Origin of the sequence: Pseudomonas sp. TNT2022 ID642, assembly GCF_028656995.1 — a bacterium.
GTDB lineage: Bacteria > Pseudomonadota > Gammaproteobacteria > Pseudomonadales > Pseudomonadaceae > Aquipseudomonas.
Genome location: NZ_JAMDGW010000023.1, coordinates 1 through 56,794 on the forward strand (window position 1 = coordinate 1; position 56,794 = coordinate 56,794).

The 56,794-nt window shown below is 58.5% G+C and carries 50 protein-coding genes and 1 pseudogene (1 of these 51 cut by a window edge); 20 read left to right on the forward strand and 31 right to left on the reverse strand.

The features are described 5' to 3' along the window. Window positions 1-259: 259 nt before the first annotated feature. Complete coding sequence (gene pvdQ / locus M5G26_RS22440; protein ID WP_273916506.1) at window positions 260-2,605, forward strand: bifunctional acylase PvdQ; 2,346 nt, start codon at window positions 260-262, stop codon at window positions 2,603-2,605. Window positions 2,606-2,661: 56 nt separating this feature from the next. Here the strand turns inward: pvdQ and M5G26_RS22445 are convergent, their stop codons facing one another. Then, window positions 2,662-3,666: a FecR family protein gene (locus tag M5G26_RS22445; RefSeq protein WP_273916507.1), complete on the reverse strand. Its 1,005-nt coding sequence runs from the start codon at window positions 3,664-3,666 to the stop codon at window positions 2,662-2,664. 152 nt (window positions 3,667-3,818) lie between these two features. On the opposite strand from M5G26_RS22445, the gene M5G26_RS22450 reads away from it, so the two are divergent. Further along, window positions 3,819-4,088: a PepSY domain-containing protein gene (locus M5G26_RS22450; protein WP_134175642.1), complete on the forward strand. Its 270-nt coding sequence runs from the start codon at window positions 3,819-3,821 to the stop codon at window positions 4,086-4,088. Window positions 4,089-4,149: 61 nt separating this feature from the next. Here M5G26_RS22450 and M5G26_RS22455 read toward each other — a convergent pair whose 3' ends face one another. Next, complete coding sequence (locus M5G26_RS22455; protein WP_273916508.1) at window positions 4,150-9,027, reverse strand: dermonecrotic toxin domain-containing protein; 4,878 nt, start codon at window positions 9,025-9,027, stop codon at window positions 4,150-4,152. Between the two features lie 231 nt (window positions 9,028-9,258). On the opposite strand from M5G26_RS22455, the gene M5G26_RS22460 reads away from it, so the two are divergent. Beyond that, window positions 9,259-10,299, forward strand: a complete 1,041-nt coding sequence (locus tag M5G26_RS22460; protein ID WP_273916509.1) for an Ldh family oxidoreductase — start codon at window positions 9,259-9,261, stop codon at window positions 10,297-10,299. 205 nt (window positions 10,300-10,504) lie between these two features. Here the strand turns inward: M5G26_RS22460 and M5G26_RS22465 are convergent, their stop codons facing one another. Next, window positions 10,505-10,822: a DUF883 family protein gene (locus M5G26_RS22465; protein WP_016982860.1), complete on the reverse strand. Its 318-nt coding sequence runs from the start codon at window positions 10,820-10,822 to the stop codon at window positions 10,505-10,507. 154 nt (window positions 10,823-10,976) lie between these two features. On the opposite strand from M5G26_RS22465, the gene M5G26_RS22470 reads away from it, so the two are divergent. After that, a complete protein-coding gene (locus M5G26_RS22470) occupies window positions 10,977-11,231 on the forward strand; it encodes a hypothetical protein (protein ID WP_057400121.1) in 255 nt (84 codons plus the stop codon). Window positions 11,232-11,235: 4 nt separating this feature from the next. Here the strand turns inward: M5G26_RS22470 and M5G26_RS22475 are convergent, their stop codons facing one another. Further along, window positions 11,236-12,144 carry a LysR family transcriptional regulator gene (locus tag M5G26_RS22475; RefSeq protein WP_273916510.1) on the reverse strand — a complete coding sequence of 303 codons (909 nt, stop codon included), beginning with the start codon at window positions 12,142-12,144 and terminating at the stop codon, window positions 11,236-11,238. Window positions 12,145-12,228: 84 nt separating this feature from the next. Here M5G26_RS22475 and M5G26_RS22480 point away from each other — a divergent pair, with 84 nt between their 5' ends. Further along, window positions 12,229-13,152 carry a carbon-nitrogen hydrolase family protein gene (locus M5G26_RS22480; protein WP_273916511.1) on the forward strand — a complete coding sequence of 308 codons (924 nt, stop codon included), beginning with the start codon at window positions 12,229-12,231 and terminating at the stop codon, window positions 13,150-13,152. A gap of 129 nt (window positions 13,153-13,281) precedes the next feature. Here M5G26_RS22480 and M5G26_RS22485 read toward each other — a convergent pair. From M5G26_RS22485 to M5G26_RS22500, 4 genes and pseudogenes are all read right to left on the reverse strand, one after another. Further along, window positions 13,282-13,813 (reverse strand): annotated as a pseudogene (locus tag M5G26_RS22485) (GNAT family N-acetyltransferase). Between the two features lie 53 nt (window positions 13,814-13,866). Continuing rightward, window positions 13,867-14,340 carry an LEA type 2 family protein gene (locus M5G26_RS22490; protein ID WP_122844083.1) on the reverse strand — a complete coding sequence of 158 codons (474 nt, stop codon included), beginning with the start codon at window positions 14,338-14,340 and terminating at the stop codon, window positions 13,867-13,869. 67 nt (window positions 14,341-14,407) lie between these two features. Further along, complete coding sequence (locus M5G26_RS22495) at window positions 14,408-15,874, reverse strand: nucleobase:cation symporter-2 family protein (protein ID WP_273916512.1); 1,467 nt, start codon at window positions 15,872-15,874, stop codon at window positions 14,408-14,410. A 216-nt stretch (window positions 15,875-16,090) separates the two neighbouring features. Further along, window positions 16,091-16,990 (reverse strand): LysR family transcriptional regulator, encoded by a 900-nt coding sequence (locus M5G26_RS22500; protein ID WP_273916513.1) that lies wholly within the window; start codon window positions 16,988-16,990, stop codon window positions 16,091-16,093. A gap of 99 nt (window positions 16,991-17,089) precedes the next feature. Between M5G26_RS22500 and M5G26_RS22505 the strand changes: the two genes are divergently transcribed. From M5G26_RS22505 to M5G26_RS22535, 7 genes are all read left to right on the forward strand, one after another. Further along, window positions 17,090-18,181, forward strand: coding sequence for a polyamine ABC transporter substrate-binding protein (locus M5G26_RS22505; RefSeq protein ID WP_273916514.1), 1,092 nt, complete (start codon window positions 17,090-17,092; stop codon window positions 18,179-18,181). Window positions 18,182-18,197: 16 nt separating this feature from the next. Continuing rightward, entirely contained in the window at window positions 18,198-19,157 is a 960-nt protein-coding gene (speB, locus tag M5G26_RS22510) for an agmatinase (protein WP_273916515.1), read from the forward strand. A gap of 179 nt (window positions 19,158-19,336) precedes the next feature. After that, window positions 19,337-20,053, forward strand: a complete 717-nt coding sequence (locus tag M5G26_RS22515) for a helix-turn-helix transcriptional regulator (RefSeq protein WP_273916516.1) — start codon at window positions 19,337-19,339, stop codon at window positions 20,051-20,053. Window positions 20,054-20,104: 51 nt separating this feature from the next. Then, window positions 20,105-20,446, forward strand: a complete 342-nt coding sequence (locus tag M5G26_RS22520) for a nuclear transport factor 2 family protein (protein ID WP_150692606.1) — start codon at window positions 20,105-20,107, stop codon at window positions 20,444-20,446. Window positions 20,447-20,468: 22 nt separating this feature from the next. After that, complete coding sequence (zapE, locus tag M5G26_RS22525; protein ID WP_273916517.1) at window positions 20,469-21,584, forward strand: cell division protein ZapE; 1,116 nt, start codon at window positions 20,469-20,471, stop codon at window positions 21,582-21,584. A 17-nt stretch (window positions 21,585-21,601) separates the two neighbouring features. Then, window positions 21,602-22,183, forward strand: a complete 582-nt coding sequence (locus tag M5G26_RS22530) for a DinB family protein (RefSeq protein ID WP_273916518.1) — start codon at window positions 21,602-21,604, stop codon at window positions 22,181-22,183. A gap of 208 nt (window positions 22,184-22,391) precedes the next feature. Then, the gene (locus tag M5G26_RS22535; RefSeq protein WP_273916519.1) at window positions 22,392-22,889 is read left to right on the forward strand and encodes a GNAT family N-acetyltransferase; all 498 of its coding nucleotides are present in this window, start codon (window positions 22,392-22,394) and stop codon (window positions 22,887-22,889) included. A gap of 526 nt (window positions 22,890-23,415) precedes the next feature. Here the strand turns inward: M5G26_RS22535 and M5G26_RS22540 are convergent. The 7 genes from M5G26_RS22540 to M5G26_RS22570 form a co-directional block, all read right to left on the reverse strand. Further along, entirely contained in the window at window positions 23,416-23,625 is a 210-nt protein-coding gene (locus M5G26_RS22540) for a hypothetical protein (RefSeq protein WP_038363062.1), read from the reverse strand. Window positions 23,626-23,811: 186 nt separating this feature from the next. Next, complete coding sequence (locus M5G26_RS22545) at window positions 23,812-26,040, reverse strand: TonB-dependent siderophore receptor (RefSeq protein WP_273916520.1); 2,229 nt, start codon at window positions 26,038-26,040, stop codon at window positions 23,812-23,814. A 218-nt stretch (window positions 26,041-26,258) separates the two neighbouring features. Continuing rightward, complete coding sequence (locus tag M5G26_RS22550) at window positions 26,259-26,525, reverse strand: short-chain dehydrogenase (RefSeq protein WP_273916521.1); 267 nt, start codon at window positions 26,523-26,525, stop codon at window positions 26,259-26,261. After that, window positions 26,522-26,806 (reverse strand): DUF3077 domain-containing protein, encoded by a 285-nt coding sequence (locus M5G26_RS22555; protein WP_273916522.1) that lies wholly within the window; start codon window positions 26,804-26,806, stop codon window positions 26,522-26,524. Before M5G26_RS22555 ends, M5G26_RS22550 begins: the two co-directional genes overlap by 4 nt. Window positions 26,807-27,349: 543 nt before the next feature. Beyond that, entirely contained in the window at window positions 27,350-30,418 is a 3,069-nt protein-coding gene (locus M5G26_RS22560; RefSeq protein ID WP_273916523.1) for an Ig-like domain-containing protein, read from the reverse strand. 250 nt (window positions 30,419-30,668) lie between these two features. Next, complete coding sequence (locus M5G26_RS22565) at window positions 30,669-32,417, reverse strand: phosphoethanolamine transferase CptA (protein ID WP_273916524.1); 1,749 nt, start codon at window positions 32,415-32,417, stop codon at window positions 30,669-30,671. A 195-nt stretch (window positions 32,418-32,612) separates the two neighbouring features. Then, complete coding sequence (locus M5G26_RS22570) at window positions 32,613-32,795, reverse strand: DUF6026 family protein (RefSeq protein WP_016983768.1); 183 nt, start codon at window positions 32,793-32,795, stop codon at window positions 32,613-32,615. 272 nt (window positions 32,796-33,067) lie between these two features. Here M5G26_RS22570 and gnd point away from each other — a divergent pair, with 272 nt between their 5' ends. The 3 genes from gnd to M5G26_RS22585 are packed head-to-tail and all read left to right on the forward strand — an operon-like array spanning window position 33,068 to window position 36,386. Continuing rightward, entirely contained in the window at window positions 33,068-34,048 is a 981-nt protein-coding gene (gene gnd / locus M5G26_RS22575) for a phosphogluconate dehydrogenase (NAD(+)-dependent, decarboxylating) (protein ID WP_273916525.1), read from the forward strand. Further along, window positions 34,045-35,568: a glucose-6-phosphate dehydrogenase gene (zwf, locus tag M5G26_RS22580; RefSeq protein WP_134175232.1), complete on the forward strand. Its 1,524-nt coding sequence runs from the start codon at window positions 34,045-34,047 to the stop codon at window positions 35,566-35,568. Before gnd ends, zwf begins: the two co-directional genes overlap by 4 nt. Beyond that, window positions 35,565-36,386: an HAD family hydrolase gene (locus tag M5G26_RS22585; RefSeq protein WP_273916526.1), complete on the forward strand. Its 822-nt coding sequence runs from the start codon at window positions 35,565-35,567 to the stop codon at window positions 36,384-36,386. Before zwf ends, M5G26_RS22585 begins: the two co-directional genes overlap by 4 nt. 124 nt (window positions 36,387-36,510) lie before the next feature. Here M5G26_RS22585 and nhaB read toward each other — a convergent pair whose 3' ends face one another. The 3 genes from nhaB to M5G26_RS22600 all read right to left on the reverse strand — a co-directional run bounded on the left by nhaB (window position 36,511) and on the right by M5G26_RS22600 (window position 39,933). Continuing rightward, complete coding sequence (nhaB, locus tag M5G26_RS22590; protein ID WP_273916527.1) at window positions 36,511-38,013, reverse strand: sodium/proton antiporter NhaB; 1,503 nt, start codon at window positions 38,011-38,013, stop codon at window positions 36,511-36,513. Between the two features lie 73 nt (window positions 38,014-38,086). Beyond that, the gene (locus M5G26_RS22595) at window positions 38,087-39,388 is read right to left on the reverse strand and encodes a hypothetical protein (protein ID WP_273916528.1); all 1,302 of its coding nucleotides are present in this window, start codon (window positions 39,386-39,388) and stop codon (window positions 38,087-38,089) included. Window positions 39,389-39,666: 278 nt separating this feature from the next. Further along, entirely contained in the window at window positions 39,667-39,933 is a 267-nt protein-coding gene (locus tag M5G26_RS22600; RefSeq protein ID WP_034153927.1) for a hypothetical protein, read from the reverse strand. Between the two features lie 354 nt (window positions 39,934-40,287). Here M5G26_RS22600 and M5G26_RS22605 point away from each other — a divergent pair, with 354 nt between their 5' ends. Continuing rightward, window positions 40,288-41,613: a sigma-54 dependent transcriptional regulator gene (locus M5G26_RS22605; RefSeq protein ID WP_016983762.1), complete on the forward strand. Its 1,326-nt coding sequence runs from the start codon at window positions 40,288-40,290 to the stop codon at window positions 41,611-41,613. Window positions 41,614-41,712: 99 nt separating this feature from the next. Here the strand turns inward: M5G26_RS22605 and M5G26_RS22610 are convergent, their stop codons facing one another. The 9 genes from M5G26_RS22610 to M5G26_RS22650 all read right to left on the reverse strand — a co-directional run bounded on the left by M5G26_RS22610 (window position 41,713) and on the right by M5G26_RS22650 (window position 50,056). Next, window positions 41,713-43,020 (reverse strand): hypothetical protein, encoded by a 1,308-nt coding sequence (locus M5G26_RS22610; RefSeq protein WP_273916529.1) that lies wholly within the window; start codon window positions 43,018-43,020, stop codon window positions 41,713-41,715. A 45-nt stretch (window positions 43,021-43,065) separates the two neighbouring features. After that, a complete protein-coding gene (locus M5G26_RS22615) occupies window positions 43,066-43,812 on the reverse strand; it encodes a hypothetical protein (protein WP_150692595.1) in 747 nt (248 codons plus the stop codon). A 44-nt stretch (window positions 43,813-43,856) separates the two neighbouring features. Continuing rightward, entirely contained in the window at window positions 43,857-44,537 is a 681-nt protein-coding gene (locus M5G26_RS22620) for a C39 family peptidase (RefSeq protein WP_150692594.1), read from the reverse strand. A 63-nt stretch (window positions 44,538-44,600) separates the two neighbouring features. Beyond that, complete coding sequence (locus M5G26_RS22625; protein WP_150692593.1) at window positions 44,601-45,608, reverse strand: heme utilization protein; 1,008 nt, start codon at window positions 45,606-45,608, stop codon at window positions 44,601-44,603. A gap of 74 nt (window positions 45,609-45,682) precedes the next feature. After that, window positions 45,683-46,258: an adhesin gene (locus M5G26_RS22630; RefSeq protein ID WP_220556130.1), complete on the reverse strand. Its 576-nt coding sequence runs from the start codon at window positions 46,256-46,258 to the stop codon at window positions 45,683-45,685. Between the two features lies 1 nt (window position 46,259). After that, the gene (locus M5G26_RS22635) at window positions 46,260-46,709 is read right to left on the reverse strand and encodes a hypothetical protein (protein ID WP_150692591.1); all 450 of its coding nucleotides are present in this window, start codon (window positions 46,707-46,709) and stop codon (window positions 46,260-46,262) included. A 357-nt stretch (window positions 46,710-47,066) separates the two neighbouring features. Beyond that, window positions 47,067-47,591, reverse strand: coding sequence for an AAA family ATPase (locus tag M5G26_RS22640; protein ID WP_273916545.1), 525 nt, complete (start codon window positions 47,589-47,591; stop codon window positions 47,067-47,069). Next, the gene (pnuC, locus tag M5G26_RS22645) at window positions 47,588-48,151 is read right to left on the reverse strand and encodes a nicotinamide riboside transporter PnuC (protein ID WP_273916530.1); all 564 of its coding nucleotides are present in this window, start codon (window positions 48,149-48,151) and stop codon (window positions 47,588-47,590) included. Before pnuC ends, M5G26_RS22640 begins: the two co-directional genes overlap by 4 nt. A 270-nt stretch (window positions 48,152-48,421) precedes the next feature. Beyond that, window positions 48,422-50,056: a methyl-accepting chemotaxis protein gene (locus M5G26_RS22650; protein WP_273916531.1), complete on the reverse strand. Its 1,635-nt coding sequence runs from the start codon at window positions 50,054-50,056 to the stop codon at window positions 48,422-48,424. A gap of 304 nt (window positions 50,057-50,360) precedes the next feature. Between M5G26_RS22650 and M5G26_RS22655 the strand changes: the two genes are divergently transcribed. Both M5G26_RS22655 and M5G26_RS22660 read left to right on the forward strand, forming a co-directional pair. Then, window positions 50,361-51,191: an undecaprenyl-diphosphate phosphatase gene (locus tag M5G26_RS22655; RefSeq protein WP_095118793.1), complete on the forward strand. Its 831-nt coding sequence runs from the start codon at window positions 50,361-50,363 to the stop codon at window positions 51,189-51,191. Further along, a complete protein-coding gene (locus M5G26_RS22660; protein WP_186615012.1) occupies window positions 51,188-51,619 on the forward strand; it encodes a DUF1294 domain-containing protein in 432 nt (143 codons plus the stop codon). The genes M5G26_RS22655 and M5G26_RS22660 overlap by 4 nt, the downstream gene beginning before the upstream one ends. Window positions 51,620-51,723: 104 nt before the next feature. Here the strand turns inward: M5G26_RS22660 and M5G26_RS22665 are convergent, their stop codons facing one another. Beyond that, window positions 51,724-52,083 carry an MmcQ/YjbR family DNA-binding protein gene (locus M5G26_RS22665; protein WP_123375180.1) on the reverse strand — a complete coding sequence of 120 codons (360 nt, stop codon included), beginning with the start codon at window positions 52,081-52,083 and terminating at the stop codon, window positions 51,724-51,726. After that, window positions 52,080-52,988, reverse strand: coding sequence for a LysR substrate-binding domain-containing protein (locus M5G26_RS22670; RefSeq protein WP_150692585.1), 909 nt, complete (start codon window positions 52,986-52,988; stop codon window positions 52,080-52,082). The genes M5G26_RS22665 and M5G26_RS22670 overlap by 4 nt, the downstream gene beginning before the upstream one ends. Window positions 52,989-53,115: 127 nt before the next feature. Here M5G26_RS22670 and M5G26_RS22675 point away from each other — a divergent pair, with 127 nt between their 5' ends. Both M5G26_RS22675 and M5G26_RS22680 read left to right on the forward strand, forming a co-directional pair. Continuing rightward, window positions 53,116-53,727 carry an FMN-dependent NADH-azoreductase gene (locus tag M5G26_RS22675; protein WP_034153941.1) on the forward strand — a complete coding sequence of 204 codons (612 nt, stop codon included), beginning with the start codon at window positions 53,116-53,118 and terminating at the stop codon, window positions 53,725-53,727. 236 nt (window positions 53,728-53,963) lie between these two features. Then, window positions 53,964-55,001: an alpha/beta hydrolase family protein gene (locus M5G26_RS22680; RefSeq protein WP_273916532.1), complete on the forward strand. Its 1,038-nt coding sequence runs from the start codon at window positions 53,964-53,966 to the stop codon at window positions 54,999-55,001. 107 nt (window positions 55,002-55,108) lie between these two features. On the opposite strand, the gene M5G26_RS22685 is transcribed toward M5G26_RS22680, so the two are convergent. Together M5G26_RS22685 and M5G26_RS22690 are read right to left on the reverse strand one after the other, a co-directional pair. Further along, entirely contained in the window at window positions 55,109-56,296 is a 1,188-nt protein-coding gene (locus M5G26_RS22685; RefSeq protein WP_273916533.1) for an MFS transporter, read from the reverse strand. A gap of 260 nt (window positions 56,297-56,556) precedes the next feature. After that, window positions 56,557-56,794: the 3' portion of an ABC-F family ATPase gene (locus M5G26_RS22690; RefSeq protein ID WP_095048873.1), read on the reverse strand. 1,349 nt of this gene lie beyond the right edge of the window; only the last 238 of its 1,587 coding nucleotides appear in the window; the start codon falls outside the window, past its right edge — the gene reads right to left on this strand; its stop codon occupies window positions 56,557-56,559.

The following is a 56,794-nucleotide window of genomic DNA, read 5'->3' on the forward strand; positions in this document are numbered from 1 at the left end:
CTGCTGTTGTATGTGAGTCCAGCTCGGTATTTCACGTAGGCGTACCTCCACCAATCACCTCGGTCAGTTCCTTCTCCCTCCGGGAGAGGGCCAGGGTGAGGGGCTTTTGTTTTCAGGTTTTTCGGGGTGTATGGGGGTAAATTTTTTTCTTTGGTTTCGTTTCTTCGACAGGCTCATTGCGCGTGGACGCGTGGGTGTTTTTCGGGTGGATCCGCATTAGCGCCAGATCCGCTCTTTGGCATGTCGATCAGGAGCGAGCGTGATTATTTCCAGACAGTTAACCGGACTGACCTTTGCCGGCGTGGTTTTCGGGCTGAGCTGTTCAGCCCATGCGTTCAGCCCGGCCACTGATGTCAGCGCCGACATTCGCCGCACCGCTTTTGGGGTGCCGCATATTCGTGCACAGGACGAGCGCGGGCTCGGTTTTGGCATCGGCTACGCCTATGCGCAGGACAATCTGTGCCTGTTGGCCAACGAGATCGTGACGGTCAACGGCCAGCGTTCACGCTATTTCGGTCCGGATCAGCTCACCGTCGAACAACGCGAAAACCGTGTCAGCGACGTGTTTTTTACCTGGCTCAACACACCGCAAGCGGTGAAGGCATTCTGGCAGGCGCAACCTGCCCAGGTGCGTGATCTGGTCGAAGGCTATGCTGCCGGCTACAACCGCTATCTGGCCGAGCGCCGCCCGCAAGGCTTGCCGCAACAGTGTCAGGGCGAGTGGGTGCGAGACATTGCGCCGGAAGATCTGGTGAAGCTGACCCGCCGTCTGCTGGTCGAGGGTGGGGTCGGTCAGTTTGCCGAGGCCCTGGCCGGCGCCACACCGCCGCATGCGACCGCCGCCATCGAACAAAACGCGCAAGCCTATCAGTTGGCCGATGCCCGTCAGCAACGCTTTGCCCTTGATCGTGGCAGCAATGCCGTCGCCGTCGGCAGCGAGCGTTCGTTCAACGGGCGCGGGATGTTGCTGGCCAACCCGCATTTCCCTTGGGTCGGCGGTATGCGCTTCTATCAGATGCACCTGACCATCCCTGGCAAACTCGATGTGATGGGCGCCGCCTTGCCGGGACTGCCGATGATCAATATCGGCTTCAATCAGCATCTGGCCTGGACGCACACGGTCGATTCGTCAAAACACTTCACCTTGTATCGCCTGCAACTCGATCCGAAGGATTCCACACGCTATCTGCTCGATGGCAAGTCATTGCCGCTGAACAAACAGACCGTCACCGTGCAGGTGAAGCAGGCAGACGGGCAGGTAGTGCCGGTCTCGCGTGATGTTTACAGCTCGCAGTTCGGCCCGATCGTGCAATGGCCGGGCAAGCTCGACTGGGACAATCAGTTCGCCTATAGCCTGCGCGATGCCAATATCGACAATGATCGTGTGCTGAATCAGTGGTACGCGATGAATCAGGCGTCCACCCTCGCGCAGCTGCAGGATTCGGTACACAAGATCCAGGGCATTCCGTGGGTCAACACCCTGGCCGTCGATGACAAAGGCCAGACGCTGTACATGAACCTGTCGGTGGTGCCGAACGTCAACGCCGAGAAACTGGCCAAGTGCAGCGATCCACGCATCGGCACACAAATGATCGTGCTGGATGGCTCCAAAAGCGCCTGCGCGTGGGATATCGACCCGGCAGCGGCGCAGAAGGGCATCTATGCAGCCAGCCAGTTGCCGCAACTGTTGCGCAAGGACTTCGTCCAGCATTCCAATGACTCGGCATGGCTGGCCAACCCGGCGCAACCGCTGACCGGTTTCTCGCCGCTGATCAGTCAGGAAGGTCAACCGCTGGGCTTACGCTCGCGTTTCGCCCTGGATCGCTTGAGCACGCTGGGTAAAAAAGGTCCGTTGGCAGTGAAAGATCTGCAGCAAATGGTGATGGACGATCAGGTGTATCTGGCGACTCAGGTTGTGCCGGATCTGCTGAAGTTCTGTGCCGCTGACCTTGGCGCCGATGCGCAAGCACTGAAGCCGGTTTGCACCAGCCTCAAGGCATGGGATGGTCGGGCCAATCTGGATGCTGGCCTGGGCCTGGTGCATTTCCAGAACATCATGCAGGCATTGCAGGCTTCGCCGGATGTCTGGCGCGTCGCGTTCGATCCCAAAGATGCTCAACACACTCCGCGTGGCCTGGCATTCGAGCAACCAGCGGTGGCCAAGGCGCTGCGTGAGGCCATGCTGGCGTCGGTCGAATTGAGCACAAAAATGGGCCTGAAGCCGCAAACCCGCTGGGGCGATATCCAGGTCGTCAGCAGTGGCGGACAACAGACACCGATTCATGGTGGCCCGGGCACTTTGGGCATCTACAACGCCATTCAGAGCGTGCCACGTGAAGATGGCAAACTCGAAGTGGTCAGCGGTACCAGCTATCTGCAGGTCGTGACCTTCGATGAAAAGGGTCCGCACGCGCAAGGGCTGCTGGCGTTCTCGCTGTCGAGCGATCCGGCGTCGAAATATTCGCGGGATCAGACCGAAGCGTTCTCGAAGAAACAGTGGAGTGTGCTGCCGTTCACCGAACAGCAGATTCAGGCTGACCCGCAGTATCAGGTGCAGACTGTTCGCGAGACATTGGACAAGGCGGGGAAAGTCGCTGCGCAGTAAACCCGAGCGTTACTGGTGTTGAGCCTGAAAACCGCATCCTGCAAGGGATGCGGTTTTCAGTTTTTTGGCGGCTGTTGCGGTATCGAATTGATTACCGGGTTACCTTCCTTGTTGCGGGACAGGTAGACCGGAAGCACCTTGGGCAGGCTGTTGGCGAGGTTATTCAGTTCTTTGATGTTGTAGATGCCGCCCACGCGAATCGAGCCGGTCGTGTTGTCGGCCAACGCCAGCGGGTTGCTCAGATAACGGTTGATCAGTGGCAGGGCTTCGCTCAGTGCCAGATTGTCCAGGACCAGCTTGCCCTGGCGCCAGGCCAGTGACGTGTCGCCGGGGTAGGTCTGGCTGATTTGTGGCATGTAGTCGCCTTGCTTGTAACTCGCCTGCATTGATGGTCCGAGGCGCAAGCCGTCGCCCGGCAATGAGCGATTACTGGTGACCAACACCGACCCTTCGATCAGGTTCACCCGCACCTGATCCTGATACATCCAGACATTGAAGCGTGTGCCCGTCACCCGAATATTGCCTTCACCTGCGCGGACGACAAACGGGTGGGCCATGTCGTGGCTGACCGTAAAGAACGCTTCACCTTTTTTCAGGGTGACGCGGCGTTCGTCCTTGTAATTGCTGAAGGTCAGATCGGTGTTCAGGTTCAGTTCGATCTGGCTGCCATCGCTCAACGTGACCTGCCGGACATTATCGGTGGCAGCGAAATGCTGATAGCTGTTGGGCAACCAGCCCAGATTCCAGCCGGTATAAGCCGCCAACGGCAGTGCGAGTGCACAGACACCTGCGGCTATAGCAAACGGACGCCAAGAGCGCAAAGAAGCTGGGCGCGGTGTCACGACGGAGGGCGATTCAAGGCGCGGCAGGTGTTCGGCCACGTCCCAGATTTCCAGCATGGCTTCATACTCGAACGCGTGCAGGGGATGAGCATCGTGCCATTGCTTGAACGCGCTACGCTCTTCGTCCGTACAGTCAGCGGCATGCACACGCATGCACCAATGCGCAGCGGCATCGGTGATCGCATCGTATTCGGCTTCCGAGAGGGTGTCTTGGGTCATTGACTCGTCCTGATTTCGCACATTCTAACCTTGTCGGGAAGTTACCGAGAACATCCGTCATGGCATTTACCCATCAAAGTGGAACTTATTTTTCGCTCAGGCACCCAAAAAGCAGGACGTCAATGACCACTATCCACAAATGGAGTGAAAAAATGATCAAAAAGACATTCGCAGCTTTAATCGCCACTGCCGGTTTGCTCAGTGCGGGCGCAGCGTTGGCCGACAGGCCGGGCGCAGGCTGGATCACCATTGAAAAAGCCATCGAGATCGTGAAGACCAAGGCTGGTTACGTCGAGGTCTATGAGATCGGGGCCGACAACGACGGCTACTGGAAAGGCGAGGGGCGCAAGGCAGATGGCGTTGTCTACGAGTTCCGTATCGACGGGGCGTCGGGCAATGTATTGCGGGATCAGAAGGATTAACGAATCCAATTGCGTCTTGTAAAAGTACGCCGGCTTTAAGCCGGCGTACTTTTTCCGGTTGTTAAGGCAACGATAGCAAGGATCCTGTCTGGCTAGAGGTTGGCGCCGGCAAAGGTATCGCCGCCTGAGGTGGATCCAGCACTCTGCCCATTTCACTGATCAGCAAAGCGATCGAGTCGGCATTGGCCAATATCACCTCGACTCGTAACTCATCAGAAAGTGGATTGCGAAAGGCTAGACGTGCATCGGCAAGGGTTTTGGTTTTGGTCACACTGAGGATTTTTTTATAATCCCTGACGCGCGATGGCAGTTGATCCAGACCTACCCACACCCCCTTATCATTTTTTTCCGAGAACAACTGCGAAGACTCTATCGAGCGGGACAAGGATTGACGAAGACCGTCCAGATCAGCTTTAACCAGTAGACCCTCTGCGGTTGTCGTATCGACAAGATCGGAGAAGGGGCCCATCGCATAAACCATGGAGAGATCTTCGCTATCGCAGATCAGATGCGAAAGTTCATGGATCAGCGTCGCAGCCCGAGCGTGAGAGTCAATGTTGAACCTGGGAGGCAGGAAAGCGGTAAAAGCATCCATTTTCGGATTAAAAAAGTGTTCGGAAAAATGGACTATTCTGCGCTTGTCGTCTTTGAATACAAACGCAACTGTATTGTCTTTCTTATCGGCATTCAAACCCGCAAAGAAGCGCTCTGTATAGAGCAAATCATCCTTGGGATTAGCCAGCTCACGACAGAGCGGGATGATCACCTTTTCTATCTTGCCGAGCAGCGTGGGCGTTACCTGGGACACTTGGAAAAAATTTCTGAATAGCGTTTCCAGGCGAGTGCCTCCCATGTTGTCGCGATGTATGACGTAGTTATGCAGACAGTTCAGCGCGTAATCTCTTGCCCGGCTGACGGCTTGCTGTATCACAAAGGCTCTGGCGGGATACAGTCGGTTGATTTGTGCCATCCCGCGGGCCTGGATACGCATCATTATTGAGCACTCTTTCTCAATATTGGCTTGCAGAGCATCCTGCTTCCTGGATCGGCAGAGACGGGCCGACTTGTTGGTGCTGGCAACCACAAGTCTTGAGTTCTTCTGTTCAAGTGCCGGTCCCTGGCCCCCGTCTTTGACGCGCAAATACCAGGTTTTTTCAGACTGGATCACTGGATAGACCTTGCCGGCTATCGCCGCGTACTTTTGTGTCGTCGACGAATCCCCATAAACAAGGTCATTGCTCTCAAGCTTGAGCTTCTCAAGAGCTTCGGTGGTTTCAAAGCTTTGCAGATTAATGCGTGAGGAAGCAACGGGCGGGACCTTTGCCCAGCGGGGGGCGGCTTTTACGATTGTAGTCCCGCTGGTTTCGGCAGCCGTCGATCCAGGCGCCTGCGCTTCAGAGGCGAACTCGGCCGTTTCTTCTTCTATTTCTGTTTCCCAGGACAAACGCCCCAGGCTGAACAGGGAAATCGCCCCTGCGATGAAGTTTTTCAGGGCGTTGGACCAATGATGCTCCTGAAAACCTTCGGCGGATTCTTTGAAGTCCTTGTAACTCTTCCAGAGAAAAAACGGTGAGGCGAGTTTTCCCGGCAAAAGATGGGGAACCAGACGAACACCTTGACTGAATAGATACTTCGCCGCTTCCCAGTCGGCTTGCGCATTGATTTGCGGCTGGCAACTGAGCAATCGCGGCAACAGACTGAGCGTGTCCTTGTGCAATCGCTCCAGCAGATTGCCGTTAATGGCAGTGCTTTGCAGCTTGATTTCAGTGGGGTTGCCGATCGTTGTCTGCAAAAGATTCTTGAAGACCGCCTGTTGCCCGGATGGCAAGCGTCGGATGATCAAATCCTGAAAATGCCCGGGTGTATTCAACGCATCTATCAATTGCGCTTCATTTTCGAACTCGCGAAAAACGTATTTGGAGTAGGGGGCGTAGAGCACCCGTGGTCCTGCTTTTCCCGCACCGGGTCCGATGACATAGAGTCCCAGAGCGTCGACGAAGTCCGCGCCTTCGGTCTTGATCAATGAGAGCGGGCAAGCAATGGCTTGAGCGCCCTCCACAGTGGCACGCGCTATCGCATCCGGCATGTCCAGCACCTGGCAAATATAGTCGTAACCGCTTTCCGATAGCTGTTGCTGCAACTTCAACGCGTGCGCGTGCTGCATCAATTGCCAAGGCAACTGACGCACAAAGCGTTCTTTGCTGGTGCGTGCCGAGTCACTCTTGGCTGACAGTGCTTCGGTCATTTTTTGTGTGTAGGTGGTGGTGATTTCGAGGGACTGCAGCAGTTGCTGTACTGCAGACTGATCGAAATCTTTCGGCAAGGCTGTGGCTGTATTCGAGGCAACCTTGAAACCGGTGCCCTGCACGATGTTGTAGTGGTGCAAGGCAAAATCGAGCAGATTGCAGGCTGGGCCTGCCAGTGTCAGATTCGGAGTGATCTGGATGTCCTGTGGCTTGAGTCCAGTGTCCGGGAATCTGGCGTCGAGCTGGTTCTTCAGTGTCTTCTCGACATGAGTGGTCAACGCAGGGATGCCCTCGAGAAAGTCCTTGCCATCAATGAAACTGCGCCGCAACTCATCCAGCAGGGCGAGTTGCGTGCGTTGCTCCGTGACTGGGGCCATGCGCAGCCAGTCTGGGTAATCAAGCCGACGGACAATGGCCCGAGCGAGTTCAATGGCCCGGCGCAGGTTGGTATCGATCACGCTGTTTTTCATCTGATCCAGGTAGTTTTCGAGTGTGTCCTTGTCTTTGATGCAAACGCGTAATAACTCGCAATGGTCGAGGAAATGATCAATGGCCGACTGCATGCGATCGTTCAACACATTGTCTTCAATTAATCGGAAGGCACCCAGCGTGTATTGCTGATCGGGTTGGCGTCGTTTCGGTGGCAGGTTTTCCAGCAGTGTCTGATTCTGGTTGTTGTCGTCGAGCCGCCGTTGCAGCTGCTTTTGCGCAATGGCGATGTCGTCGAACGATTCCAGACCGATGGCCGGCGTCCACAGGATGGCGCGCCCGGAATGCTCGACGTCCATGCCGCCGCGTTCGGTCAGGAGTACGCAGTGGGCAAGCGACAGCACCTCACTTTTGCCGTCGCGGGTGAGAAGAGTGAGCGACCATGCATCCGGCCGGAAGCCATTGAAGGACTGGCGATCCATACGTGTTGCGTATTTTGCGTTGAACACGGTTTCGACTATTTTTCGCTCGGCCGTCAGCCAGGAATCGCCGAGGTTTCTCATCTGTGCCTCACCCCGCACCCCATCCTCGAAAGCCAGCGCCAGTTTCCATCGAATGCCCTCGAGAAAGGCGCGTTGATCGGCGTTACTCGTCGTCGGCTGGTCTTTAAAGTGGCTGGAGAGATTCTCCAGGGTTCGTTCGAGCTTTGTCGCCAACTGCGCAGCCTTGTCGGCCTGAACGAGTGAAGATGGCGGAGAGCTGGTGAACAGCGGTCGGGTACTCCAGCGCTGATTGACGTCAAGCTTGAGCAGGCGCTCGTGAATCATTGCGCGTACATCCAGGGCCTTGTCGAAAAGTGCATGGATGTCAGTTGTGCGTTCGTTCTGACGAAAAAGCTGAAGGGCAAACTCAACGTTCTGCCGTTGTTTAGTGAGGATTGCCTCAAACAGCGTCGTGATGATTTCGCCGCCGATGTTTTCCCCGGACACCTGTACATTGGCGAATCCAAGATAACGATTGCGTTCCTCCAGATTCATGAGGCCGTACAACTCGTCTTCATGTCCGGCGGCATTGAGTTTGGCGGTCAGCGTTTGTTTAAGGTCGGCGTAGTTGGTGAGGACTTGCAAGCCCTGAGTCGGGGTGTAGAGATAGGCATTGTCATGGTTGATCATCAACGAGCCGGCCAACTCGACATAGACGGTCTCATCGCGCAAACACACGGTTTCGAAGCTGGGTCGCCGGACAGCGATATCCGGTTCCCGAATCAAACAGTGCAAGGCGTCGAACTCGGTGGCGGAGAGGATTCCCGTTTCGCGCTTGATCATTAAATCCGCACGTACCTGATCCTGCAGCGCCTGGCTAAAGAATGTGCGTCTGGGTGACCCCTCGAATGAGGCGGCATTCCAGTAAGCCTCGAGCTGTCTAAACAACAGCATGGTCAGTTTTTCCGATGCGGACTTGATCGCTTGCGCCCACGCGACCTGGTCAGCATCACGGCTTGAACGGGCAGGATGGGAAAATTCCGCTGTCTGACCGCGAGGCCAGCCTTGCCGGCGGAAGTGCAGCAGCAGCGCTTCACTCAGTGACAGGGAGTCGACCCACTGCCTGACATCCCCTGAGCGTGGCGCCGTGTCGGCGAAAAAACTGACGCGTGTGCGCGACTGCTGCAAATCGGCAAAGTGAGGTTCGAGCAGCTCATCGAGAATCTTGTCCAGCAGGGTGGTCAGCGCAGGAAGACGTTTGAGCTCATCCAGCAGGTCGCGCGCGCAGGCTTCCCGAGATTGGTTGATCGCGTCTTTTTGATCCTCGAACACATCGCCTTCGATCAGTTCCCGGGTCGCGGTAATACCGCGTTTTTCGACTAACTCCTTGCGCTGTGACACGGTGAGAAAGGCAAACAGATCATCCTTTTCGTCAGCGTTGTCGAGGCGCGTTTGCAAGGCCGTGGTCAGTGCCTTGTCATCACTGTATTTTTTCAGGCCACCGTAGGGGGTATAGAGAAATACGCCGTTGTCATCCGGCCCGGCGCTGAGAATAAAACTGCCGGCCAGTGGCACAGCCAATTGTTTATCGGCGTTGAGCAAAATGCGTTCGGCCAACATGGGTGGGGTTTGCGTGGCGCGCAGGGAATGGGTCGCCAATTGCACATGGGTGAGCCAATTGAAGTCTTTGCTATTGATGCTATGCGTCCGACCCAAGTCAGCATGTCGGCCGGGGAATTTGAGAATATCGGGGAATAGTAAAGGTGCGGTGGGGCTAGACATCATCGAACTCTAAGTGCAGGCGCCTTGGGCGGGAGACACAAGAATAGGTACGCAATTCAGTGCGCAGGCGGTACATAGTTACCGCACACGCCGAGCTGAAATGTGCAGGGCAGGGCGTCAGTCATTGCCGAGTGATCGAAGGGTTGACAGCCGACAGCTCCGCCATGGTTAATCGGTAGGCAAGTCGTCCGTACGCTGTTGTTCCCTCCAATAATCATTCTGGAGCTTCAGATGTCTGCGCCACACGATCATGTGTCCTCTGCTGCCTCGTCCTCGTTGTCTTTCGAGGCGCTGACGCAACTGCTTGAAACGATATTTCTGCGCCACGGCACCTCTGCCGAAGTCGCGCGAGTACTGGCCGCGAACTGCGCCGGGGCCGAACGCGATGGTGCCCACAGCCACGGCGTGTTCCGCATTCCCGGGTATGTCTCGACCCTTGAAAGCGGCTGGGTCAACGGGCATGCCGTGCCGCAAGTCGAAGATGTCGCCTCGGGGTTTGTCCGTGTCGATGCCGGTAATGGTTTCGCGCAACCGGCGCTGGCCGCCGCCCGGCCGTTGCTGGTCGAGAAGGCGCGTAACGCCGGGATTGCCGTGTTGGCGATTCGTAACTCGCATCACTTTGCCGCGCTGTGGCCGGATGTCGAGCCGTTCGCTGACGAAGGTCTGGTCGCGCTGAGCGTGGTCAACAGCATGACCTGCGTGGTGCCCCATGGCGCCGACCGGCCACTGTTCGGCACCAACCCGATTGCCTTCGCCGCACCACGGGCCGGTGCTGCGCCGATTGTCTTCGACCTGGCCACCAGCGCGATCGCCCATGGCGACGTGCAGATCGCCGCGCGCAAAGGCGAACGGCTGCCGGCCGGAATGGGCGTGGACAGCCTCGGCCAGCCGACTCAAGACCCCAAGGCGATTCTTGAAGGGGGAGCACTGTTACCGTTCGGTGGCCATAAAGGCTCGGCGTTGTCGATGATGGTCGAGCTGTTGGCCGCCGCGTTGACGGGGGGCAATTTTTCCTTTGAATTTGATTGGTCCAATCATCCCGGGGCGAAAACGCCGTGGACCGGGCAGTTATTGATTGTCATCGATCCGAGCAAAGCCGCAGGGCAGAGTTTTGCCGAGCGCAGTGGCGAATTGGTGCGGCAGATGCACGGGGTCGGACTCAAGCGTTTGCCGGGGGATCGTCGGCATTGGCAGCGCAGTAAGTCGCTGGCTGAGGGCATTGTGCTGGACGCGCAGACATTGGCGCAGTTGCGTGAGTTGGCGGCGGTGTGAGCAAAGAGCAAAGGCCCCTCATCGGAACGCCGCCCGCCTAACCCTCTCCCAGGGGGAGAGGGGACTGACCGAGGTGAATGGGGGAGGTGCGCCGACGTGAAAGATCGAGCTGAGCTCAGGTTTTGAACGCGGCAAAACTGGCAAAAACAAGCAGGCATAAAAAAGGCGAACCCAGTGGGTTCGCCTTTTTTTGTGTGCGTTTGACTCAGCGACGGCCGAGCAGCAAACCAACCACCAGACCGAAACCGGCGGAGATCGCCACGGTCTGCCATGGATGGCCGCCGATGTAGCTTTCGGTGGCATCGACCGCCGGCTTGGTGCGATCACGCACGCTCGATACCGAATCCAGCGCCTGTTGCAGTTTCAGGGCGATTTGTCCGCGCAGCGTTTCCGCTTCTTCGCCGACCAGTGAGGCGCTGCTCTTGAGCAGTTTGTCGGACTCTTCAATCAGAGCCTGAAGTTCGCTGAAGGCCTGATCCTTGATTTGATCTTCGGCGGCTTGCACGGCGGATTTGCGGGCCATTGGGTGACTCCTTGCAGTTGAATGGACAGTGTTCAATGGAGTGTGACGCTGAGCAAAAAGTTGCACTGAATTTTGGCCAGAGAGAAAAACCTGCGCGGGAGATTTCCGTCGAGCGTGTAAGATGTCGCCATTTTACGCAGCAGGATAATTCCCCATGAGTTTCAATCTGGCCGACAAACCCCTCGCAGAGCGCGCCGCGCTGGAAGACGAGAAATCCCGTCTGTTCGAACTCTGGCAGAACAATCTGGGCAAAGCCAAAGGCGAAGCCGCGCGTTTGTTCGGTGAGCGCGCCAAGCGCAAAGGCAAATGGGCCGAGTGGGTCCGCGCTGAACTGGACGGCATGTCGCCGCCGGAGTTCGCCAACATGGTGCGCAGTGAAGTCAATCGGCTGATGGCCGCCAATAAGTAAAGTCTCAGGTGAACGTCGCGGCAATCGCTTCGCGCACTTTGACCACCACCGGATCGGTCTGCGTGCTGGTGCGCCAGCCCAGTTCGATCGGGTAACGCGGCAGTTTCAGTGGGCAGGGCAGCAGCGCCAGACCGCTGAGTGCCGCGATACTCTCGGCGGCATGCGCCGGAATCGTCGCCACCGCTCGACTGCCCTTGAGCAGCCAGGGCAACGCGGCGAAATGCGTGGTCGAGGCGCACACTCGTCGACTCAGGCCCAGCGCCGCCAAACCCTCATCGGTAATCCCGATAAAACCGCCGGACGAGACCAGAAGGTGCTCGCGGGCGACGAATTCGTCGAGGTCGATCTGCTGCTGGCCGGGCGTAAGACTCGCCGGATCGACCAGACAGGCATAACCACCTTCGCCCAACACCTGACGGCTGAGCAGGCGTTCGGCAAAGCCACCCGCCGTGATTGCCAGGTCGATGCTGCGTTCCATCAAGGCGCGGGCGACGATCTGGCTGTGGGTCTGACGGAAGATCAGGCGCAGCTTCGGCGCACTGCGGGCAATTTCTTCGATCAGGCGGCGGCCGTAGGCGATCTCGAAGTCATCCGACAGCCCGACAATCACCGAACGGCCGTCGTATTGATTGGCGGCGGGGTCGACCATTGCCAGACTTTGCCGGCATTTGTTCAGCGCCTCGCTGACCACCGGTTTCAATTGATTGGCTTTGAGTGTCGGCGCCAGTCCGCGCCCGGTGCGCACAAACAATTGATCGCCGTAAACCTCACGTAACCGGCGCAGCGCCGCGCTGACGGCCGATTGCGTCACGCCCAGACGCAACGCCGCGCGGCTGGCGCTGGATTCTTCGTGCAGAGCTTCGAAGACTTTCAGCAAGTTGAGGTCGACGGTGGCGATATTCATTTGGCTCATATCATTCAGCAGTGTTCGGGGCTTTATTCATGATCGCGTGGCGCCGCAGAATCAGCAACATCTGAACCTGATGGAGTCACCTCGATGCCCAAATCAATTGTTGCTGCGCTGCAAATCGGCGCCTTGCCCGAAGGCAAAGACGCCACCCTGGATCAGATTCTCAGTTGGGAAGACGCAATCATCGAGGCCAGCGCGGCGCTGGTGGTGATGCCGGAAGCGCTGCTGGGCGGTTATCCAAAAGGCGAGGCCTTCGGCACGCAATTGGGTTATCGCCTGCCGGAAGGGCGCGAGGCCTACGCCCGTTATTTTGCCAACGCGATCGATGTGCCTGGCGCCGAGACCCAAGCACTGGCCGCGCTGTCGGCGCGCACTGGGGCCAATCTGGTGATCGGGGTGATCGAGCGCGCCGGCAGCACCTTATATTGCACGGCGCTGTATTTCGATCCGCAGGCTGGGCTCGTCGCCAAACACCGCAAACTGATGCCGACCGGCACCGAGCGGCTGATCTGGGGCAAGGGCGACGGCTCGACCTTGCCGGTGCTCGAGACGCAGGTCGGCAAGCTTGGCGCGGTGGTGTGCTGGGAAAACATGATGCCGCTGCTGCGCACGGCGATGTATGCCAAGGGCATTGAAGTCTGGTGCGCGCCGACCGTCGATGAGCGCGAGATGTGGCAGGTCAGCATGCGCCATATCGCCCATGAAGGCCGTTGCTTTGTGGTCAGTGCGTGTCAGGTGCAGGCGTCGCCGAATGAACTGGGCGTGGAGATCGCCAATTGGCCGGCGGATCGGCCGTTGATTGCCGGTGGCAGCGTGATTGTCGGGCCGATGGGTGATGTGCTGGCGGGGCCGTTGCGGGGGGAGGCGGGGTTGCTGACGGCTGAAATCGACACCGATGAACTGGTGCGTGCGCGCTATGACTACGACGTGGTCGGCCACTATGCGCGGCCGGATGTGTTTGAGTTGTCAGTAGATGAACGCGCCAAACACGGGGTGCGCTTCAACACCTAACCCACTGCCTTGGTAACCCCTGTAGGAGCTGCCGAAGGCTGCGATCTTTTGATCTTGATCTTAAAAAACAAAAGCAAAAGATCGCAGCCTTCGGCAGCTCCTACAATGGATCGCTGGTGTGTCTGGAAATCAGTGGCGTTGCAGCCATTCCTCACGAGTGATTTCCCAAAGCTCCCGAGGGAAACGCCCACCGACGAAATCGCCTTCATCGGTCCGGATCAAGCGCATCCCCACGCGCTCCGAGAGCTTGCGCGAGCCGATGTTTGGCGCTGCTTTCGGCACGCGCATCAGCGGGCGTTGCAGAACGTTGAACCAGTAATCGGTCACAACAACGCAGGCTTCAGCCATCAACCCCTGACCTTGCCACGCCGGCGCCAGCCAGAAGCCGCGGTGGTTGTCCGTCTGATCCATCAGGCTGATCTTGCCGATCAATTGTTCCGGTGCCGATTTCAGGCGAATCGTCCAAGGCCATTCCTTGCCCGCCGCGACCGCCGGCAAGACAATGTCGCGCAGATAGGCGAGGGCACCGCCATGGCACGGCCGCGTTCAGATAACGCACCACGTCCCAATGCGGAAATTCGCGCTGCACCGCTTCGGCATCGGCCAGTTGCAATGGGCGCAGGATCAGTCGTTCGGTGTACAGCGTCGGTAAGTCTTCCATAAACCTGCAGCCTCCCTGAGTGTCTTTAATGAACGAAGCAGGCTAACGCATTTTTACCAGGTCGCGGCAGTAGCTTTGGGCAGGCTGAGCTTGCCGCTGTCGACAAAGCGCATGGTGCCAAACAGACCGCCGGCAAGCTTGCCGCGCAGCACATAGGGCAGGTTATCGAGGGTTTGCGTCTGACTCAGGCCCAATGTCTGGCGCAGTACCGAGAACGCCGAAATGCTGACCGGTACGCTGACGATGGCCTCGGAAAACCGTGGAATCGAGCCGCTCTGATCGCTGACACCGGAGGCCAGTGAATGGCCGTTGACCTCCAGATCCAACGCGATGCCGTTGTAGTCGATGGCCGTCTCATTGGGGTTTTGCACGCGAATCTTGATGGCGAAGCGCACTTCCAGATCCTGACTCGGCAACGGCTCGAGACCGACCACGTTGATGTTTACCGGATCACGGTTGGGGAACAGCGCGCAGGCGCTGAGGGACAGCAGCAGTAACGACAGAATGACGGCGTGCAAGCGGCGCATAAACAGTCTCTCAACAAAAAAGGGCTGAACCGTTACCGGCTCAGCCCTTTCGTTTAGAGGCCAGACGTTAGCGGTTCAACTGTGCGACAGCCGCCGCTGGGGCAGGTTCACCTTTGGCCGGCATATCGGGGTTTTCCATGACCTGCAGAATAGAAGCTTCCGGGTCGAAATCGTCTTCTTCCAGCTCGATGAACTCTTCTGGCAGGAAGATGTTCAGCACGATAGCGCACAACGCACCGACGGTGATCGGCGATTCGAAGATGTTGCGCAGCGCTTGCGGCAGTTCACGCAGTACTTCCGGCACCGCCGCGATGCCCAGGCCCATGCCCAGCGAAATAGCCACGATCAGCATGTTGCGCCGATGCAGACCGGCCTCGGCGAGGATCTTGATCCCGGCCACCGCCACAGTGCCGAACATCACCAGTTCGGCACCGCCGAGTACCGGTTTCGGCATCAGTTGCAGCACTGCGCCGATCATCGGGAACAGGCCCAGCAGCACCAGCAAACCGGCAATGAAGAAAGCCACGTAACGGCTGGCCACGCCAGTGAGCTGAATCACGCCGTTGTTCTGCGCGAAGGTCACCATCGGCATGCTGTTGAACACCGCAGCCATGGCCGAGTTGAGGCCGTCGGCGAGCAGGCCGGATTTGATCCGGCGGATGTACAGCGGGCCTTTGACCGGTTGCCGGGAAATCATCGAGTTGGCCGTCAGATCACCGGCAGCCTCCAGCGGCGACACGAGGAAAATTACCGCCACTGGCACGAACGCCACCCAGTCGAAGTTGAAACCGTACTTGAACGGCACCGGCACGCTGACCAGCGGCACTTCGGGCATCGAGGCGAAATTCACCGTACCCATCAGCCAAGCGACCACGTAGCCGAGGGTCAGGCCGATGACGATCGCGCCCAGGCGCAGAAACGGCACGTCGACGCGATTCAGCACAACGATGGTGCCGATCACCAGCGCTGCGAGGAAGATATGGCTGGCCGCGCCCAGATCAGGCGCGCCGAAGCCGCCGGCGATGTCGGTCATTGCCACTTTGATCAGCGACAGGCCCATCAACGTGATGATGGTGCCGGTGACCACCGGGGTGATCAGCATGCGCAGTTTGCCGATGAACTGGCTCAGCACCACTTCGATGAACGCGGCGAAAAAGCACACGCCGAAGATCGTCGAGAGGATTTCATCGGTGCCGCCGCCGCGCGCCTTGACCATGAACCCGGCGCTGAGAATCACGCTGATAAAGGAAAAACTGGTGCCTTGCAGGCACAACAGTCCCGAACCCACCGGGCCAAAACGCTTGGCCTGGACGAAAGTGCCGAGCCCGGACACGAACAGCGCCATGCTGATCAGGTAGGGGATTTCGCTTTGCAGACCGAGGGCGCCGCCCATGATCAGGGTGGGAGTAATGATGCCGACGAAGCTGGCCAACACGTGTTGCAGCGCGGCAAATACGGTGGCAGTCAGGTTCGGGCGGTCGTTGAGGCCGTAAATCAGGTCGTTGTTGCGCGGGGCTTTTTCAGAGGCGGTCATGGTGTTTTGCGCGCCGCGAGGCGGGGCCGGGTCAGAAAATGGAGGCGCAGGATGCCGGAAGAGGGCGGCGAGGGCAACGAGCAATAACTGCCTGAAAGGTCAGGTTTTATTGGCCGCTATCGGCAAACGCCCGTGTAGGAGCTGTCGAGTGAGACGAGGCTGCGATCCTTCAAGATCAAAAGATCGTCCGATCGCGGCCCGAGCCTGCGGCAGCTCCTACGCGAGATTGAATGCGGCCAGTAAATCCTCTTCAAAAGCTTTTTGCGCATCCCCCGGCACCTGCGCCCGATGCCGGGCCAGATGAAACGCCACGTCAAAACTCAGTTCGCCTTCACGCACCGGCCGCAACAAACCCTTGGCCTGCCAGCTGCGCGCATAGTGATCCGGCAGATAGCCGACATGTTTACCCGACAGAATAAACGTCAGCGTGCCCTCAACCTGTTCCGACCGCGCCGAGCAGACCTTGCCCTGAAACGGCTCGTCACTGCGCAAAAACCGATAGGGGTGATCGACCCGGTCGCACGCCTGCAAAGCGGCATCGCTGGGCGCCATATCGGTAAATAACGGATGGCCCGGCGCACAATACAAATGCTGGGTTTCGCTGAACAACTGGCGATAGTCGAAGGCGCTTTGCACTTGCGAGAAATAGCCGATGGCCAGATCCAGTCGCTGTTGCAACAGCAGGCGTTCCATTTCTCCGGGCATGGCGCTGATCAGTTCGATGCGCACCGACTCATCGCGCTCGCGAAAACGCCGGATCGCCTCAGCCACCCGTTGCAATACGGATTGATCGACCGACTCGGAGATCCCCAGACGCACTTCACCGATCAAACGCCCGGCGACGCCGTTGGATTGATGGCGAAAGGTTTCGATCGATTCAAACAACATACGCACCGCGATCAGCAACTGCTCGCCCTTGGGCGTGACGCTGAAGCCACCCTTGCCACGACTGCACAAACGATAGCCAAGGCGGGTTTCCAGTTTGGCCATTTGCTGGCTGATGCTCGACTGGCTTAGGCCCAGATCACCTTGGGCCGCACTGAAACCACCGCACTCGACCACTCGCACAAACAGGCGCAACAGCTGCAAATCGACGTCGTGCAGTTGACCCAACATCACATTACTCCGGGATAAAGTCAGGATAATTATTCGGCAATTTTTCTAATGTATCCGACGGCGCATCCTGCAACCACTTCCCCCGGTCAGGTGTTCGTCATGGCTCCCGTTTTCAAGCTGTGTTTCCCCGCGCTGCTGTTGTCCGTGGCTCTTCAGGTTCAGGCCGAGGACAACACCCTCAACCTCTACAGCTGGGCGGATTACGTACCGCCGCAAACCTTGCAACGGTTCGAGCAGGAAACCGGCATTCACGTGCGTTACGACACCTTCGACACCTCCGAGGTGCTTGAGACCAAGTTGCTCACCGGCGGCAGTGGTTATGACGTGGTGGTGCCGTCGTCCAGCGTGCTGGCGCGGGGACTGGCGGCCGGCGCGTTACAGGAAATTCCTCACGAAGGGCTAAAGGGCTACGCCAATCTTGATCCGGACTTGCTGGAGAAAATGGCCGCCGTCGACCCCGGCAATCGTTACGGCGTGCCTTACACCTGGGGCACTTTGGGTTTGGGCATGAACGTCGAGGCGGTGAAACAACGCTTGCCCGATGTACCGCTGAACAGCCTTGACCTGCTGTTCAAACCCGAGAACGCCAGCAAGCTCAAGGATTGTGGCATCGCGATCCTCGATTCGCCGCAGGAAGTCATCGGTCTGGCCCTGCATTACTTGGGTAAAGATCCCTACAGCACGGACAAGAATGATCTGGCTGCCGCCGAGGCGTTGTTGCAGAAACTACAGCCGTCCGTGCTGTACGTCGCCACCGGCCGGCAGATCAATGATCTGGCCAGCGGCAACGTGTGCCTCGCGCTGACTTACAACGGCGACGCGAGCATGGCCGCTGATCAGGCACACAAGGCCAACAAACCGTTTGAAGTGGCGTACCGCATTCCCAAGGAAGGCACGCTGGTGTGGCAGGACAATCTGGCCATCCCTAAAGACGCGCCGCACCCGCAAGCCGCGCGGGCGTTTATCGAGTTCATGCTGCGCCCCGATTCCGTGGCCGAACTGACCAATACGCTGTTTTTCGCCACCGCCAACCAGGCCGCCACGCCGCTGGTGGATGAGGCCGTGCGCAACGACCCCGACATCTACCCACCCAGCGAGGTGCGCGCGCGGCTCTATGCCGATCGCAGCATGAGCCTCAAGGACATGCGTCAGCGCACGCGTCTGTGGACCACTTTCCGTAGCCACCAATAACAACAGGAGCACCACGATGGATGTGCCCATGCAAAACGATCAGGCGATCACCCGTGACAGCGTGTACGGCACTGCTGCCGAAAGTACTTACGCCGGCATTACCAGTTTCATGCGCCGACGCTACAGCCGTGACCTGCGTGGTGTCGATGTCGCGGTCAGCGGCGTGCCGTTCGATACCGCCACCAGCAACCGCCCCGGCGCCCGTTTCGGGCCACGCGGGATTCGCGCGGCTTCTACCGGGATTGCCTGGGAGCGCCACTGGCCATGGACGTTCGACCCGTTCGATCATCTGGCGGTCATCGATTACGGCGACTGCGCTTTCGATTACGGCGCGCCACACAGCATTCCAGAAAGCATCGAAGTCCACGCCGAGCACATTCTCAACGCGGGCAGCGCGATGCTGACGTTTGGTGGCGACCACTTCATTAGCTATCCGCTGCTCAAGGCCCACGCACGCAAGCACGGGACGCTGTCGCTGATTCATTTCGATGCGCACAGCGACACCTGGCCAGACGAAGAGGGTAAACGGGTCGATCACGGCACTATGTTCTGGCACGCCGCTCGGGAAGGGCTGGTGGATCCGGCGCGCTCAGTGCAGATCGGTTTGCGCACGACCAATGACGATCACATGGGCTTTCAGGTGCTGGACGCTCGGCAGGTGCATCGCCGTGGCTGCGAAGCGATTGTCGAAGCGATCCGCGCCCGGGTTGGCGATAACCCGGTGTACCTGACGTTCGACATCGACTGTCTGGACCCGGCGTTCGCTCCCGGCACCGGAACCCCTGTCTGCGGAGGCTTGAGCACCGTGCAAGCGTTGGAGATTCTCGGCGGTTTGCGCGGGATCAATCTGGTCGGGATGGATGTGGTGGAAGTCGCCCCGGCTTACGATCACGCCGAGGTCACCTCGCTGGCCGCCGCCACACTGGCGATGGAAATGCTTTGCCTCTACGCCGCCCGCCACAAAGTCGATCATTAACCCGCACACCCTAAACCCTGTGGGAGCGAGCCTGCTCGCGAAGGCGTCAGCTCAGCCAACATCTTTATTGACTGACCCGCCGCTGTCGCGAGCAGGCTCGCTCCCACATTGCTCCTGCCATTTTCTGACACCAGCCTCTGCTAAGCTCCGGAATCTTTTCTCTCCAGAGTCTGCCGATCGTGTCGCGTACCACTCGTCTTTTGACTTTGCTGCAAGTGCTGCGCGGCAAGAAGCGCCCGGTCACGGCGGCGACTCTGGCTGCCGAGCTGGAAGTGTCCGAGCGCACGCTCTATCGCGATATCGCTGAACTGACCGCCCTCGGCGCGCCGATCCATGGCGAAGCCGGGATCGGTTATGTGCTGCGCAGCGGCCTGTTTTTGCCGCCACTGATGCTCAACGCCGACGAGACCGAAGCCATCGTGCTCGGCTTGCGCTACGTCGATCAGCGTGGCGACGAAGTACTCGGCAAAGCAGCAGCGGATGCGTTGGCGAAAATCGCCGCCGTGCTCGATCCGCAGGCCCAGGAAGCGCTGCGCAATCCCACGGTGATGCCGGGCCCGCCGGGCTATGGTTTTCCGCAAAACGCCGTGCCGTTGAACGTTTTCCGCCATGCCATCCGCGACCAGGCCAAACTGCACGTCGAGTACGCTGACGCGCAACAGGTGCCCAGCCAACGGCTGATCTGGCCTTTGGCGCTGGGCTTTCTCAATGAGGTGCGGATCATCGTCGCGTGGTGCGAATTACGCAGTGCCTACCGCACTTTTCGAACCGACCGCATCAGCGCGGCCAGCCGCCAGGGCGAGGGTTATCCGGGGCGCCGCAGTGACCTGTTGCGCACCTGGCGCGAGCAGATGCAACTGGATGAAAGCGGGCGCTTCACTCCTGACAAAAACTGACGCAACGCTGTTTTAGGATGCTCGCAGAACCAAACAAAAGGAGCTGCAACCATGTCCCATCCCGTCTCTGCACTGGCCCCGGCAATCGCTGCGTACATCGATGCGGCCAACGCGCGCGATACCTCCAGGGTCGGCAGTTTTTTTGCCGAGGATGCCAACGTGTTCGACGAAGGCCAGCATCAGGTCGGCCCGCAAGCCATCGCACAATGGATGCAAGACACCGGGCAACGCTATCAGCCACGGGTCGAAGTGCTGGACGTCCAGCAGCGTACCGGCAAGGTGCTGGTGCAAGGGTTGATTTCCGGAACCTTCCCCGGCAGCCCGGCGCAGCTGCGTTACACGTTTCGCTTGAACGAGCAGGGGAAAATCGCCCGACTGGATATTTCCCTGTAACCGTCGTGGCATACTGCCGCGCATGACTTTCGACTCCCCCCTCAGCGCCTGGCAACACGCCGTGCAACACAAGGGTTTCATCCAGGATGAAGCTCAGGAACATGCGGTCTGGGCGCTGCAAAAATGCCACGAAGCCTTGCACGCCGGTGCCCGTTCGGTTAGCGGCGTTTATCTGTGGGGGCCGGTCGGGCGCGGCAAGACCTGGCTGATGGATCAGTTCTATCAGAGCCTGCGGGTGCCAGCGCGACGTCAACACTTTCATCACTTCATGGGCTGGGTGCATCAGCGCTCGTTCCAGTTGACCGGGATTGCCGACCCGTTGCGCGCGCTGGCCAAAGAGCTGGCGGCCGAGGTGCGGGTGTTGTGCTTCGATGAGCTGTTTGTCAACGACATCGGTGACGCGATCATTCTCGGTCGGTTGTTTCAGGTGATGTTCGACGAAGGCGTGGTGATCGTTTGCACCTCCAATCTGCCGCCGGATGATCTGTACGCCGATGGCTTCAACCGCGACCGCTTTGTACCGGCCATTGCCGCGATCAAAGCGCATATGCAGGTGGTGGCGGTGAATGGCGCCGAGGATCATCGTCTGCATCCGGGGGCGGGCCTGCAACGCTACTTTGTTGCTACGTCTGCGGTCAGTGCGCTGGACGAAGTCTTTCAGGCACTGACCGCCGGGCAAGCGGCCAGCAGCGAACCGGTTTCGGTCGGGCATCGCCAGTTGAACGTGGTGCAGGCCAGTGAAACGGTGGTGTGGTGCCGCTACCCCGATCTCTGCGAGCAACCTTTCGCCGCCATGGATTTCATCGCGCTGTGCGACCGCTACACGGCTATTCTGTTGAGCGAGGTGCCGAACCTCAGCGCACAGAAACGCGAAGGGCGCATCGCGCGCGGCACCGAAGACGGCGCGCAACGTGTGGTGGCCGGTGACCGCGAGCTGCCGCAATTGTCTGTTCACGACGATGGCGTGCGGCGTTTCATTGCGCTGGTCGACGAGTGCTATGACCGCAAGGTGCCGCTGTACATCGAGGCGCAAGTACCAATGGATGCGCTGTACACCGAGGGTTATCTGGAATTCCCGTTCCGCCGCACCCTCAGTCGGTTGCAGGAGATGCAGCTGCAGCGTTTTGCCGAAGCTTGAGTGAAGAGGGCGCCGACATGAGCCAAGCGTTATCCCATCATTTGCTGACCATGGCTTATCAGAATGCCTGGGCCAATCATCGGCTGGCCAAGGCCTGGACGCAGCTTAGTGCGACGGATCTGGCGGCGCCTCGGGTGAGTTTCTTCCCGAGCATTCGTCTGACCCTCAATCACATCCTCACCTGCGACTGGTTCTACGTCGATGCACTGGAGCGTGAACTGCGCGGGGCCGAGCCGCACCCGGACTGCTATGTGTTTTTCAATGTGGACGAGCCGTTTACCGACGGCCCGCAGTTGCGTGAAGAGCAGGCTCAGGTTGATCGGCGGCTGATTGCTTATTGCGAGCAACAGCGCGACGCCGATCTGAGCCGCATCGTCACCATCGCCCGCGACACGCCGCAGCACGACAGTCGTCTGCGCATGCTGTCGCATTTGTTCGAGCATCAGATTCATCACCGTGGTCAGGTGCACGCGATGCTCAGCGATACTGCGGTGAAGCCGCCGCAACTGGATGAGTTCTTCTGTGTCGGCGAGAGCGGACTGCGCGCTGAGGATTTTGCTGAACTGGGCTGGACTGAAGAGTTGATCTGGGGCCACTGAAAAAGCCAAAGATCGCAGCCTCCGGCAGCTCCTACACCCGATTATCTGTAGGAGCTGCCGAAGGCTGCGATCTTTTGATCTTTTGATCTTTTGATCTTTTGATCTTTTGCATTTGCCGGTTGCCCGCTTGATCACCCCCGCGCTAAGGTCAGGCAGCCTTTCAGTGCGCACTTTGCGCGCCGGGGCTTTTGTGTGTTCGGGGATGGAAATGGATTCCGCAGAGATTCTTGTACTTCAAGCCAGCTATACCAATCCAACGCACGCCGAGGCCATCGGTATCGTGCTCAATCATTACGCCGAAGACCCGATGGGCGGTGGTCATTCGCTCGACCCTGACCTGTTGCGCCGGCTGCCCGAAGAACTGGCCCGTCGCCCGCATGCGTTCAGCGTGCTGGCCTTTGTCGGGGGGGAACCGGCGGGGCTGGTGAACTGCTTTGAAGGGTTTTCTACGTTTGCCTGCAAGCCGTTGGTCAATGTCCACGACGTGGCGGTGGTGGGCAAATTCCGCGGCCTCGGCCTCAGCCAGAAAATGCTGCAGAAAGTCGAAGAGATTGCCCGTCAGCGCGGTTGCTGCAAGATCACCCTCGAAGTGCTCGAAGGCAACGCCGTGGCGCAAGGTTCCTACCGCAAGTTCGGCTTCGCGCCGGGCATGTTCGATCCCGATCATGGGCGGATGCTGTTCTGGATCAAAAACCTCCAAGCCTAGAAGCCCCTCACCCTAACCCTCTCCCAGAGGGAGAGGGGACTCACCGAGGTGTTTGGGCAAGGTACGCCGACCCGAAATATCGAGCCGAGCTCAGGTTTTGAAAAGCACACAGAACAGCTCCTGTGTCTTGGGAGAGGGGACTGATCGAGGCGTTTGGGTAAGATATGCCGACCCGAAACATCGAGCCGAACTCAAGTTTTGAAAAGCACACAGAACAGCTCCTGTGTTTTGGGAGAGGGGACTGACCGAGGTGTTTGGGCGAGGTACGCCGACCTGAAACATCGAGCCGAACTCAGGTTTTGAAAAGCATGAAAATCGGCTCCCTTTCCCCCTCGCCCCTTTGGGGAGAGGGCTGGGGTGAGGGGGTTGGATCTTGCTGACCCAACCCCATCTGCGAACTCGCGACAGCATAAGGTCGAACACCCCGCTCAATGCCCATAAAAAAGGCGCCCCATTCAGGGCGCCAAACTGTCTTCTCCCAGGCCAGAGCGGAGCCACGGGAGGTCCATCGGTTGCTCGGTCATTCTCAGTCGCGGTAGGACTCGGTCACTTGCGCCGTCTGATCGGCGGGAACGCGAATTTCTTTCGCGTTGGCGTCGCTCTTCTGCTCGCTCTGGGCGTGGTGGACCGGGAAGTTGTCGTAGTAATAACGCATGCGCTCAGCGCCGCCCTCGGCGAAGACGCTGGCGGAACCCAAGGCAAACAGCCCGGCAAGGATTGCGGTAGTGATTTTCATGGTGCCTCCTACTGAACAAGTGGGAGCCGTTCGTCCATGAAGCAGATCTCGGAAGAGAGTCTGGATGGCATGAATTAACACGGGGTTAACGCCGATTCAGTGTAGGTTTTGCAGCATGTTGCGGGGCGATATCAGACAGACGCGGCGCACATCAAGCGAAGGCGCGCCGCGCCCGATAGGCGGGGGTCAGAGTTTCCAGTCGAGACTCAGGGTGACGGTGCGCGGGTCACCCCAGTACACACCGTTATAGAAACCGACGTTGTCGTAATACTTCTTGTCGAACAGGTTGTTGACGTTCAGTGATGCCGACAGATGCCGGTCGAACTCGTAGCGCGACATCAGATTGACCACGGTGTAGGCGCTCTGGGCGATTCGCGCTTCTTCGGTGTCGCCGCCAATCGGTCGGCTTGAAGTGCCATACACATCGCTTTGCCAGTTCACCGCGCCACCCACGGTCAGCGCCTGCCATTCGCCCGGCAGACGGTACGCCGTGGAGACGCGCAACAGGTTCATCGGCTGATTGGTGTTGGTGCGCTCGCTTTCGCCGTTCACCGAGTGGGTGTAGGTGTAACCGGCGGTCATGTTCCAGCCCTGAAGGATTTCACCGGACACTTCAGCTTCAAAGCCGTTGACCTTGTTGCCCTTGCCGCCGGATTTGTAGAACTGCTCACGGGTAACCGGATCCGCCGGTACCGAGTTATCGAGTTCGGCGACGTTATCCTGCTTGCTCCAGAACACCGCCGTGGACAGGTTCAGGCGTTCCTCGAGCAGGCTGCCCTTGATGCCCACTTCATAGTTTTTGCCGACCACCGGGTCGATGTATTTGCGATTCTTGTCGCGGTTGCCCTGCGGCTTGAAGATGTCGGTGTAACTCACGTACGCCGTGTATTCCGGGTTCAGGTCGTACAGCAGCCCGGCGTATGGCGTCCAGACGTCGTTCTGTTTCTGGCTGGTGTAATCGACCTTGGTCAGCTGCCGATTGGCGTCGTAACTGTTGCTGGTACTGGACGCTTGCCAACTGCCATATCGGCTGCCGAGCACGGCGTGCAGATCATCGGTCAGGCTCAGGCGCGTGGCGATGTACCCGGCTTTCTGCCGGGTATCGTCCTTGGAGCCGGTGAGGTCGGTGACGGTGTCGCTGAACTTGGCGATGTCGCCCATGTATTTCCAGTCGCGGATGGTCCCGTAGTCCTTGGGGCGCGTACCGGCAATGGTGTATGGTGAATTCGAGCGGCGCACGGCCTCACCGTAGCCGAACATCATTTCGTGCTCACGGCCCAGCAGCGAGTAGGGACCGGAGACATTGAAGTCATACGCCTGCATTTTCTGCGTGCCGATCATGTGCGAGGTGTAGGCGATCATGCCGCTGCGGTCCGCTGCGGGAAAACCGGCACCACCGTAATAGACCTTGCCGTCGGTATTGCTCTCGCGGTGGGTGTACGCCGCTTTCAGGCGCCAGCCGCCGGCCAGTTGCTGATCGAGGGTGGCAAATGCGGTTTTGTCTTGCAGCGGCCAGGAACTCCAAGACGCCGCCATGTTGGTCGAGCGCCCAAGACCGGCCTTGCTGCCATCGGCATTCCAGTAGGGCACCGTGCCCCACGACGAGCCTTGCACATGCTTGTTCTGATAGTCGTAACCGACCGCCAGCACGGTGGAATCGCTCAGATCCGCCTCAAGCACGCCATAACCGACCTCCCGTTGCAGTGCGTATTTGTCCTTGATCGACTGGTTATCGCGATACGCCAACACCGTGCGCCCGCGCAAGCGACCGTCGAACGCCAGCGGCCCGCCGACATCGACGTAGCTGTAGTAATTGTCGTAGCTGCCACCACTGACCCCGGCCAGCGCCTGCCACTGCGCGGTCGGACGCTTGCGCACCATGTTGATCGTCGCCGACGGATCACCGGCCCCCGTGGTCAGCCCCGTGGCACCGCGCACCACCTCGATACGGTCGTAAATGATCGTGTCGGAGTCGGACTTCATGCGATCGAAGGTGTTGAGCATCCCGTCGATCTGGAAGTTGTTGATCGCATAACCGCGCGATGAATAGCTGACTCGATCCGAATCCAGATGCTGCACCACCACACCCGTGGTCTGGCGCATGGCCTCGGACAATGTACCGAGTTTGAAATCATCCATCTGCTGGCGCGTGATCACCGACACCGATTGCGGGGTTTCCTTGATCGACAGATTCAGCCGCGTCGCTGTGCTCATCGCGCCAGTGGTGTAGGACTCGGTGTTTTCGGTGGTGGTGCCCAGGCCTTTCGCGCTGACATTGGTCGCGGCCAGCTCCAGCGCCGGACTGGCGGGCTGCGGCGGTTTTTCGGCTTCGGCTTCAGCCAGCAGATCGGCGCTGAAAGCAGCGCTGCACAGGCCGAGGGTGAGGGTCATGGAACGGGTAATGGGCGCGAACATCGCAGCCGACTCCTTGTCTTCGAGGGAAAAATTCCGTTTGTTCAAAGACGAAGGGTGGGGCGGGGATTTAGTGTCAAACGAGAAATATTGTTATTTGTGGATGTTTCCGAGACATGACTCGACCTCGCTTGAAAAACAAAAAATCGCAGCCTTCGGCAGCTCCTGCACCGATACCAGTAGGAGCTGCCGAAGGCTGCGATCTTTTGATCTTGCCCCTATCAGACCCGCAAACGAATCTGCCGGCCCAACACATCCATCACGTCACAGCCATCACGCAACAACATCGCCGCCGCATGGGCCAGTTGCTGCACATCGGCGCCTTTGGCGGATGAGATATCCAGGCTGGCCAGACTTTCCATCATCTGCGTCACCGCCAGAAATCGAGTGGCCGCGCTGCTATGCAAGACATCCAGCGGCGCTTCGGTCGAGACCAGCAATACCGGAATGCTGCCCTCGTTGTGAGTCATCGAAATGTGCGAACTCATGCTTCACCTCCGGCCTGTGCGGCGTGCAAACCAGCAACGGAGGCCAGCACCAGTGCGCGGGCGGTGCTGAGCATTTGCTGACTGGCCCAGTGCAGAGAGCCGGAGTGTTCCGGGCGTGTGGCGGTTGGGGCTTGGTGGGCGAGGGCTTCGGCGCAGTTGAGGTAAACGGAGGCGTGTTCGAGGGCGTCGAGGAGGGGGATGTCGGGTTGGACGGTGAAGAGGTGGTGAGCGACGTGGTCGCAGGGGGCGAAGGGGGTGGGTCTTGTGGTTGGATCGGTCATGTGTAACTCCCAGGAAATGAAGTCGCCACTTGATCGCCGTCAAACGATTTAGGTGGCAACTGTACGCGGGTTGACGGACCGGTCCTAGGAACCCGGCGCACTCGAAAGCGCCCCACGCACAGCTGCCATAGAAGCTATGCAAGGACCTAGGAATACTTCGGGCCGTCAAACCCGATCACGAATGAGTCGTGACAGGGCGCGAGGATAGGGAGTGAGGGCAGGGCAGTCAACCGCTGCAGTCTGCGGGAGTTCTCCGAGATTTTTTGTAGGTGCAAGCTACGGGAGTTGCCAATCCGCTGGCTTTCTACAACGCCAAAGATTGCTACGTGTAGATGCTCATACAATGTTCGAGAGTGAGTTACCGATGGCTGCGATATTTTGATCAAAAAATGAAGGAAACGTAGTCTGGCCCCTTTGAGTTCTCCGACAAAAAAGATCGAAACCTATGGTAAATCTCACACGCTGTTAGTGTGGGATTTACCATAGGCTGGGAAGCTTCTATGAAAATACAGACGACATAGTCTGGCTCCGTTTGGTAATCAGTTATTCTTTGACGACTAGAAATGGTGCGATGTTTGGAAAAGGTATGAACTGGATATTAAGATACGGATTCATCATCTCTTCAGTACTAGTATTGCGTCGATATGACACGTGATGCCAACTGGTATTTTTTGGGCGATACAAGCGGGGGAGAACAGTATCAAGAAAATAAGGAGGGGGCAATTTCCCGCCAACTTTCCCTGCCCACACAACAAATTCCTCTTGAGTGCCAGAGTGAGGGGAATATAACAGAGTGTAGTGTTCTTGTATTACTGTAGCTTCAAGAGTTTTAGTTTCGCCTGCGTCGTCTTGCAACGTAATAATGGTTTTTCCTTTGCCCACAGCCTTGATATTGCCAAGCTTATCAACTGTGGCGACGCTTTCATTTGCTGATTTGTATGTGTAAGGAGGAACTCCTTCTTTGGCTCCCCGGTATAAGGGAAGTGAAAAAGTATCTGCGATAATATCCCAGTCTGGTCTGGCCCCTTCAAATGAAGCGGTATGGACTGTTAGTGTCACCGGACTATCATTCCAGACGAGAGGGGCTGCGGTCTTGACGTTATAAACACGCTCCTTAAAAGTCGTCGCGTATTTTTCATCGGAACTTCCCCCAAATGCTGTCTTGATTTCTAATGCTAGTTGACTATTGTTTTTCAAGTTTCTCAGATCACTAAGTAGAATGGCGTGTGCGTTAAAGCCTTGCTTAATCCATTCTTCATCTGTTTTCGACGCTGGCGGTTGCCAAAAAATTTTGGAATACGTGGTGTTGTCTTTATTGGTGCCCTTCAATCGCGACCATACATACTGATCTGGAAAAATCAGCGGCCAGTTGTTGAGTCGCATGGTTGCGTCAGCGGTCAGCGCGTTAATATTTAACTCAGGGCCAGCGCCGTTGTTCGCGGCTTCGGTGATAAATGGGATACCCAACTCGGGATCTCCATCAACAATTGGCGCTACCTTCAAGGTCATTTCTTTCGAACCCTGCGGCATTCCATTACGAGTAACGACGTAAGTGACCATCACGTCATCGTTGCCCAGGTTGAACGCAACCAGCGAGTTGGGCAGTGCAACCTCTAAATCCTGCTGTGCGGTCACCTCTATCGGGCCTTCCGTCTTGCTGCCTTCACCCGGCGTACCTGTCCACGTCACGCTCACCTGCGTACCGATCATGTCCGGATAAGCCCGGACGACAGCAGTCAGGGTGTCTTTGGCGGCGATGGGTTGCAGGATGTTGTTAGGTGCCTCTTTGATCTCGGGCTCTTTCAGATCCAGCGCCACCCCGATCCGCAGTTTCAACTCCTGCGAATACCCCAACGTTTCTCCCCCCCGCTCAATCTTGTAATCCGCCGTCACAGTGCCGTCGCGGTTGGCCGTGACGTACTGTTTCGGCACGGTCACCCGTACAGGCTTGCCGGCTGTGACGGGGATCAGGTCGATATGGTCACTGAAGCTGCCGCCGCTGGCCGAACCCTTCCAGTTAAAGTTGAACCGGTCTTTGTCTTGGGTACCGGTGTGAGTCAAGACCAAAGTTGCGCCGGTGGGCGGCACGTTGTCCGGATCCAGCACGTCGTTGTCGTCTGCTTCTACGACTTCCGGGCGATCAAAGGTTGGCTTCGCCACGCCCACCTGCATGATGAATGGCAGCGATTCGCGCACGCTGAGCAGCAGGTTGTCTCTATTGGTGACGACGTAGTAGACCTTGACGCTCAAACCATCGAAACGCTGAATTTCGGTTTTGCTTACGTTGCGCAGAACGGGCTCGCCTTCCGCTACGTTGCCGACCGGACGCGGGTCCTCGTAGTAAACAGGGTCGCCGCCGGGCGCCTTTGCCTCCCAGATCACATTCAGCAGATCACTGCCGTTGCGACCGACGTACCACGGCGCACTCACCGTCGCCCACGGCGTATCGACTGGCAACGTCCCGCCCGGCGCCTCGTCAACGGTAGGCGCAAGGAGTTGGCTGATATCGCCGACAACGCTGACGCTGGCGTTTTTCGAGGGGCGGTCGGATTCACCCTCGCGGCGCCGGACAAAGCCCACCGACGCACTGCCCTTGGCGATAGCGCGCACGGCTTCGTTGGGGATGATGAAATCGAGCTGAAAGGGCACGAAATCCACCGTTTTCGATAACGGGCCGACGATGATTTGCGGGCCTTGGGCGGGGGTGCCGGTCCAGGTCAGGAGCACTTCGTCGTTCACGGCAAAGTCCTTGGCCGTCGTGTACACGCGAACGATGACGTCGTCGTCACCCAGTGTGTCGAGGTCCACACGATCGGTCGGCTGGCCTTTGACCAGCACCAGCGGTGAGTCCAGTCGGTCGCCGTTCATGTCCACCAGCACCGACTGGAGGGCTGACCACGGGGCGCGCTCGTCCGGGTAGTTGCCGCAGCGGTCGACCACCTGAAACGCCACCGCCACCGCGGAGCCATCGCCGGCGGCCTTGATCAGGTTGTAATCGAAAGTGATGTCGATCGGGTTTTTCAACGGATCCGCCGCCTGTTCCGGGCTGACCAGATGCATCACTTGCTGGCTGCCCCAGCGGGCGTGGATGCGGTCGTAGCGGGTCAGGTTGCGGTAGGGAACGATGCGCATCGTCACCACGCCGTTTTGCGGAAAATCCTGATCGACCTCGTAGCGGTCGAGGGAAAAATTGAGGTCGGAGTGGCCGTCATCACCGGGGATGTCGTCGTATTCGCCGGGGCGGGTGAGTTTGACCAGCAGTTTCAAGCGGGGCCTGGATTCTTCGCCGGGATAGTTCTTGCCGGAAATCTTGTAGTAAACGTTGGTGGCATCACCGTCGAGCACAAAATCCTTGGCCAGGGTGAAGATCACATCCCGATTGAGTTCGGACTCGTATTGAATGGTCTTGCTCCACACTGCCTGCGTGGCGTTGTTCCAAAAAACATCGACCCGGTCGCCGATGCTCATGGAGAGCCAGGCAGGCACAGTGCCTTGCAAACCGTTTTCCACGCCACGAATGGGGATGCCGCCATCGTAGTCTTCCGTTGGGTCGAGTGGGTTCAGGGCAGGGAAGTAGAGGGACTTCAGGGCATCCGGTGTTGGGTTGGACATGGGGGCGTGCTCCGTTCGGTGAAGTAACGGAGTGATTGAAAGCGCATTGGCGGGATTTCGCACCTGTCAGATCTGACAGGTAAGGGCCGAAATCCGACGTGCGGTAGGCGTTTGCAGAACGGATTGTTCATCGAACGATCCGGATTTCTGAAGGCATAAAAAAAGCTCTGCATCTTTCGATACAGAGCTTTTCAATGGATCAGGCAAAGCGCTCTGCGGTTGCCATCACCTCGGTAAATCCACAGCGGCTTTACTTTTGTGCAACATCCGCCGGCGCAGTGTCGAGTTTCTTCGGCTTCATCAAACTGAAGTCGATCAACGCGCGTTGCTCAGTCTGGTACGGGTCGCCGATCAGCAGTGGGCGCGCCTTGAAGCTGTCGCTGACCAGGCTCTTGCTGCGGTCCAGTTCATCGAAACTCAAACCGGCGAGGTCAGCCCAGGTGTGGATCAGGTGCGAGCTGCTGTACGGGCGATCGAGGTCGCCGGCGAAGTTCCAGTCGTGGTTGGCTTTCCACTTCGGCGAAGCCCAGGCCATGAACGGGATGGTGTACATCGGCGCGGTCGGTTTGTTTTCGTTGCGGCCCAGGGTCTTGTGGCCCACCGAGTCGAACACGTCTTCACCGTGGTCCGAGAGGTACAGCAGGAAGCCGTTCGGATCGGATTTGGCGTAATCCTTGATCAGGCTCGACACCACGAAGTCGTTGTACAACACGGCATTGTCGTAGCTGTTGTAAGTCGGTACCTGATCGTCACGCACGCCGGGTGGCACGCCGTTGCGGTCCTGAAACTTGTCGAACGTCGGCGGATAGCGGTACTGGTAGCTCATGTGCGTGCCGAGCAAATGCACAACGATCAGCTTGCGCGGTGCCGCATCCGCCAGCGCTTTGTTGAACGGCTCGATCACGTCACCGTCGTACTGCGCGGCGTTCTGGTTGCGGTTGTTGTTCAGGTACACCTGCTCGTCGGCCTGTTCGGAGAACGTGGTGAGCATGGTGTTGCGCTTGGTCATGGTCTGTTGGTTGGTGATCCAGAAGGTCTTGTAACCCGCCTGTTTCATCACGCTGACCAGTGACGGTGTCGACAGGTACAGGTCCGGATGCTCTTCGTCAGCGAAAGTCAGTACCTGCTGCAACGCCTCAATGGTGTACGGGCGCGGGGTGACGACGTTGTCGAAGACCGCCAGTTGATCCTTGAGCTTGTCCAGTTCCGGCGTGGTGTTGCGCTGATAGCCGTAAAGGCTCATGCGCTGACGGTTGGTCGATTCGCCGATCACCAGCACCAGGGTCTTGGGCTGATCAGCCGTGGCGTCCTTGAGGTTTTTCAGCGGCGCGATCTTGCTCACGTTGTGCAGCATGCCCTGCATGTCGGCGAGGGTTTCCTGGTAACGGTGATAGGCCACGACCATCTGCCATGGCACCGCTGGCTCGATGCGGGTTTCGAATTTCTCGAAGCCTTGGTCGAAGGAGCCCATGCGCAACGTTTGTTTGACCAGCGGATAACCGATCACGGCAATCAGGATTGCCATCGCCGCGACGAATGCGCGGCCACGGGGCATGTACACCGGGCGCAGACGCGTCCACAGGAAGTACGCGAACGCGGTATGGGCGAGGAACGCTGGCACCATCCACCAGGCAAAGTACTGGGTCATGTACTCGCCGGCTTCAGAGATGTTCGACTCGAACATGATGAAGATGACGCTCTGGGAGAATTCCTGCTCATAGATGAAGAAATAGCCCAGGCTGGCCATCGAGCAGGCCCACAGCACCACGCCGATGATGGCGGCGAGCAGTTTGGTGCGCTTGGGGAACAGCAACATCGGCGCCAGCCAGATCGCGCTCATGACGAACGCCTGACGGAACCCGGTAAAGCCCGAGGTGCCGGTCAGCTGAATCAGCAGTTGGGTGATACCCGAGAAGTACCAGAAGAAAACAAACAGCCAGAGAAAACCGGCCCAGTCGAAACCTGTCGCAGTCGTTTTGCTGCGTTTGAACAATGCCATTCGGCGCTCCAGCTCACTCGTTACAACCACCGCCGGAACATCCATGAAACCGACGAACGGAGGCCGCACACGTAGGTACGGCCAGAATGGGGGCGGAGTATTACGAAGAGAATGTGAAAAGTTTGTTAGTTGGCCAAAGCAGCCAAGGCTAAACGTGTCGGGAACAGCGGGTGCCGTTCCCGGTAAGGCGGGGGATCAGGCGTGCGGATGACGCTGAACGACCGGCAAAGGTTGCGGCTGCGCACCTTGGGTCAACAGGCGCAGTTGCGCCAGTTCCTGTTTCAATTGGTCGCGTTCGTCTTTCAACTGACGCAATTCATCGCGACGAATCGTCACGTACAGGGTTTGTGGCGGCATTGCTGTGTGTACTGTGCCCATTGCTCACCTCGCAAATGGCGTGCATCAACTGTAGGTCGTCCCGGCTTGCGGTACTGATCTACTATCGGCGCCGATTTTGATTTCTTTTGCCTGTGAATGGAACTTTTTTATTTTTCATGGTCGGTGTGTCTTCTGCATGATTCGGGGCGTTATCAGTCTGGATCGGGCACAATGCCCGGAAACTTCATCGCAACGCTCTGGACTAACCTCCATCAGTCGCGTTGGGCTATAACCAATGACACACATTTATTTGTAGTAAGGAGCATCAGCACATGCAACTCGGGATTATTGGACTGGGCCGCATGGGCGGCAATATTGCGCGACGTCTGATGCTCAACGGTCACACCACCGTTGTTTACGACCGCAATACCGCTTTCATCGATAACCTGGTCGCCGAGGGCTCCACCGGCGTCGCCGACTTGCCGGCAATGGTTGCCGGCCTGGCCAAACCGCGCGCGGTATGGGTCATGCTGCCGGCCGGCGCGCCGACCGAAGACACCATCAACACCCTGAGCACGCTGCTCGAAGCCGGCGATACCATCATCGACGGCGGCAACACCAACTATAAGGATGACATTCGCCGGGCCAAGACCCTGGCCGAGAAAGGCCTGCACTACATCGACGTCGGTACTTCCGGCGGCGTCTGGGGCCTGGAGCGCGGCTATTGCATGATGATCGGCGGCGACGCTGAAACCGTGCAGCGCCTCGACCCGCTGTTCGCCGCTCTGGCGCCAGGCATGGGCGACATCCCGCGCACCAAGGATCGCAAGTCCGAGGATCAGCGTGCCGAGCACGGTTACATCCACGCCGGTCCTGCCGGTGCCGGGCACTTTGTGAAGATGATTCACAACGGCATCGAGTACGGCATGATGGCCGCGTTCGCCGAGGGCTTCGACATCCTCAAGACCAAATCCAGCGAGCGCCTGCCGGAAGATCAGCGTTTTGATCTGAACGTCGCCGACATTGCGGAAGTGTGGCGTCGTGGCAGCGTCGTTTCCTCGTGGCTGCTCGACCTGACCGCCGATGCACTGGCCAGCGATCCGAAGCTCGACGGCTTCTCCGGCTCGGTTGCCGACAGCGGCGAAGGTCAATGGACCATCGAAGCGGCCATGGAGCAAGCGGTGCCGGTACCGGTGCTGTCGAACTCGCTGTTCTCGCGCTACCGCTCGCGCGGTCAGGGCACGTTTGGCGACAAGATTCTTTCGGCCCAGCGCTTCGGCTTCGGCGGCCACGTGGAGACACCGAAGAAATGACCCATACGATCCGCAGAAAATCCAAGGCAGAACCCGCACCACCGACCACGCTGTTTTTGTTCGGTGCCCACGGCGACCTGGTCAAGCGCTTGCTGATGCCGGCGCTGTACAACCTCAGTCGCGACGGCTTGCTTGACGACAATCTGCGGATCGTTGGCGTTGACCACAACGCCATTACCGATGAAGCCTTCGCGCAAAAGCTCGAAGACTTCATCCGCACCGAAGTGGCGGCGAAGGTCGGCAAGGGCGATCAGATGCTGGATCCGGCCTTGTGGGCCAAGCTCGCCAAAGGTATCAGCTACGTCCAGGGCGACTTTCTGGACGACAGCACTTATTCTGCGCTGGCGGCGAAAATCGCCGACAGCGGCACTGGCAATGCGGTGTTCTACCTGGCCACCGCGCCGCGTTTCTTCAGTGAAGTGGTTCGCCGACTGGGCGCCGCGAAACTGCTGGAAGAAACCCCCGAAGCGTTCAGACGGGTAGTGATCGAGAAGCCGTTCGGCTCCGATCTGCAGACCGCCGAAGCGTTGAACGCCTGTCTGCTCAAGGTGATGTCCGAGAAACAGATCTATCGGATCGACCATTATCTGGGCAAGGAAACCGTACAGAACATTCTGGTCAGCCGGTTCTCCAACAGCCTGTTCGAAGCCTTCTGGAACAATCACTACATCGATCACGTGCAGATCACCGCCGCCGAAACCGTCGGTGTCGAAACCCGTGGCAGTTTTTACGAACACACCGGCGCACTGCGCGACATGGTGCCCAATCACCTGTTTCAGTTGCTGGCCATGGTCGCTATGGAACCGCCGGCGGCATTCGGCGCCGATGCGGTGCGCGGCGAGAAGGCCAAAGTGGTCGGGGCGATCCGTCCGTGGACCACTGAAGAGGCGCGGGCCAACTCGGTTCGCGGCCAGTACAGCGCCGGCGAAGTCGATGGCAAGTCGCTGAACGGTTATCGCCAAGAGCCTAACGTTTCGCCTGACAGCAGCACCGAAACCTACGTCGCGCTGAAAGTGATGATCGACAACTGGCGTTGGGTCGGCGTGCCGTTCTACCTGCGCACCGGCAAGCGCATGAGTGTGCGCGACACCGAGATCGTCATCTGCTTCAAACCGGCGCCGTACGCGCAATTCCGTGACACCGAAGTCGATGAGTTGCAGCCGACTTATCTGCGTATCCAGATCCAGCCCAACGAAGGCATGTGGTTCGACCTGCTGGCCAAGCGCCCGGGGCCGGCGCTGAACATGGCCAACATCGAACTGGGTTTTGCCTACAAAGACTTTTTCGAGATGCAGCCGTCGACCGGTTACGAAACGCTGATCTACGACTGCCTGACCGGCGATCAGACACTGTTCCAGCGCGCCGACAACATCGAGAACGGCTGGCGCGCCGTACAACCGTTCCTTGATGCCTGGCAACAGGACGCGAGCGTACAGACCTATGCTGCCGGTGAAGACGGCCCGCAGGCCGCCGAAGATCTGCTGACTCGCGATGGCCGCGTCTGGCATGGCCTCGGATGAGTGACTTGTCGAAACAACCCATTCGTTTTCTGCTCAGCGACATGGACGGCACGCTGTTGCTGCCCGATCACACGCTGAGCCAGCGCACCATCGAGGCGGTGCGTTCGCTGCGTGAGGCCGGCGTGTTGTTCAGTCTCGCCACTGGGCGGCCGCCAAAAGCCATGCTGCAGCAGATTGAAGCCCTGGGCGTTGATTTGCCGACAGCGGCGTTTAACGGTGGAACCATCGTCAATCCGGATGGCAGTTTGTTGGTCGCGCATTACCTGCCGGCCACCACCGCGCTGATTGCGCTGGCAACGTTCGCCGATCAACCGGACGTGGAAATCTGGGTGTTCAGCGGCGGTGACTGGTTGCTCAAGGATCCCCACGGGCCGATGGTGCCACGCGAGCAGCATGGTCTCGGTTATCCGCCAGTGGTGGTGGAGAGTTTCGAGCCGTATCTGCAGCGCATCGACAAGATCGTCGCGACCAGTAACAACACTGAACTGTTGATCGAGCTTGAGGCGCGCCTGTTGACCAAGGTCAACGGCATGGCACAAGTGTCACGCTCGCAACCGGTGTATCTCGATGTCACGGCGCTGGAGGCCAACAAAGGCACCGCGCTGGCGACGCTGGCCGCGCATCTCGGGATTCCACTGGAACAGACAGCGGCCATCGGTGATGGCGGCAACGACCCGGCGATGTTTCATTGCGCAGGGCTGTCGATTGCCATGGGGCAGGCGGAGGAGGCGGTGAAGCGTCAGGCTGACGTGGTCACCGCGCCGAACACTGAAGACGGCGTGGCCCAAGCGATCGAGAAATACATCCTCCCTCGCTGATTCAGCGAAAATCTTGTAGGAGCTGCCGCAGGCTGCGATCTTTTGACCTTGATTGATAAAAACAGGATCAAAAGATCGCAGCCTCGTTTCACTCGACAGCTCCTACATGGACCGGGCGGTTTGATCAGAGCCAGTAGCTGACGGCATACCAGCCGAGCAGGCCCATCACAAAAGTGTACGGCAACGCCATCCACACCATCCGCCCATACGACAGGCGCACCAGCGGCGCGATCGCCGAGGTCAACAGGAACAGAAATGCAGCCTGGCCATTCGGCGTCGCCACGCTTGGCAGGTTGGTACCTGTATTGATCGCAATCGCCAGGGTCTCGAAATGCTCGCGGCTCATGTGCCCAGCGAGGAACGCCTGTTTCACTTCGGTGATGTAGATCGTCGCGACAAACACGTTGTCACTGATCGCCGACAACAGGCCGTTGGCAATAAACAGCATGCCCGGTTGTTGCTCGACCGGCAGGGCCAGCACCCACTCGATCAACGGCGCGAACAGCTGTTGATCGTGAATCACTGCAACCACGGCAAAAAACACCACCAGCAGCGCCGTGAACGGCATGGCGTCCTTGAATGCACTGCCCAGACGATGCTCGTCGGTGATGCCGGTAAACGCGGTGATCAACACAATCACCATCAAGCCGATCAGGCCGACCTCAGCGATGTGAAAGGCCAGGCAACCGATCAGAATCAATGCCGCTGCGCCTTGCACCAGCAGCGCAGCGCGTTGGCGAGCAGTACGTTCGGCGTTGTCTTCGGCGGCGTAGTTGGCCAGCACGGCGCGAACGTTGTCCGGCAGCAGTGTGCCGTAGCCGAACCAGCGCAGCTTCTCCAGCAACACGCAGGTCACAAGACCGGCCGCCAGCACCGGCAGGGACACCGGTGCGACCTTCTGGAAGAACTCGCCGAAGTGCCAGCCCATTTCATGGCCGATCAGCAGGTTCTGCGGCTCACCGACCAGTGTGCACACGCCGCCCAGCGCCGTACCGACCGCGCCGTGCATCAACAGACTGCGCAAGAACGCGCGGAATTTTTCCAGGTCGTCGTGATGCAGTTTCGGCAGGTTCTGGTCGTCAGCGAACTCGCTGTCCTGGCGCGGATCATTGCCGGACGCGACGCGGTGGTAGACGGAGTAGAAACCGACGGCCGCACTGATGATCACCGCCGTCACCGTCAGAGCATCAAGAAACGCCGAGAGAAACGCCGAAAGAAAGCAGAACATCAAGGCCAGTAGTGCTTTTGAACGCACGCCCAACAGCAGGCGCGAGAACAGAAACAGCAACAGATCTTTCATGAAGTAGATGCCAGCCACCATGAACATCAGCAGCAGGATCACCGGGAAGTTGTGCACCAACTCATCGTAAAGCGCCTGCGGTGTGGTCATCTTCAGCAACAGCGCTTCGATCAGCAACAAACCGCCGGGCATCAACGGATAGCACTTGAGCGCCATCGCCAGGGTGAAGATGAATTCGATCACCAGTAACCAGCCGGCCGCGACCGGGCCAACGGTGAAGAGCACCAGCGCATTGAGGATTAGAAAACCGACGATGGTCGCCTTGTACCAACGTGGCGAGTGCCCGAGAAAATTTTGCGCGAACGCCTGGGCCATTGAACCGGACATCGGCTGCTCCTTGTCTTTAGAAGCGCGCAAGTTGCCGGATGCCTTGCGGAAGATCAAGTACAGTCCGTGTTTTTCAATGGTTCAGGTAACGCGCCACCATGGCTCGATAGTTGCCATCCAATGAATAACCGCCGACGAGGATGGCATTGTCCGGTTGCACAGCCAGCGAATTGGCCGTGTCCAGGCTGCGTCCCAGGCGCGTGCGCAGCCAGCCTTTGCCATCGCCGAAGCTGCGATCCAGGCTGCCGTCACTCAGGTAGCGGGCAACGATAAAATCCGCCTCGATTCCGCCAATGGTGGCACCGACCGCGACAATGCGGCCGTCCGCCATGCATTGGGCGGCGCTCCATTGGCAGCCGCTGGGGCCGATTTCCAGCAGTTGAGGCTGTCCGCCATGGCTGTGCAGGTCCGGACGACCGTTGGTGTGCACGCTGTAGGCCATGCAACGGATCGGGTCGCGACTGCTGCCGAAGCAGTGCAGCGCGTCGGTGGATTCAATGACCTGACTGACCTGGGCGCTTTGGCCGTGTGCCTTGAACGCCATGAAGCCATCCACGGCAAAGCGCTCGTCGAGACGACCATTGGGCAGGTAGCGCGCCAATAGACCCTCCTGCGGAAAGTCGATGGAGCCTGCCACGACAATCCGCCCATCCTTTTGCAACAGCAGGCTGCTGAGCCAGGTGTTGAGCAACAAGTGGCGAATCATCACGAAGCCGCGGCCGTTGAAGGTTTCGTCCAGACTGCCATCGGGCTTGAGGCGAATCAGCATGCCGGCATGGTCGGCGAGTTCGAAGTGGTGATTGGCGATCAACAGAATATGGCCGTCGTCCTGCACGACAAAGTCGCAGGCTTCGGCACCGGGTACGCCCGGTGGCAGCCATGAGTCACGGCTGCCCATGGACAGATCGCCGGGCAGGCGCACCACCTGACGACCATTGTCACCGAAGCTCGGATCCGGCTTGCCCTGTGCATCGAACAAGGCCAGCGCCGGCAAAGTGCGATGAGCGTTTTCATAATGCAGACCGGCGAGCAGGATGCTCCCATCGGGTAGCACCTGGACTTTGCCGGCGGTGGCTTCGAAGCCTGGAGCAAAGGTATCAATCACGCTGCCCTGATCACCGAAAGTCAGATCGGCTGAGCCATCGGCGAGCATCCGCGCCAGTCCGAATCGGCTGCCGGCGCTGATGCCGACTTTTGCCGCAACGAGAATCCGCCCCTGCGGATCAAGCGCGATATCTACCGTCAGGCTGGACACGCTGCCAGCGAAATACACTTGGGCGACGCCGGTGGCGGCAAACGTTCTGTCGAGTTGACCGGCCCGATTCGACAACGTCGTCGGTAATGCCGGCAGCGCAAAAGTGTTCAGGGTGGACATGCACGCATCTCCTTGCGAGTTGACCTGAACCGGAAACCGGATGGCTAACTGCATGAGCGAAACATTCAATCCCTGAACCGGGAGAAGTACAACTGTAAGAACTAACAGGTGGAGGGTCGCACTGTGCCAGAACAGTGTCTTTTTGAACCAATAGCAAGCCGGCCAAGCAGTTAAGCCTGACTAAGTTGCGAATAGTTGTACAAAAGTACGGAGGGTTAAAAGTTTACAACTAACAGAGGAGGGCGGATGACCTGAACGTCATCCGCATCGCCCGGTTGTTAGTGTGGCATCGACCAGGATTGCAGTGTGTGGCCTTCTTCACTGAGTTCAGCGCGAGCCTGCTGCAGCAGTTGCTCGAGTTGCGCTGGATCGGAGTAGGCACTGCTTGGGATCTGTTTGCGACCGATGTGCGAATTGGTCCGGTCGATCACGGTCAGGCTCAGTTCGCCATTGCCGTCTTGTGGCGCCCAGGCCACGCACTGGAACGGTTTGAACGCGTGGTTGGCAATCAAAAGAGCTTCGTTGATACGGAGCGGGGCGGTCATGGGGTTTTCTCTCTGTCGTGCCCAATCAAGTGATGTGCCGTCGGTTGGGCTTACCGTTCGGCTGGTACTTGTACTGATGCACCGAACCCGCTGGCAGGTCACACAGGAAACAAAGAAATTTCAACTTTCTTTTATGGCGTTGCTTTACCGACAGGTTTTTGAAAGCTTGCTGAAAGGTTAAGGCTGGGATTAGTCGATAGCTTACTAACAACTTCTGTTCTTATAACGTGTTTGCTTGTACACCTATAAGCAATCGATACAAGGCCCTGTCAAAATCTTGCTAATGTTACAGTCGGGTCTGCCAAATGACTGTTTTTACAATCATTTCTAATAATTTGGCGCCAAGGAACAGTCATGAGCGAAGCGCCTGCGTTACGACGTTTATTGGTGGTCGATCCTTGCGACGATTGCCACCGCTTATTGCCCGGATTACGCGCCGTAGGTTGGGATGTTGATAGCTGTACCCTGGAAAATGCCGCCGATCGAAGTTGTGATGTCGGCCTGCTGCGATTACAGCCGTTTCACCTCGAGCGTCCCGAAGCCGTCAAGGAACTGATCAGCCGCAGCGGCACTGAATGGATCGCTGTGCTCAATCAGGAAGTCCTGCGATTACAAAACGTCGGTGACTTCGTCTGCGAATGGTTTTTCGATTTCCACACCTTGCCGTTCGACGTATCGCGGGTGCAGGTCACCCTCGGCCGCGCATTCGGCATGGCGCGTTTGCGCGGGCAGGGCACGATTCACGTCGATCAGCCTGAGCATGAACTGCTCGGCGACAGCAAACCGATCCGTGAACTGCGCAAATTACTCAGCAAACTGGCACCCACCGAATCGCCTGTGTTGATCCGCGGCGAAAGCGGTACCGGCAAAGAACTGGTCGCGCGCACGCTGCACCGCCAATCCCAGCGTCACAGCAAGCCGTTTGTGGCGATCAATTGTGGGGCGATTCCCGAACACTTGATTCAATCCGAGCTGTTCGGCCACGAGAAGGGAGCGTTTACCGGTGCGCATCAGCGCAAGGTCGGGCGCATTGAAGCGGCCAATGGTGGCACGCTGTTTCTCGATGAGATCGGGGATCTGCCGCTGGAATTACAAGCCAATCTGTTGCGCTTCCTCCAGGAAAAGCACATCGAGCGCGTCGGCGGCAGTCAGCCGATCCCTGTGGATGTGCGCGTTCTGGCAGCGACCCACGTCGACCTTGAGGCGGCCATCGAGAAGAAGCGTTTTCGCGAAGACCTGTATTACCGGCTCAACGTCCTGCAAGTAGTCACCGCGCCTTTGCGTGAACGCCATGGCGACCTGTCGATGCTGGCCAACCACTTTTCCCACTTCTACAGTCATGAAACCGGCCGCCGTCCACGCAGCTTTAGCGAAGATGCGCTGATTGCCATGGGCAAACATGACTGGCCGGGCAACGTCCGTGAACTGGCCAACCGTGTACGGCGCGGACTGGTGCTGGCCGAGGGTCGGCAGATCGAGGCCCGTGACCTCGGGCTGATCAGTCAGCATTCGATCGCCACACCGATGGGCACGCTGGAAGATTACAAGACCCGTGCCGAGCGCCAGGCACTGTGCGATGTGTTGAACCGGCACAGCGATAATCTCAGTGTTGCGGCCAAGGTCCTTGGCGTGTCCCGGCCGACGTTTTACCGTTTGCTGCACAAGCATCAGATCCGCTAGCTGGCTGAAGATCAAAAGATCGCAGCCTCCGGCAGCTCCTACAGGGATTACATGAATCCGATGTAGGAGCTGCCGAAGGCTGCGATCTTTTGCTTTTGCTTAGAAGTAGTACGGGAATTTCAGGCTGAAGGAAAAGTCCGGGGCATCGTCGGTCAGACCGATCGACAGGTTCGGAACAATGGTCAGGTTGTCGGTGGCCGCAATGGTCATGCCGACGTTGAAGTAACCGGCGTTGGCATCACTGGAGACCACCGATTGCCAATCCCCGCCATCCTGTTTCAGCTTGCTTTTACGCTGCACCAGGTCAGACATCGAGAACGACATACTCATCTTCTCGTTCAGCGCAAACGCAATACCGGCGCCGATCTGGAAGCTGTCGCCGATTTTTACCTTGCCCGGGTTTTTCTGGTTGACCGTCGAGCTGATATCGTCAAACGATTCCTCCAGGTTGTGGGTGTAGGACAGGCTGCCGAACAGCACAGCCGGGTCGAACGTCTTGACCAGCGAGATGCCTGGGGTGACGGACCAGACGCCGTTGCCCGTTGGCAAAGTGTCCGGCACGAACAGGTTGGAGTTGGCGTCGGTCTGGCGCAGTTTGATCCCGAACGGATCCTTGCCGGCTGGCGCCTTGACCCGCAAGGTGACTACCGCATCCGGCGTATTGACCGACTCGTCGAGGAACTTGTAAGCAATGCCGAAGTTGACGTCGCCAATGGTTGGGTCGCGATCGACGTCCTGTTCTGTGGTGACGTTTGACGCACCGCCGTTACCGCCACCCGACTGATACGTCGAACTGCGGTAGACCACCGGCACGTTCAAATCGAACTGCCAGCGGTTGTCGAAGTTGTAGCGGCCCGTGAGGTCAAGGGTCCAGGTGTCAGCCTTGATTCGGTCAAGGTTGATATTGCCGAGAAAGATCGAGTCCAGTGCCAGAAAGCCGTTGAGGATCAACTGACGGGTGTCGTAGCGCGAGTAGGTGATACCGGTTTCGACGCTGAATTTGCCACCGCCGAAGAAGCCGCTGGCTTCGTCGTACAGGTTGGACACACTTTGTGCCGGTTGCGAATCATCTGCCAGCGATTGCCCGTAGGAAGCGCCACTGCCACCTGCTGCGCCCCCCGACGCTGCTGCGGCCCCGGTGCCGGTGGCCACTTTTGGATTGCCTTTCATATCCGACGGCGACTTGGCCAACCGTTTAGGTTGCGGCGCCGCCGGTTGGTCTTCGACCTGGCGAACCCGTTGTTCGAGTATCGCCAGGGCTTTTTGTTGTACTTCGTAACGTTGCTTCAGCTCCAGAAGCTCTTGTTTCAGAACTTCTACATCGGCGTCCGGTGCCGCTTGCAGCATGGCTGCAGGTAGAAGAGTGCTCAAACAAACAGCGGCACGCAGTGATACTGATCGATACATGAATAAGCCGTCCCTTTAAGCCCAATGATCGAGACTCAGCGTAGTTCAATATCCAATAGTGCGTAGTGCCCTGAGTTGGGTCAGGTTGCAATCCAGTGCGCCGGCGCTCATGCCGTTATTGTTCAGGACTACGTTGAGTTGAGTCATGTTATTGACCACGTTGGCACTGCCCAGCAGGCGGGTGTTCTGCAGCAAACCGCCCTGGGCGACTTGTTGCAGGGCGGTGCCCTGATTGCCGGCGGCCTGGATGGCCATTTGTACACCGCCTCCGTTTGCCGAGACGGCGACGCTGCCCGCCGCATTGCTGCCGCCGATTGTCTGGCCGGCCATCAGGGCCTGCCCTTGGGCGGGAGCCAGTGCTGGTGCCTGATTGGCTTCTTTGACGTTGATGGCGACGTTGTTGTAGGCCGTGTTGCTGTCGCCAGCGGCACGCACGCTTTGTGTCACGCCTTGGCTGCTATCAAGGCCGGCGCCACCGGTGATCGTGCCATTACCCGCTGACAGGGTGCCGCCGTTGCCGTGTTCCTTGATGGTTTGAACATAGAATTCAGGTTTTACCGTTGCTGCCTGAAGTTGCATCGAGGTCGATGCCCCGATCAAATCGCCACTGGCGTTGCGCCAGGTACTGCTCATGACAATGCCGAAGCTGATAATCCGCCCCGGCATGACATAACGACCCCGTAGTTCGGACAACTCCTTGTCTTGTATTTCTATAGGTTTGAATCCTGCATTGGCATAGCCTGACGCGCTCGCTGCCAGGCAGGCGGCGGCCAGCCAGTATGAGGTTTTCATTTGCTGCTCCCGGGACATCCAGCCCCATTCTTTATAATCGGCGATTAAAAGAAGTCGCTCTGTATGAACCCGAAGTCCATCAATTCAGCATCTTTGACCGGGTTGAAGCCATCCAGCTTGTTCTTGGCGGTCAGTGGTACCGGAGGGCTGCGCAAGGCGTTGGCCTTGTCATATCCGGGACCGACGATGGCGAAGACAATGCCGTTCCAACCTTTGACAAAGTCATCATGTTTGTAGCGTTTATGGCCGAGAACCGGGTCTCCGATGTAAACCCAATCCTTGTCCGAACGCTGCAACACGACGAAATGCTTGTAGCCGCGAATTTCCATCAGTACCACCACCGGAATTGTTACAGCGTCGAGTTTTTCCGGCGGAATCTTGTAGCCCCTGGCGCGCATGCCGATGCTTTCTATGTAGCGCTTCATGTCCAGCATGGAAAACCCTTGAGTACGAACAAGGTCCTGGTCAGCGTTGACCAGCATGCCTTTTATGATGTGCTCCTCATCGACGTCGAGCCAATAGGCCTGGCGTAATACCGTTGCCAGTGCAGCAGCGCCGCAGCTGAAATCGGTTTTCTGTTCGACGATGTCGGCAAACTTGCGCTCACGAATGCTTTGCACGTTCTTGTAGACAAGCGTGCCACCCGGCAGGGCAGCCACGGGCATCTGGCCGGCCTGAGTCAGGCCACAGACGCAAAGCAGAGCGAGGAGGGCAGTCTTACGCATGATCGATACGCCTTTGCGGACTGAGGAAAAGCCCCGTTTCCGGGGCTTTCGTTTCGATCGCGATTACAGGCAGGCTTTGCAACCTGCAGCGATGGACAGCGAGTTGCTTTGTTGGTTACCAACACCGGCGGCGTTGTTGTAACCAGCGTTGCCGGAGAAGTTGTTACCAACGTTAGAGATGTTTGCGTTGTTGGTCACAGGGTTTTTCCAGCCGTCTGGGGTCAGCACTTGTTGCGTGGTAACACCGGCGAGACCGAAGATGCCGACAGCTTCAAAGGTCGCTTTCTGATCTTTGCTGCCGCCGTTGCCGCCATGACCACGGTCGTTGTCGCCATAACCGCCACCACCATGGCCTTTGTCGCCTTCGATGGTCGCTTTGCCAGCTGCCACGAATGCGCCAGCAGCGGTGAAGGTGCCTCTCAGAGTATCGGTTTTGTAGGTTTGAGTGCCGTTGTTGGACACAGTCAACCCAGTGGAGCTTTGGTTGGCAGCGGCAGCGGCGTTAGCTACACGACCACCGGATACAGCAATGGCCAGGTTGTTTTTCTGTTGGTTGAAGTTGCCGGCACTGTTGTTCACACCGATGTTGCCGGAACCGCCGTTACCCACGTTGTTGAGGTTGGCATTGTTGGTTGTCGAGTAGTTGGCAACCGCGTTGTTGTTGTTGACTTGAGTCGCGCTGGAAACGGACACGGCAGTGCCGAAGATGAAGCTTTCGTCGGCAGTTGCCAGAGCAGCGGCGTTGTCTTGTTGGTTGCCATCGCCGGCGGTGTTGTTCATGCCGACGTTGCCGTTGGTGCCATTGGCCGAGTCGCGAACGGAGGCATCATTTTTGGTGCCTTGGTTGCCCACCAGGTTGCCATCGCTGTTCTGCGTGTCGAGTACGGCAGCACCAGCGCCGGCGCCGATTTGCAGAAGTTGTTCCAGGGTAGGGCCTTTTGGTTCATGGTTGCCATGACCGTTGCCGTGCCCGTTACCATGATCGTCATCACGACCGCCTGCCTGTGCTGCGATTGCCATCACTGCTGCAAGTGCGAAAACCAGTGGTTTGAGAGCCATTGTAGGTTTCATGGTGTTTCTCCATCGTGCTTATTAGTTGGTTAAGTGTTGGTACTTTCTAATTGCACTGCTTTTTGTTGTTTGGGTCAGTCAGCGACCCGGATGCTCAGGGTGTTAGCCATTCGGTTCCCCACCCCGGCACTCTGGTTCACCTGGATTACCCCGCGGCTGCCGGTGAAGGCCTGATCACTTGTCGTGACCTGGCGACTGCCGGGTGAGGTACCAGTTGCTCCTGAGCTCGGTAAAAGCGCCACGTTCTGTTGTGAAAGGGCACTGTCGTCAACGCTCTGCGGGCCAGCACTGATGCTGACGCGCGTGACGTTGGCCATCTGGTTGTTGGCCCCGGCGCCCTGGTTCACACCCAGGATGCCGTTGCCATTGCTGAAAGCGTTGCCGCCAATGGTTGCGCTGGCATTCGTCGAAGGATTGGCGGGTGTGTCGATCGTTTGGCGGACATTGGTGGTGGCGCTGGCCGAGGTGCCAATGGCGATCGCCTTGGTATTGGTCTGTTGCATCTGGTCGCCAGCGGCCTGATTCACGTTGTAGTTGCCGCGGTACTGAATGCCGGTGTCCTGAATGTTCGCGTTGTTCACTGAGCTGGGGTCGGCCGCCATGGCACTGGCGCAGCCGAAGAGGGCAAGCAGGAGCAGGGAACGATTCATCTTATTGGCCTCCAGCCATGCGGGTCAGCGGCGCAAGGCCTGCGCCCATGGCACGGTTGACGGTATTGGAGATGGAACCGCCGGCGCCGCCGCCGTGGCCGCTGCTCATGCCGGGCAGGCCGTTGGGATTGGTCAGGGTGTTCATGCCGGGCAGGTTCGCCGTCGGCGTGTTGATGTTGCCGCGGATCGAAGAGCCACTGGCTACGCTGGCGAACTCACCGTCATTGAGCTCAGTGCTAGCCATCGCCTGATTGATGCGGGCTGAAGGGTTGGCATTGACGGTGGTTGGATAGGGGTCTTTACCGCCGCTGCGACCGATGGGAATGGGCTGTACGTCGCGATTAAGGACGATCACGCCATTGCCCTCTGCCTGCGCGTTGAAACTGATCAAAGTGCTGGTGGCTGATCCGATCAGCAGAAGGCAGGTCAAACCTTTTTGGATATTCCCCACGGCTGCAATTCCTTCTTCAGTGGGCTGGCCCGAGTCAGCGTTGTGAAGGAGAGAGCGAAAGCTGTGCCGCTTTTTAAATGTTTTTTAATTTCAATGGGTTAACAAATAGAGCCGCGCAACTGAACCACAGGCTGTTTCACTGTTGATACACGCACGGTCGCGCCGGGCTGTCTATTGGCTGAACAAAGCTCTGGCACAAGGGTTTGCGACGATGTGTTTCAACTGCGTAACAACTCGGATGACAAAGCCATGAACAGTGTTGAAACGGGCACTCTGCACATCAACGAGTGTTTCAGGAACGGACACTTTGCCCCCAAAGCAGGGGAAAACGCCGGGGAAGGTGACCCATTGACCGGGTCACTCCGCCAGTAATTGCTCGACGGCGGCAAAGGCCTGCAGTTGGCGTTCGGCCCAATTCCCCTGGATGACCTGAAAACGCTGGTGGTGGTTTTCAAGCCAGTTTTGCGTGGACTGGTAAAACGCCATTCGCTCGTCCAGATCCGGTTGGCAGCGCTGACCGTCATCGGTCCAGTCGACCTGTTCCGGGGACAAAAGAAGGTGCAGGTCGTAATGCCGCGCCAGCAACTCGGATTCCAGCCAGCCCGGGCAATCGCCGAACAGCGTCTGGCTCCACAGCATATTGCTCAACAAGTGAGTGTCGAGAATCAGCAACGAAGGCTTTTGCGCCCGCGCTTGATCTTCCCATTGCAACTGGCCCCGAGCGATTGCAGGGATGTCAGCCAGACAAGTGTCACGGGGATTGAGCTCTATAAAGCGGCGCACGTACTCATCCACGCGCAAGCCGCCAAAGCGTTGTTGCAGGCCCGCCGCCAGCCAGCTTTTGCCGGTGGATTCGGGGCCGGTCAGCACCACGACCTTCATGTGCGCAACGCCGGGTCGGTGCGCCATTCGCGAAAGCCTTGAATCGCCAGCAAGGTGAACAGCCCGTACAGCGCGGCGGTGAGGTACAGCCCCTTATAGATGAACAAGCCGACAAAGATCACATCGAGCACGAACCACAGCGCCCAGCATTGCAGGCGTTTCTGCGCCATCCACAGTTGTGCCACCAGACTGAAACCGGTCAGCGCGGCATCGAGCCACGGTTGCGCGGCGTCGGTCCAGTGAGCCATGGCCGCACCGAGCAACAGGCTGCCAACCGCGCCAACGCCCAAGCCGATCAGGACCGAGCGTTGATCGAGGCGCGTCACCTCACGACCGTCATGCATTGTCCCGGCGCGGGTCCATTGCCACCAGCCATAAACTTGCAGCGCGGCGTAGATCACTTGCAGCAACATGTCCGAATACAGCTTCACTTCAAAGAAGATCCAGCTATAGAGCAGCACCATGACCAGGCCGATCGGCCAGCACCACGGATTCTGTTTGACCGTCAGCCATACGGCGATCACGCCGAGTGCGGCGGCAAACAGTTCGAGCCCGGACATGTAGGTTCCTTGGGGGAAATTGAGGAGGGGGCGGATTGTACTGCATTGGGCCAAACCCCTCACCCTAACCCTCCCGAAACGTCGGACCGCCCGTAGGGAGAGGGGACTGATTGGGGGATGCTTTGGAGCGGCGCCGGCCTGAACGATCTTGGTTGAATCCATAATCGACTCGATTGTTCAGGTCCGTGTTGGACGCCATACACCTCGGTCGGCCCCCTCTCCTAGGGGAGAGGGCTGGGGTGAGGGGTGGGCTCACCAGAGTTACACGGGTCAGACGCGGAACTGGCGCAGCAGGCCGTTGAGTTGTTCGCTCAATTGGCCGAGCCGTACGCTGGCCGCACTCGACTGCTCGGCCGCGATCGCCGTGCTGTGCGAAAGGCCAGCAGCCTGTGTCACGTTCTGATTGATGTCCTCGACCACATGCGCCTGCTGCAGCGTAGCGCTGGCAATCGAGGCATTCAGACCGTTGAGATTACGCAGTGCCTGGCCAATGGCATTCAGGCTCGCACCGGCCAACCCGGCTTGTTCGATGGTCAGTTGCGACGCCTTGCTGCTGTCGCCGATCACTTTTACGGCGGCTTCGGAGTGGTTCTGCAGGCGCTCGATCATCGACTGGATTTCCGCCGTCGACTTCTGCGTACGTTGCGCCAACAAGCGTACTTCATCCGCCACCACGGCAAACCCGCGACCTTGCTCCCCGGCCCGCGCCGCTTCAATCGCGGCATTAAGCGCGAGCAGGTTGGTCTGTTCGGCAATCGAACGGATCACCTCCAATACGCTGCCGATCTGCGTGCTTTCGGCAGCCAGGGTGCGAATCACTTCCACCGCTTGATCAATGGTGCCGGACAGCTTGTCTATCTGCTGCAAGCTGCCGTCGATATTGATCTGGCCCTGTTGCGCCTGCGCTTCGGCATCGCGCATTTCGGCGGCGGCGTGCTCGGCGTTCTTTGCCACGTCCTGCACGCCATAGGTCACTTCGTTGATCGCCGTGGCCACCAGTTCCATCTGCTGCGATTGCTGCTGGCTGCGTTGCTGAGCCTGCGAGGCGTCGTTGCCCAGTTCGCTGGACGACTGGCCCAAGGCGCTGGCCGACACCTGCAAATCACCGATCACCCGGCGCAGTTTGGCGGTGAACGCGTTGAAGTGATGCGCCAGTTCAGTGACTTCATCCTTGCCATGGGTATCGAGGCTGCGGGTCAGGTCGCTTTCGCCACTGGCAATGTTGGCCATCGCGTTCACGGTTTCCTGTAGCGGGCGGACGATGCTGCGCGCGATCAGGATCACCAGCAACGCCATGATCAGCGCAATCGCCAGGCCGATGACCGTGGCCTTGATCACTTGGCCCTGGAACTCAGCCTGCACATCGTCGACGTAAACCCCGGAGCCGAGCACCCACCCCCACGGTTCGAACAATTTGACGTAGGAGGTCTTGGCCACCGGCTCACTGGCGCCCGGTTTTGGCCAGCGATAGTCGACCATGCCGGCGCCCTTGGATCGGGCGATGGCGACCATTTCGTTGAACACCGCAAACCCGTCCGGGTCGCGGATTGCCGAGAGGTTCTGGCCTTCGAGTTTCGGGTTGGTCGGGTGCATGACCATCACGGGCGTGAGGTCGTTGATCCAGAAATAATCGCTCTGGTCATAGCGCAGACCACGAATGGCGGTGAGGGCCTGTTTCTGCGCGGCCTCCTTGCTGAGGGTGCCGGCGGTTTCGAGGTCGTGGTAATAGGTCAGCAGGCCGCTGGCCGTCTGTACCACGTGCTGGGTTTTCTGGGCCTTGGCGTGATAGAGATCGTCGTGAATCTGCTTGAGCATCAACACGCCCAAGGTCAGCAACATGACCACCGCCACAATCAAGATGAGCCACAAGCGTCGGCTGATCGACACACTGCGCAAGCTGTTCATAACGCTGTCACTCCGGATTCTTTTTCTTGTAATAAACGACCGCCAGCATCCAACCACGATTTTGTGAGCGGGCATACGCGACCCAAGTCGTATAACGCGGCAGCGCTATTAAGGCTTGTCTGTTAGGATTTCGGCCCCGCGCGTGAAAACCTGAATCCAAATTGATATTTCACGGAATTTTGACCGTTTCGTGTGGATCCTGTGCGCGCGGAATCGGTACAGCCACAACCAGCTACGCTGATCGCAGTGAACGTAAAAAAATACTATCGGAGCATGCCCGCGCGCATCGCTCTTTGGGGGATTGATGGATCTTTGGACGGCCTTGCAGGCACTGATACTAGGAGTTGTAGAGGGGCTGACGGAGTTTTTGCCCATTTCCAGTACCGGACACCAGATCATTGTGGCCGACTTGCTCGAGTTCGGCGGCGAACGGGCCATGGCGTTCAATATCATCATCCAGCTCGGCGCGATCCTCGCGGTGGTCTGGGAGTTTCGACGCAAGATTTTCGATGTGGTCATCGGTTTGCCGACGCAGCCCAGTGCTCGGCGTTTCACCGCCAACCTGCTGATCGCGTTTCTGCCCGCTGTGGTGCTGGGCGTGATCTTTGCCGACCTGATCCACGAATACCTGTTCAACCCGATTACCGTCGCGGCCGCGTTGGTGGTGGGCGGCATCATCATGTTGTGGGCGGAAAAGCGTCAGCATGAAGTGCACGCCGAAACGGTCGACGAGATCACCTGGAAGGACGCCTTGAAGGTCGGCTTCGCCCAGTGTCTGGCGATGATTCCCGGCACCTCGCGCTCCGGCTCGACGATCATTGGCGGCTTGCTGTTCGGACTGTCGCGCAAGACCGCTACCGAGTTCTCGTTCTTCCTCGCCATGCCAACCATGGTCGGTGCGGCGGTTTACTCGGGCTACAAGTATCGCGACCTGTTTGTGCCAGCGGACTTCCCGGTGTTCGCCATCGGTTTCGTCACTGCATTCATTTTCGCCATGATTGCAGTGCGCGGTTTGCTCAAGTTCATCGCCAGCCACAGCTACGCGGCGTTCGCCTGGTATCGGATTGTGTTTGGTCTGGTCATTCTGGCGACGTGGCAGTTTGGCTGGATCGATTGGGCGGCGGCCAAACCATGAGTGATTCCCGCGCACGCCGGCCCGAAGGACGACCTTCGGGCGGCAACAACATCCAGCATCTGAAGCTGAAACTGCTGGTTCTGCTGATCGTCTGCGCGCTGCCGCTGTTCGGTTCTGTATCGATGTGGCTGCGCGGGATTTCGCTGGTGCCGTTGGCGGCTTACGGGGTCGTCAGCGTCCTGGCGTTCTTCATGTACTGGGCAGACAAGCGCAAGGCGCGCACGGATGCCTGGCGCACGCCGGAGAACATCCTGCATGCCGTGGAACTGGCCGGCGGCTGGCCGGGCGCGTTGATCGCCCAGCAGGTATTCCGGCACAAGACGCGCAAGGTCTCGTTTCAGATTCTGTTCTGGGTGATTGTGGTGTTGCATCAGGTGTTCTGGATCGACCAGTTGTTTCTCGGCTCGAACTTGCTAACCCTGTTTTGAACACACCGCAATTCCCTATGTAGGAGCTGCCGAAGGCTGCGATTTTTTGATCTTGCTTTTAAAAGATCGCAGCCTTCGGCAGCTCCTACACAGGGGGATTGGGGTTACAGCAGTAATCCGATTTGGGTCTTTTTCGGCAACTTGCTCACCACCAGTTGATGCGAACGCTGCAACAACCCCTTCAGTTCCTCGGCAGCCAACGGGTAGGGCGGGTGCATGATGATCCACTGCGCCCGTGCCAGATATGGCGCCGGGTGAATGCCGGGGCGGTCGCAATGGCCGAGAAACAGATCCTTGTCGACCTTGAACGCCAGTGAATCCCCGCGCAGTCCCTGCAAGGCAAACATCTTGTTGCCGGCAATCGAAAACACCCGCACGCCACCCCATTTGTAATCTTCCCGAGCGCCCGGCAATGCCAGGCAGAACGCCGCCACATCGGCTTCGCTCATCTTTCCCTTGCTCATAACAACCGCTCCCCACAGGCATTGAACGATTCGACCAGATGATCGATCCATGCGCGCACCGCCGGCATCACCCCGCGTCGATGCGGATACACCGCTTGCAGCCAGCCGCCGGGCAGTGACCACTCGGGCAGCATCTGCACCAGCGTGCCGTTTTCCAGCTCCGCCTCGCAATACATCATCGGCAACAGGGTAAAGCCCTGACCGGCCAGCACGCAGGCCTTGCGTACGACAAAATCATCGATGCCCAGGCGGGCTTCCATGTTCAGTTCGAAACTGTGGCCCTGCTGATCGAGCAAACGCACATGCACCATGCGATCCGCCTCGAGCGCACCCAGCACCGGCAGATTTTTCAGGTCTTGCGGGTGGTTGACCGTGTGGCCCTGCAAAAACGCCGGACTGGCTACCACGACCATTTGCGCCTGACGCAAGCGCCGGGTGACCAGCAATGGATCCTCATCACCGTGTTCACGCACCCGCAGCGCGACGTCAAAACCTTCGCCGACCAGATCGACCCGACGATTGAGCAGGACGACTTCCAGTTGCACCTGAGGAAATTTGCCGAGGAAGTCGCTAATGACCCACGGCAGCATCTCATGCGCCAAACCGGTCGGGCATGACACCCGCAAACGTCCACGCGGCTCACTGGACATGCTCGCCACCGCCTCATCGGCCATTTCCGCTTCCAGCAACATTGCCTGACAGTGACGCAAGTAGCGCTCGCCAACCGCGGTGAGATTGAGTTGCCGGGTGGTGCGTTGCAGCAAACGCGCGCCAAGGCGTTCTTCAAGTTCGGCAATGCGCCGCGACAGCCGTGACTTGGGAATCCCCAGCAATCGCCCGGCCGCGGCAAAACCGCCGGCTTCGACGACTTTGGCGAAATAGTAGAGATCGTTGAGGTCTTGCATAGGGAAATCCAACTGTTCTATCAGTGGGACAAACTATCGCATTTCAGGCGGCTAATCATCCATTGGTTTCTTGCGTAGGATTGTCTCCATTCCGTCGCCACCGGCGATTCCTTCCAGGAGATTCCACATGAAACTGCTGCATATCGATTCGAGCATTCTGGGCGACAACTCGGCTTCCCGTCAGTTGAGCGGCGAAGTCGTCAAAGCTTGGCAAGCCGCCGAGCCAAGCGCCGTGGTGACCTATCGCGACCTGGCCGCCGACGCCATCAGCCACTTCTCGTCGACCACGCTGGTTGCCGCCGGTACCACCGCTGAACTGCGTAACGCCGCACAACAGCACGAAGCCGAACTGAGCGCTTCGACCCTGGCCGAGTTCATCGCCGCCGACGCCGTTGTTATCGCGGCTCCGATGTACAACTTCACCGTTCCGACCCAGCTCAAAGCGTGGATCGACCGCGTTGCCGTCGCCGGTCAAACGTTCCGTTACACCGAAGCCGGCCCTGAAGGCCTGTGCGGTGGCAAGAAAGTGGTGATCGTTTCCACCTCCGGCGGTATCCATGCCGGTCAGGCCAGCGGCATCGCTCACGAAGAATACCTGAAGCTGGTTCTGGGCTTCCTCGGCATCACCGACATCGAAATCGTCCGTGCCGAAGGCCTGGCGTATGGCGAAGAAGTGCGCAACAACGCCATGACCGCTGCGCAGGCGAAGATCAGCGAGCAATTGTTCGCCGCCGCGTAAGGCTTGCGTAAAGAACAGCTGATGTTCAGGTAACCCCCAAAAAACTCTGTATTCTGGTTCCGCAAGGGGCGAATACGGAGTTTTTTGTTTCTGACTGTTACATAATCTGGCCCGGGTTATGCAGTCACACAATCAGCGTCTGAATGCATTGTCGTACCGAACCGCCGAATCCCCGGGGTTTCAGGCCCGCAACGCAACGGATCTTTCGATTGAGTAACAACAGGGTGGGGCATCCCATGATGCGTCTTTGTGCAACGTTACTGATTTGCCTGCTGGGCAGCCTGAATTCAGTGCAAGCTGCGCCTGGACGCCATCCTGTGTGGAGCGTCGGCTACCACGAGATGACCTTCCTCGATCCGCTGGATCTGCAGCCGATGCGCGCGATTGCCTTCTATCCTTCCAGCGACCGTGAACACATGAGCCTGCTCGAAGGCTATTCAGTCGAGGCCGGCGAAGACACCAAGGTCGCCATCGGCCGTTTTCCGATGCTGATGCTTTCCCACGGCAACACCGGCACTCCGCTGGCGCTGCACGACCTCGCGACTTCGCTGGCGCGCAAAGGCTTTGTGGTGGTGGCGGTGATTCATCCCGGCGACAACTCCAAAGACCACAGCCGACTGGGCACCCTGAGCAATCTTTACGGACGTCCGATTCAGATTTCCGAAGCGATTACAGCGACGCTTGGCGACCGCATGCTCGCGCCGTACGTCAACGCTGAGCAGGTCGGCGTGATCGGTTATTCCGCAGGTGGCGAAACTGCGCTGATTCTGTCGGGCGCGCAACCAGACCTGGATCGTCTGCGCCGCTATTGCCAGGAACGTCCGGATGATCGTGATGCGTGCAATACGCAGGGTGAATTGATCGTTGATCGGGATGACCTGCAACCGGTCGCCGATCCGCGTGTGCATGCTTTGCTGCTGATGGCTCCGCTGAGCCTGAAGTTTGGTCGGCATACTTTGGCCGATGTGCACGTACCGGTGCTGCTTTACAGTGGCGATGGCGACAAACTGGTGGCTTTCGACAAGAACGCGGCGGCGCTGGCGCGCAAACTGCCGACGGCGCCGGACTTCAAATTACTGGCAGGGGCAGGGCACTTCGTCTTTATGGCGCCGTGCAATGAAGAGCAGATTCGCGCGATGCCGGCGTTGTGTACCGATGCGGATGGGGTGGATCGCGAGGATATTCACCGCAACCTCATATCCGAGGCTGGACGGTTCTTCTCGCACACCTTGGGTAAACCGACCCGGGCCGGCATGCAAACCGCAGATCAATGATCAAAAGATCAAAAGATCAAAAGATCGCAGCCTTCGGCAGCTCCTACATGGGAATACCGTTCAACCTGTAGGAGCTGCCGAAGGCTGCGATCTTTTGACTTTGCTTTTCAGCCTGTTGCCCGGCGCTGGAGCAGCAAAGTCAGCCCCAGCCCAATCACCGACAACAGCGCCGCACTGAAGAATATCCACGAATACCCCAGATTCAACGCCACCGCCCCCATCAATGGTCCGGCAATCGCCAGCGCCAGATCGAAGAACACCGCATAGGCCCCCAATCCCGAACCGCGACTGGAACTCGGCACCTGTTTGATCGCCTCAACACCCAACGCCGGATACACCAGCGACAGGCCGAACCCCGCGAGTCCTGCGCCGATCAAAGCGAATGCGGTGGACGGTGCCAGCCACAACATCACCAGGCCCACGGTTTCGATGGTCATGCAGGCGATCGCCGACTTGAAGCCACCGAAGCGACTGATCGCCGAGATAAACATCAGCCGTGACAGGATGAAGCACACGCCGAACACGGTCAGGCAGTACGCCGCACCGGTCCAGCCACGGTTGAGGTAATAAAGGGTGATGAAGGTGGTCAGCGTACCGTAGCCGATCGAGGCCAGGGTCAGACTGGCGCCATACGGGGCGATTCGCCCGAACACCGCCCAGAACGGCAGGCGTTCGCCACGGATCACCGGCACCGACGGCTTGTTGCGAATCAGCAGCAGTGCACCCGCTGCCAGCACTGACAAGGCGATGCCGAGGCTGGTGAAGCCGTATTCGGCGACCATCACCACCCCTAATGGCGCACCAATGGCAATCGCGCCATAGGAGGCGATACCGTTCCAGCCGATGGATTTCGCCGTGTGCTCGACACCGACCTGGCCCATGCACCAACTGATCGTGCCGACACCAATCAGCCCCTGAGCGACGCCGAGCAGCAAACGGCCGATAATCAGAATGATCAGGCTCGCCAGCGGCCAGTCCTGCAACAGTGTGGAGAGCAGCGTCAGCAAACCGCTGAGGACAATGCCCCACAAGCCATAAATGATCGCCCGTTTGGTGCCGAGCGTATCCGACATGCGTCCCGCCATTGGCCGGCTGAGCAGGGTGGCCAGGTACTGCGAGCCAATCACCAGCCCGGCAATCACCGCGCTGAAACCCAGTTGCTCATGCACATAACCGGGCAGCACTGCGATCGGCAAGCCGATGCAGAGAAACGCAACAAAGGTGTAGAACACGATGGAAACGATCTGCAGGGTGATCGCCATGGAGCTTTGCGGTGGCAGTTGCTGCGCAGACATGAGGACTCGTTCGCGGGCGGCGGTGGGAGAGTTCGCATCATGGCGTGGGCTTGAGATAAAAGAAAGCAGGCTAACTATCTTTCACCCCACCGATCGTTCCCACGCTCTGCGTGGTAACGCCGCCACGGACGCTCCGCGTCCCGCTCGTGTGACGCGGAGCGTCACGGGATGCATTCCCACGCAGAGCGTGGGAACGATCAGCGTCCTGAATGCAAAAAGCCCCGTCACATGGACAGGGCTTTTCAGTTTTCAGCTGCTTTTTAGAACACCACACCCTGACTACGCAGGTAGTCATCGTAAGTGCCGCTGAAGTCGGTCACGCCATTCGGGCTCAGCTCGATGATGCGCGTTGCCAGGGACGATACGAACTCACGGTCGTGGCTGACGAAGATCAGCGTGCCCGGGTAGTTTTCCAGCGCCAGGTTCAGCGCCTCGATCGATTCCATGTCCAAGTGGTTGGTCGGTTCGTCCATGATCAGCACGTTCGGCTTTTGCAGG

What these genes read in the sequence shown, in the direction of transcription:
- M5G26_RS22445 (WP_273916507.1), bottom strand. Translation starts at nt 3,666, where the DNA reads ATGACCCAAGACACCCTCTCGGAAGCCGAATACGATGCGATCACCGAT.
- M5G26_RS22450 (WP_134175642.1), top strand. Translation starts at nt 3,819, where the DNA reads ATGATCAAAAAGACATTCGCAGCTTTAATCGCCACTGCCGGTTTGCTC.
- M5G26_RS22455 (WP_273916508.1), bottom strand. Translation starts at nt 9,027, where the DNA reads ATGTCTAGCCCCACCGCACCTTTACTATTCCCCGATATTCTCAAATTC.
- M5G26_RS22460 (WP_273916509.1), top strand. Translation starts at nt 9,259, where the DNA reads ATGTCTGCGCCACACGATCATGTGTCCTCTGCTGCCTCGTCCTCGTTG.
- M5G26_RS22465 (WP_016982860.1), bottom strand. Translation starts at nt 10,822, where the DNA reads ATGGCCCGCAAATCCGCCGTGCAAGCCGCCGAAGATCAAATCAAGGAT.
- M5G26_RS22470 (WP_057400121.1), top strand. Translation starts at nt 10,977, where the DNA reads ATGAGTTTCAATCTGGCCGACAAACCCCTCGCAGAGCGCGCCGCGCTG.
- M5G26_RS22475 (WP_273916510.1), bottom strand. Translation starts at nt 12,144, where the DNA reads ATGAGCCAAATGAATATCGCCACCGTCGACCTCAACTTGCTGAAAGTC.
- M5G26_RS22480 (WP_273916511.1), top strand. Translation starts at nt 12,229, where the DNA reads ATGCCCAAATCAATTGTTGCTGCGCTGCAAATCGGCGCCTTGCCCGAA.
- M5G26_RS22490 (WP_122844083.1), bottom strand. Translation starts at nt 14,340, where the DNA reads ATGCGCCGCTTGCACGCCGTCATTCTGTCGTTACTGCTGCTGTCCCTC.
- M5G26_RS22495 (WP_273916512.1), bottom strand. Translation starts at nt 15,874, where the DNA reads ATGACCGCCTCTGAAAAAGCCCCGCGCAACAACGACCTGATTTACGGC.
- M5G26_RS22500 (WP_273916513.1), bottom strand. Translation starts at nt 16,990, where the DNA reads ATGTTGGGTCAACTGCACGACGTCGATTTGCAGCTGTTGCGCCTGTTT.
- M5G26_RS22505 (WP_273916514.1), top strand. Translation starts at nt 17,090, where the DNA reads ATGGCTCCCGTTTTCAAGCTGTGTTTCCCCGCGCTGCTGTTGTCCGTG.
- speB (WP_273916515.1), top strand. Translation starts at nt 18,198, where the DNA reads ATGGATGTGCCCATGCAAAACGATCAGGCGATCACCCGTGACAGCGTG.
- M5G26_RS22520 (WP_150692606.1), top strand. Translation starts at nt 20,105, where the DNA reads ATGTCCCATCCCGTCTCTGCACTGGCCCCGGCAATCGCTGCGTACATC.
- zapE (WP_273916517.1), top strand. Translation starts at nt 20,469, where the DNA reads ATGACTTTCGACTCCCCCCTCAGCGCCTGGCAACACGCCGTGCAACAC.
- M5G26_RS22530 (WP_273916518.1), top strand. Translation starts at nt 21,602, where the DNA reads ATGAGCCAAGCGTTATCCCATCATTTGCTGACCATGGCTTATCAGAAT.
- M5G26_RS22535 (WP_273916519.1), top strand. Translation starts at nt 22,392, where the DNA reads ATGGATTCCGCAGAGATTCTTGTACTTCAAGCCAGCTATACCAATCCA.
- M5G26_RS22540 (WP_038363062.1), bottom strand. Translation starts at nt 23,625, where the DNA reads ATGAAAATCACTACCGCAATCCTTGCCGGGCTGTTTGCCTTGGGTTCC.
- M5G26_RS22545 (WP_273916520.1), bottom strand. Translation starts at nt 26,040, where the DNA reads ATGTTCGCGCCCATTACCCGTTCCATGACCCTCACCCTCGGCCTGTGC.
- M5G26_RS22550 (WP_273916521.1), bottom strand. Translation starts at nt 26,525, where the DNA reads ATGAGTTCGCACATTTCGATGACTCACAACGAGGGCAGCATTCCGGTA.
- M5G26_RS22555 (WP_273916522.1), bottom strand. Translation starts at nt 26,806, where the DNA reads ATGACCGATCCAACCACAAGACCCACCCCCTTCGCCCCCTGCGACCAC.
- M5G26_RS22560 (WP_273916523.1), bottom strand. Translation starts at nt 30,418, where the DNA reads ATGTCCAACCCAACACCGGATGCCCTGAAGTCCCTCTACTTCCCTGCC.
- M5G26_RS22565 (WP_273916524.1), bottom strand. Translation starts at nt 32,417, where the DNA reads ATGGCATTGTTCAAACGCAGCAAAACGACTGCGACAGGTTTCGACTGG.
- M5G26_RS22570 (WP_016983768.1), bottom strand. Translation starts at nt 32,795, where the DNA reads ATGGGCACAGTACACACAGCAATGCCGCCACAAACCCTGTACGTGACG.
- gnd (WP_273916525.1), top strand. Translation starts at nt 33,068, where the DNA reads ATGCAACTCGGGATTATTGGACTGGGCCGCATGGGCGGCAATATTGCG.
- zwf (WP_134175232.1), top strand. Translation starts at nt 34,045, where the DNA reads ATGACCCATACGATCCGCAGAAAATCCAAGGCAGAACCCGCACCACCG.
- M5G26_RS22585 (WP_273916526.1), top strand. Translation starts at nt 35,565, where the DNA reads ATGAGTGACTTGTCGAAACAACCCATTCGTTTTCTGCTCAGCGACATG.
- nhaB (WP_273916527.1), bottom strand. Translation starts at nt 38,013, where the DNA reads ATGTCCGGTTCAATGGCCCAGGCGTTCGCGCAAAATTTTCTCGGGCAC.
- M5G26_RS22595 (WP_273916528.1), bottom strand. Translation starts at nt 39,388, where the DNA reads ATGTCCACCCTGAACACTTTTGCGCTGCCGGCATTACCGACGACGTTG.
- M5G26_RS22600 (WP_034153927.1), bottom strand. Translation starts at nt 39,933, where the DNA reads ATGACCGCCCCGCTCCGTATCAACGAAGCTCTTTTGATTGCCAACCAC.
- M5G26_RS22605 (WP_016983762.1), top strand. Translation starts at nt 40,288, where the DNA reads ATGAGCGAAGCGCCTGCGTTACGACGTTTATTGGTGGTCGATCCTTGC.
- M5G26_RS22610 (WP_273916529.1), bottom strand. Translation starts at nt 43,020, where the DNA reads ATGTATCGATCAGTATCACTGCGTGCCGCTGTTTGTTTGAGCACTCTT.
- M5G26_RS22615 (WP_150692595.1), bottom strand. Translation starts at nt 43,812, where the DNA reads ATGAAAACCTCATACTGGCTGGCCGCCGCCTGCCTGGCAGCGAGCGCG.
- M5G26_RS22620 (WP_150692594.1), bottom strand. Translation starts at nt 44,537, where the DNA reads ATGCGTAAGACTGCCCTCCTCGCTCTGCTTTGCGTCTGTGGCCTGACT.
- M5G26_RS22625 (WP_150692593.1), bottom strand. Translation starts at nt 45,608, where the DNA reads ATGAAACCTACAATGGCTCTCAAACCACTGGTTTTCGCACTTGCAGCA.
- M5G26_RS22630 (WP_220556130.1), bottom strand. Translation starts at nt 46,258, where the DNA reads ATGAATCGTTCCCTGCTCCTGCTTGCCCTCTTCGGCTGCGCCAGTGCC.
- M5G26_RS22640 (WP_273916545.1), bottom strand. Translation starts at nt 47,591, where the DNA reads ATGAAGGTCGTGGTGCTGACCGGCCCCGAATCCACCGGCAAAAGCTGG.
- pnuC (WP_273916530.1), bottom strand. Translation starts at nt 48,151, where the DNA reads ATGTCCGGGCTCGAACTGTTTGCCGCCGCACTCGGCGTGATCGCCGTA.
- M5G26_RS22650 (WP_273916531.1), bottom strand. Translation starts at nt 50,056, where the DNA reads ATGAACAGCTTGCGCAGTGTGTCGATCAGCCGACGCTTGTGGCTCATC.
- M5G26_RS22655 (WP_095118793.1), top strand. Translation starts at nt 50,361, where the DNA reads ATGGATCTTTGGACGGCCTTGCAGGCACTGATACTAGGAGTTGTAGAG.
- M5G26_RS22660 (WP_186615012.1), top strand. Translation starts at nt 51,188, where the DNA reads ATGAGTGATTCCCGCGCACGCCGGCCCGAAGGACGACCTTCGGGCGGC.
- M5G26_RS22665 (WP_123375180.1), bottom strand. Translation starts at nt 52,083, where the DNA reads ATGAGCAAGGGAAAGATGAGCGAAGCCGATGTGGCGGCGTTCTGCCTG.
- M5G26_RS22670 (WP_150692585.1), bottom strand. Translation starts at nt 52,988, where the DNA reads ATGCAAGACCTCAACGATCTCTACTATTTCGCCAAAGTCGTCGAAGCC.
- M5G26_RS22675 (WP_034153941.1), top strand. Translation starts at nt 53,116, where the DNA reads ATGAAACTGCTGCATATCGATTCGAGCATTCTGGGCGACAACTCGGCT.
- M5G26_RS22680 (WP_273916532.1), top strand. Translation starts at nt 53,964, where the DNA reads ATGATGCGTCTTTGTGCAACGTTACTGATTTGCCTGCTGGGCAGCCTG.
- M5G26_RS22685 (WP_273916533.1), bottom strand. Translation starts at nt 56,296, where the DNA reads ATGTCTGCGCAGCAACTGCCACCGCAAAGCTCCATGGCGATCACCCTG.